Below are 57,671 nucleotides of genomic sequence, written 5' to 3' on the forward strand. Positions count from 1 at the left end.
GGTGTTTTGTTTAGAATCGCCATTTTATTTTGATAGTTGTCTTGGTCGACTTATTATCTCAAAAATAAAGCTTTTCTCCTCAGATTTATCCTCTTAATTTGTTACCCAAGTTTGATGGGTTCCAAAAAGTAATATGGATAAACAACTTCAATGTTTGACTGCAACTGAAATAAATGAACAAGCTAAGTTAGATATCGTTCGATTGAATATACAAATGGTCGATGGAGCATCAATTGTGAGTTATGTACCAGAAGCAGAGGACTCTTCTACAGATATTTTTTCGAAAATAGCTCATTTGTGTAATACCGAATCGCAGACACAAAAATTGCTTTTAGTATGCACTCAACGATTATTAACCCAAATCAATGATGCAGTAAGTGGTTTTTCAGCTTTGGGGCAGGCCAACGATGCCTCTAAAAGTGAAATGTTGAAAATAATTAAAACCAGTAATGGTAACCTTTTTTGCCGATGGCAATTAAATTACACTATGTCTGAAGAGTTAATGAAAGATTACGGAAGTGAAGAAGGCATAGAGAAAAGCTTTGGCATTGAATCATTATTTTTTATTACAGATAGTGATTGGTTTTGTTTAGCATGTAATAAAAACCTGCTTAAGTGAATACTAATGGCATCACATCATTCTTACGGACTAACCCATTCCAAATTTGAAGGTTGCGTTCTTTAACCACCCCCTTTCCATTTGTTGTTATACACAATTTCAATGAGTCTGCGCATTCACCAAAGCCACTATTATATAAAAAGATAAGAATACGACTCAAGCGCTTATGGTTGTGATCATCTTTTTTAAGCCACTTACTTTTTGCTTGTTGAGCGTTGCTTGTATCCATGTGGATGTCATTTCCATTTCGTACAAGACCATAAAATTTTAACATTATATCCACGTTTTTTCTTATTTCAGTCTGAATTGTAGCATCTACATGAATAGCTTCCTGCATTAACTCAGTATATAAAGGTGCTTTACGGTTAATAGGGCTTGGCTTTGGGTTAGGAAATAACACCTGAATAAAGTTATGATCATTCTCGAGCTCAATGAAATTCATTTGTGAAAATTTATTAAGTGTAATGGCTGAACCTGGAACAGGGTGCTCGGGAGTTGTCATAAATCGCAGCCAATGCCAAGACATGTCTATTTCAGCTAATGGACTTCTAAATGTTGCATTGGTTACATGAGTAACTAAGGGTAAGTCATCATTCAATAAAGGGCGTTGTTCATCTGCTTGGTTTGGTTGTGAGTTACTCAATGTATATCCGCTTGCCCATGATATGTGTTCTTTAATAGATAATGGTTCTGCCCCTTCTAAAAAAACTTTAAAATCATACTGTTGTTCATTTTTTTCGCAAAAAACTCTATTTTTATATCCATCACCCAAGCAAGCTCTAAACCGAGCAAAATAATAATAAGCTTCTTGTGCCGTTTTAGAATGAACCATGCCGTAATAAGCTTTGGTGGCATCGGCTTTATCCACTCTGAAAAACCAATTACGCATGCGTCTAAATACATTAGTTTGGCGTTGTAATTCTTGAGCCGATGTTGTTTTGTTATTGAGCTTTTCGAGTTCTGATCTGGTATAGCCAAAATTAACTAAAGAACAACATCTACTTGAAATGATTAGATCATTAATGGGCATAATTACTACCAGATTATTTATTAATGACTTTTAAAATAACACGATGTGAATATAGGTAGATGTAGATTAAAAAAACTTAATCTTTGACAATAAAAAAGGGCTTATTAAAAGCCCTCTTAAATAATGGAAAAATTGATTTACTGAAGCAGTGAAATATCGGCGACATGCAAGAATTGCTGGCGAAGGCGGTTGAGCAAAGCCAAACGGTTCGCTTTAAGTGCATCATCGTCGGCCATCACCATCACATCTTCAAAGAACTGATCAACAGTATTGCGTAAACCTGCCAATAAGTTCAGTGCTTGCGCATAATCACCTGTGGCAAAAAATGGTGCCAATTGCGGTTCAAGTGCAAGCAGTTGCTCAGCTAACGCTTTTTCTGCATCTTGTTGTAGCAAAGCATGGCTGATGTCATTACTTACTTCACATTCAACTTTAGCGAGAATATTCGACACACGCTTATTCGCTGCGGCGAGTGCTGCGGCTTCTTCACGGTTTCTAAATTCGGTAACCGCAGTAATTCGGTCATCAAAATCAGCTGGGCGAGTAGGGTTACGTGCTAATACGGCAAGAATCGTATCAACGGCAACACCTTTATCTAGATACCAGCTGCGGAATCGACCCATTAAGAACTGCAATACATCGTCAGTGGTGTTGTCATTACTGACACTAGCACCATGCAATTGCTGTGCTTTAGCAATCAAATCAACCAAATCTAGCGGCAGCTTATTTTCAACGATAATACGTAAAATACCAATGGCGGCACGACGAAGTGCAAATGGATCAGCTGCGCCTTTTGGTGCTTGGCCAATACCAAAAATACCCACCAAAGTATCGAACTTTTCAGCCAGTGCTACAGCGCATGATACATGAGATTCTGGTACTCGATCGCCAGAGAACTTAGGTAAATATTGTTCAGAAATCGCAACGGCTACATTTTCTGTTTCACCATCAAGACGCGCATAATGCATGCCCATGGTGCCTTGAGTGTCGGTAAATTCCATGACCATTTCGGTCATCAAATCTGCTTTTGAAAGTAAACCTGCACGCGCCGCATCTTTTGCGTCAGCGTTTAAACTTTCAGCAATGTAAGCGGCCATATCGCTAATGCGATTAGCTCGGTCTTTTAAGCTACCCAGTTGCTTTTGAAATACCACACTTTGTAAACTTTCCAAGCGCGCTTCTAAGGTTTTCTTCTTATCGGTATTAAAGAAGAATTCCGCATCAGCAAGGCGAGGGCGGATCACTTTTTCGTTACCAGAAATGATTTGCTGTGGATCTTTAGACTCAATGTTAGTCACAAAGATGAAGTTTGGTAACAGCTCACCTTGTTGATCAAATACTGGGAAGTATTTTTGATCGCCTTTCATGGTGTAAACCAACGCTTCTGATGGTACGTTTAAAAAATCATTTTCAAACTTAGCTGTTAGCACCACTGGCCATTCAACCAATGAAGCCACTTCTTCAAGCAGTTCATCTTTTAAGTCTGCGATACCGTTTAATTCTGCGGCCGCTTTTTCAGCGTCGCTTTTAATGATGGCTTTACGACGTTCAAAGTCAGCCATTACTTTGCCGTCATTCTCAAGCTGAGCCAGATAATCGTCGGCATGTTGTAATTCAAACTCGCTTTGTCCCATAAAGCGGTGGCCACGAATAATTCGTGCAGACTGAATGCCTAATACCGTACCTTCAATCAACTCACTGCCTAACAACATGGTAACGGTATGCACAGGACGGATAAACTGAGTCGTGTTACTGCCCCAACGCATTGGTTTTGGAATAGGTAATTTGTCGAGTGCCTTTTGGGTTATGTCAGCAATCAAGGTGCTGGTGGCTTTACCTTCAACTTTCGCTTTGTGTAATAGCCATTCGCCTTTATCGGTTTTTAAACGCTCTGCGTCATTAACATCAATACCGTTACCACGAGCCCAACCCAATGCCGCTTTGGTTGGATTACCGTCAGCATCAAATGCACCAGCAATGGCAGGGCCACGTTTTTCAACAATTTTATCTTGTTGTGCTGTTGCGACATCTTGAATGCTTAATGCTAAACGACGAGGTGCGGCGTACCATTTTGCCTGCGCAAAAGGCAGTTCAGCTTTGGTCAATGCATCCGTTACATTCGCTAAAAACGATTCCGCTAATGTTCGCAGTGCTTTTGGTGGCAATTCTTCAGTACCAATTTCAATAAGTAAGTTTTCAGTTGTCATGTGTAATTCTCCTTACTTATCAGTATTGTTATTGGATGCGGCATTAACCGTTTCACACATTGGGAAGCCTAATGCTTCTCGTGCGGCATAATAAGCTTCGGCCACACCTTTAGACATGGCACGAACGCGTAAAATATAACGTTGCCTTTCGGTAACAGAAATTGCATGGCGGGCATCTAATAAATTAAATGCATGAGAGGCTTTCATCACTTGCTCATAAGCTGGCAATGGTAATGGTTTTTCAAGGCTCAATAACTTCTGACACATGGCCTCACATTTATCGAACGTTTCAAATAAGAAGTCCACATCAGCGTGATCAAAGTTATACTCAGATTGTTCAACTTCATTCTGATGGAACACATCACCGTAAGTGATTTTTCCCATAGGACCGTCAGTCCAAACCAGATCATAGACGCTATCTACACCTTGTATATACATGGCTAGACGTTCTAGTCCGTAAGTGATTTCCCCCGTGACTGGCTTGCATTCTAGGCCACCGACTTGTTGGAAATAAGTGAACTGACTCACTTCCATACCGTTCATCCAGATCTCCCAACCTAGGCCCCAAGCACCCAATGTTGGCGATTCCCAGTTGTCTTCAACAAAGCGAATATCATGCACTTCTGGGTCAACACCTAAGGCTTTTAATGAACCTAAATACAGTTCTTGGATATTATCTGGTGATGGCTTTAGAACCACTTGGAATTGATAATAATGTTGCAGGCGGTTCGGGTTTTCACCATAACGGCCATCAGTTGGACGGCGAGATGGTTGCACATAAGCACTGCTCATTGGCTCTGGACCAATGGAACGTAAAAAGGTCATCGGATGGAAGGTGCCGGCGCCCACTTCCATATCGAGGGGTTGGATAACAGCGCAACCTTGCTGCGCCCAATATTCTTGCAGAGTTAAAATAAAACCCTGGAAAGTCTTTATGTCGTGTTTGCTGGTCATACCGTCTGCTACTTCAGGTGTTGAACGTTAATCGGGAATCTGTAAACCTTGTTTGTCATTTCTGCGTAGGCAAAAATCTTGCGACTTTTATATAAAATGAAAAGACACTGGACACCAGCCTATGCAGGTGTGACGCTAAAGCTTAATCTTGCTGGTATTATCTCGCTGATATTACTCTGAACAATGATTTTTACAGACAATTGAAAAAGATTATACCTTGTCATTACAGGCTTATGTAGGTTATTTTCTAGCTTTTGTAGGCGCTTATACGGAAATTTGATATGGAACTAAAACGATGTGGCTGGGTAAGTAATGACCCTTTATATCAGCAATATCACGATACAGTATGGGGGCGACCGGTGTATGATCCGCTAGAACTGTTTGCCAAGCTTTGTTTAGATGGCCAACAAGCTGGTTTATCTTGGATCACCATTTTAAAAAAACAGCAGAACTATTATGACGCATTTGCTGATTTTATCCCTGAAGATATTGCGCAATTTGATGAGCAGAAAGTGGAAGCTTTAATGCAAAATACCGGCATTGTGCGTAATCGTTTAAAAGTGAACTCCATCATTCGTAATGCAAAAGGGTATTTGACGTTCACACAAGAGGGTGGCAACTTTTCTGAGTTTCTCTGGGGCTTTGTCGGGGGGAAACCCATAATCAATCACATTGAGACCCCAGACGATATTCCAACCCAAACACCAGAGTCTGAAGCCATGTCTAAGGCGCTTAAGAAGCTCGGGTTTAATTTTGTTGGCCCAACCATTTGTTATGCGTTTATGCAAGCTGTGGGGATGGTGGATGATCATTTGGTGAGTTGTCATTGTAGGACTGGGAATTCCAACTAGTGTTGGTTTTAAAGCAAAACTTCTTCGAAGTTTATAACGTCGTGGGCTTTCTGCCCACACCCGACCAAGAAAGGAGTCAACAGCAACTCCTCTCTTGGATCTCTCCGTGCCGCCCTACAAAGTAAAACGTTATTTCCCTTATGAGTAAAGAATACCTAACATTTTCGATGGTACATCCTGTACCCCGAAAATTAGCGCCGCATCCATGCTGCGCTTACGATATTATTTATCAACGTGAAATAACTACTTTGAAAGGGGAATCAATTCTCGCTTCAAAGTAATTAGTTTGAATTCCTTTTTTCTGAATCAGTTTTAATATTTTTAGTTGCATTAGAAACTGCATTTATCATTTGAGTAACTTGTTCAACGGTTTTTGGTTCGAAGTTTGGTTGATGTATTTTTGTAAATGCACTATCACTATTCATATTCCAGTTTTCAAAGATTTCTTTCATATCTTTCTGGTTTACATCATTTCCGTAGACTTCGAGATAAAATTTACCAAAGCTAATTGCATGCATTCTATCACTTCTTTTTAGTGACTCATGTATATAAGCGTTTCCAATGTTATATGAGTGCTTTGCAAATGCTCCAAATAGGGAAACCACAATTAGCCCTTTTAACAGTAAAAAGGAAAAGAAGAACCAATCTATATTCTCTTTAGCTGCTGAGTTAAACTCAAAAGCACCATAGATTAGTGCCCCTAACGCAGAAACAATTGCTAATACTAATGAAATACTTCCTTTTTTGTTCCATTCCTCTGCCTTAGTCGAAAACGCCTCTTCTTTCTCTTCTAAAGTTGTAACTGCATTTTCTACAAACTCTGGAACTTTCTTTTCTATATTTTCTTGAATTTGTTTTTGATGTTCTTCTTCTAAGATTCGTATATTGTCTTTAAGTTATTGTTCTTTTTTAACAAGACCACGTTCTACATTTTTATATTTATTTTTTGCTTGATAGATTTCTTTCTCGGCTTCTGCAACCTCATGTCTTAAATGCTCTAACTCTTGAGAATATTGCTCCTCTCTTGCTCGTTGCCTTCGTTCAATTAAGCGTTCTCTATTCTCAAGTTCTTTTATTCTTGCTAGTGTTTGTTTTTCTATGGAGTTCTCAAATTCCTCAGATAGGTAAAATTTTGATTCACTTTCAATTTCAGATCCTTCCTCTGAAATTTCAAGCATCATTCTTCTCTGCTCATTTGGAAGTGTTTTTAGTATTCGATCTCTAAGTTCAGGGTTAGAACTTTTTAATAATCTGATAATTAGAGATTGATCGACGCTACCAATAATTTTCGATGTTAGTTTGGTATTTGCAAACATGAAAATCTTATTGATGGCTCTTTGAGGAAGGCTATTTAATATTTTAGTTATAATGCTTGAGAACTTAAATTTTGAACTACTTCAACAATACCTCTTTCTGTTAAATGACCGAATAAGGTTGAAAGCTCATTTTTATTACTACTAAAAATTAACTCATCTAGTTCCTCTGGTGATAACCATTTCCATATGTTTTCAAGGTCTTCTCTAGGTAAGTTACTAATCCTAGTTTTATTAATGTCCATTTATTTCTCGTGATTGTTACCATTTTTCGTATTGTAACAACATAAAAAATTTCAAGTCATAAAAAAGGATGTTTCACGTGAAACATCCTTTCAATTTCAAACCTTCAAACTTCAAACATTACATCTCAAAGTAAAACGGCTTACGCTTAGTCTTATCACCATTTAACTGGTTCATGGTTTCTGCATCAAACAGTTTACCGTTAACCATGGTGTGAGTGATTTTATCGGTTACTCGAATATCTTCAAGCGGGTTACCGTCAATCACGATTAAGTCAGCCAGTTTGCCTGCTTCGATGCTGCCGATTTGATGATCCATAGCGAAGGTTTTCGCTGGATTAATCGTTGCAGTCTTGAGTGCTTCAAGGTTGGTCATGCCGCCTTGTGCGAACATCCACATTTCCCAGTGAGCGCCTAAACCTTCACGTTGACCATGAGCACCGATATTGGCAACAATGCCTTCATCAGTTAGTTCTTTTGCGACTTTTGCCACATTGAAATGGTTGTAGTGGGCATCGGGCGCTTTAGTACGACGCATAGATCTTGGGTTTAAAATCTCGCTTGGTACGTATTGAGACAGGCGAGGGTGTTCCCAAACGTTAGTCTTATCATACCAATAATGCTCACCAGAAATACCACCGTAAGCAACCACTAACGTAGGTGTATAGGCAGTCTTAGATGCTTTCCAGAATTGTTTAACATCATTGTAGATGGATGCCACAGGCAGTGAATGTTCTAGGGTTGTATGTCCATCAACGACCATTGAAAGGTTATGTTGCAGTAGCGAACCACCTTCAGGTACCACCATCATTTCCAATTCACGTGCCGCAGCAATGACTTGTTGACGTTGATTACGACGAGGCTGGTTATAACTCTTAACTGAGAACGCACCCACTTTCTTTAAACGTTCTAAGTGGAACTTAGCATCTTCGAGTGAGTCAACGTGCGAGGTGTAACCCGGAGCATTCGCACCATATAGAATGGTACCCGTAGAGAAAATACGTGGGCCAACAATTTTGCCGGCTTTTTGTTGCTCACTGGCGGCGAAAATTTCAGTGGTATCATTTGATGGGTCGTGAATACTGGTGACACCCAGTGCAAGACCTGCGTACAAGTTCCAGTTTTGTTGTGGAATAATTTCATCTTCACCTTGGCTACCGTGAGCATGGGCATCAAAAATTCCCGGCATGATTGACTTGCCTTTGATATCGATAATTTCCGCTTTGCTAGGTATGTGAGTACTCGCATCGCCAACCGCTACAATATGATTATCTTTAACGATAACAACACCATTTTTAATGACTTTGTCACCGTCCATAGTAATGACTTGGCCACCCACAAAAGCAACGGTTCCACGTGGAACATCTGCTTTCTTAGTAAAACCAATATCCGTTATAGTAGGTTTTGAATCCTCAACGTCTTGGTAATCAGTATCAACTTTCGCTTGATACAGTTCAGGACCGAGTGTCCAATAAAGTTCATTGCCTTTTGCATTCCAACTGATGCTTTCACCCGCACGTGTACTTAATTTGGTAACAGGTAAATTTGAAGCACTTGGGCTGATGCGGACGGTTTCACCATTTTTAGCAAATGGCGTCACGAACACTTTGAAGCGTTCAGCAAAGGCGAGGTTGTTGCCGTCTGGTGATACGCGGAATTCCGTTGCATGCTCACTGGTGTAGTGGGTGCGCTTGTCATGGCCATCTAAACTTATGGATGCTAGCTCTGGTGTCTTACCAAAATCCATAAAATAGACTCGGTCACCGTTTGCACCAAATTGTGGTTGATAACCACTTGCTGTGATTTTTAGAGTTTTCTTACCTTTTATGTCGACTTTATATAATCCGGGTTCTTGCGACCATGTTTTTGGTGTGATGTAACCACCGCGCGCTTTACGATAAACGACGGTTTTACCATTCGGTGAAAAAGTGGGTTCGACGTATTTACCCGGTTCATTGGTCAATACTTTTGGTTTGCCGCCTTGCGCTGAAATGATACGTACGCGGCCTTGTTTGTCATCATTCCAAGTGGTGAATACAATACGCTTACCATCACGTGACCATTGCGGGAACAGTTCAGAGTAGTTGTCATTCAGGCGAGTTAGACGCTTTTGCTTGCCTGATTTCAAATCTTTCACGTAGAGCTTACCGAGTGCTTCAAACACGACCTTTTTACCGTTCGGTGACACTTGTGCCATACGCAGCATTTTTACGTCGAACTTATCTTTATCTAAGTTTTGCTGAAACTTAACAGCAGGTTGAATTTGACGTTGTGTTTTGACACTGAAAGGAATGTTGGCAACTTGCTTATCTTCAACGTTTAAGCGATTAATTTTACCGCCTGCCCAAAAAACGATGTCTTCACTGTCTGGTGTCCATGCCATGGTTGGGTAAACACCATGAATCGCCCACGTTTCTTGCATGTCGCGGTCAAGCTTGCCATACACTTTGGTTTTCTCACCAGACTTTAAATCTAAGACATATAATGAGGACTTGAAACCATCACGTTTGATGTAAGCCAGTTTGTTACCATCAGGACTTGGTGTTGGACGAATTGCACCACCAGTGCCTGAGATCATGACTTCGATGTCACCGGTTTGAGTGTCATAGCGTTTAATTTTGTAAATACCTTTCACTGAATCTTTTGAATAGTGGAAGGTTTTTCCTGGCGTTGCATCTTGGCTGAAATACACATACCGACCGTCTGGTGAATAGGCAGGCTCACCGAGATCTTTTTGTTCGTTCGGACGTTTAGTTAATTTTACGCCTTTACCACCTGCAACGTGATATAGCCAAACTTCACCCGCACCTAATGAACGACTACCTGTGAAATGTTTACGTGCCACTATATATTGCGAATCAGGACTCCATGCAGGGCTGTTGAGTAGGCGAAACGTTTCATCTGTCACTGGGCGTGGGTTGCTGCCATCAGCATCCATAACCCAAATGTTATCACCGCCATCTTGATCTGAGGTAAAGGCAATGTATTTACCATCAGGGCTATACACAGGTTGCATTTGCCACGCAATACCTTCAGCTAATGGTTTGGCTTCGCCGCCCTCTACAGGCATTTGATAAATATCACCCAATAAATCAAAGACGATGTGTTTACCATCAGGGCTTAAGGAAACATTCATCCACGTGCCTTGATTCACATTAATGTCTACGGTTTGTAGTGGTTGATTAGCGGGTTCATTGACAGACCACTTTTTGTCGTCATCTTTGGCATGGACAACATTGATGCTCAAGCTTAATGCGATAGCCGCATAAATGGGACTCAATTTGGATTTCATTAGGAATTCCTATTCTCATTATTTTTATACCATTCGTACCAATTAACGATGAGATACGTAGTGCACTTGTTTTGCCATTACTTCGTTGCAACTCCTCCCCATAGCTTTGGCTATGATTCGTCATCGCACCTTGCACCGACTTCACAATTGCACTCTAACCAACATAGTTAATTAGCGTGAATGGTATGAGTTATTAACCTAAAATCAGGTTTAAAATGTGCGCAACATATAGTGTGATATTTATCGCATAAATGCCGTTAACAAGAAAGGGGGGAACTGTTTCAAAAGGTGAATTTAACAGAGGCTTAGATTAGAAGGTGACGATTGAGCTAGATTATACATCCAGCCCTTTTTTGATTAAGTAGTGATAAGGCATACCATCAATTTCACTTGCGATTAAAGTGTGATCCATAAACTCACAAAAACTGGGAATATCACGAGTCGTTGCAGGATCATCTGCGATGATCAATAAAGTTTCACCATCAGCCATATGACGAACTTTTTTACGTACCATCATTACAGGTTCAGGACAACGTAAACCTAAGGCATCGAGTTGATGGTTGGCTAGTTCAAAAAGGTCGCTCATAGAGGTATTACTTATACTACTTAGATGAATTAGTTGTTTATTTTACTATCAGAAGAAATGAAATCCAAGTTGATGAAACAATTGTCAGAGTGAGATCATGTTTCACGTGGAACATCGTCTTGTTCATCTACCTTAATTAGTGAAAATAAATAACCAGATAACCCTTGTTGCTCAATAAATGCATCAAGTGAGATATTAGAATCATCTCCAACTACTTTTTGATAATCAGAATATGTTACAGCTATATCATCGTTAAAAAAAGTTGCGTTACCATCAGCATCGAACTTCAATGTTGTGTAATGACCCGATTTCACACTTGAGCCTGTATGGCATACTATAGAATCAACTCTATACTTAATGTGCGTAGGCGTCTCATCACCATCTAAATGTACAGGAACGTGAACAATCCCCTTATTACGGATGAGTTCAACCAAACAGTGTTGTCCTAAATCACCACTGGTTTCTTCATCATTTAAGGTAAATGTTGAGGTGGGTTTTATCGTATCCCCATCAGCTGTTCTAGCAAATAACTTTAGTTGAATCAACAGTCTTTGAGGAATTTGTTGAGTGTTAGATACCAAGTTAACTTGTTTACGTACTCGATATTGATCGAAAGTTACTTCCAAGGTTCTTTCAAACTGTTCTTTTGGAAGTGAAAATATCGCTTTATTTAGTTCTTCTTCTGATAATTCTGATAATGCTTGAGGTAATTTAATATACGGAACATCATTTAGATATAAACACTCACTACGAGCAGCTAAGGCCTTGATAGGGTTTAAAATTTTTGCATCAGAATAGGATAGTTCTTCTTCTGTAACAAACTGTTGAATAATGGTTTCAAGACTTGGGGACGTAGATTTGTTATCTATAGAAATAAAATGAGAAGCACTCATTGTGTTGCATTCATGCTTACTCAGTTTTTGCTCAGAAGCTTTGTTTACAACATGGTAATACTCTGAGGTATTCAAAAAACGTTCTTCTTGTTTAAGAATTCCCATTAAGTCAAATACATCACTGATAAATTCTTGAGGATCATGTTGATCAATGGTCGCATATTTTAATTCTGTGGGTAAATCTAACATTAGATTTGTAAGATTAGCTTGAGGGAAAAGCAACGTTAATGACGTATAACGATAAAGGTGTTTTGCAAGTTCGTAATAAGCGTCTAAAAAATTTACCTGAAGTTGCACCGGTATTTGTGTTTTGTGTTGATTATCATTGATATGACTTATCAAATTACATGTTGCTTCATTAAAAGCTAGCCACTTCGATACTTCTAAATGTATAGGTTTGTCTTCGGAAGGTGCTTTATAAATAAATTCTTGAGAGTTTATTTCTTCTATTGGTATTTTTGAAAGCTCGATTGCAATTGTTGTTATGATCTCTGAGCGACTCAAATCAGTGGTAACGGAAAATAAATGTTCACCTATTTGAAAAGTAAGTGAAGGTGCTTCAAAGTTAATTGGAATAGATTCTATAGCTTTCTCGAGTAAAATTTCTAAAGAAATACTAGGAACAGTATGTGGGGAACGTACTTTCGTCAGTGTATCTGATTGATCTAAAGTTGTCGCCATCATTTGAAAAGCAGCATTCATAAAACAAGAGTTTGTCCAATTATGTAAGCCTATGCCTGCGGGCTCGACGCCCTCACATTCTTGTAATTTAATAGGTAGTGACGCTGAAGGAATTCTATTTTGTCGACTTGCTATTATTCCAAGTGATGATTTCGCAATCGCTTTGGTGCTAATTGATTCATCGAAAGAAGTGCCGTCTTCAAATTTAGTCGTAATGCATAATTCCTCACTAATATCGTCAGTGTAAATATTGTTGATTGAATCAAAGTGAGTAAAGTTATCCTCAAGAACATAATTGAAGTCAGCGTTGGTTAAACAGGGTTCATAGACTTGTATTGCTTTAAATAATTGTAGTTTTCCAATCAAACAATTTGTTAATTCACTAGCCTGTCTTCTTAATGAAGTGACTTTTGAAGTTCTCGAAAAAGTCATGTTGCCACTTTTATATGATTGGGCTCTTTCAGCGGCCTCTTTTCTATCTTTTTCGAGCAGGTTTTGGAATGGTGACTCGGGAAAACACTCAAAATATTCATCTTTATCCGCTACGAGTTTTGAAAGTTTTAATAAACTAAAGAGCTCTGATTCATGACTATCGAATTTTCTGTAGTGTTTTGTAGGTACTGAAAGGGTGTTTGTGGCATTAGTTTTCAGTTGAGCTTGAAAACCATCAATTATGATTCCTGTACCCGTTGATGAATCATCTGGCTTGTTTGAGGGTTTTAAATCATCAACGACTAATTCTGAGAGATATTCATTAGGAAGAAAGGAACCGGACTTTAAATGTGAAAACTCAAAGTGAGCTAGTGTTTCGCTCGCAGTTTCAAAGGAAAAGCCAACTTGAAAACCATCTTCCTGTTTTTTTATTTTAAATTGAAGCATTCCTTTAAAGATTGTAGACAGACTATGAATGGGGGCTTCTAGCTCATCAATGCTGTCACTTTCAATAATTTTATCGAAGTGCTCTGTTATGTCTTCGGAGCTGGAAAACATTTCTGCTTGTATCTTTAAAGCAATAAAACATTCTTTGAGAGATGCTGAACTTTGTGAGCCATACCAAGCATTTACTTTAGTACGACTATCGGACTCTTTTTGATGAGTGGGTGATAATTGTGTAGCATCGGACTCTTTTTGATGAGTGTGTGATAATTGTGTAGCAGTACGTGATTTCTTGATAGTTTCATCACTATTTAAGACACAAGATTGTTCATCTAACCCTTGGGGAACAGGATCAGAAGCGTGAGTTGGAGAACGATGTGACCCATCTATTCGAATGCTTTTGCTAGACATAATTAATAATTATTCAGTATTGTTTATATTAACTATAGCGATTAACAGCTTCGAATAGATTATCTCAACCTTATGTTTTAATTAAACTAATTTAATGGCAGATACTGAGAGTTGTAAGGTTTTGAAAATGATAAAAAGTTTTTTGAGGAAGGGCCACAGAAATAGCAGCCCATTTAGAATTAAACTCGCTCAAATATGGTTGCAATACCTTGGCCTAGGCCAATGCACATAGTCGCTAAACCATATTTAGCGTCTTTTTCTTCCATAATGTTGATCAAGGTGGTGGAGATACGAGAACCTGAACAACCCAGTGGATGACCTAAAGCGATTGCACCGCCGTTAAGGTTGACCTTTTCATCAACGATATCTGATAAACCTAAATCTTTCACACACGGCAAAGATTGGGCTGCAAAAGCTTCATTGAGTTCAACGACATCAATGTCATCCATGGTTAACTCTGCGCGTGCTAACGCTTTTTGGGTAGCAGGTACAGGTCCATAACCCATAATTGCAGGATCACAACCGGCAACAGCCATCGATTTGATTCGAGCTCGAATGGTAAGCCCGAGTTCTTTGGCTTTTTCTTCTTCCATTATCAACATGGCAGATGCACCGTCAGACATTGCGGAAGAGCTACCAGCGGTTACGGTACCGTTTGCTGGGTCAAAAGCGGGACGCAAAGAGGCAAGCGCTTCTAATGAAGCATCGCTGCGTATTACTTCATCATGAGTCACTTTAATGAGGGCACCATCAGCATCATGGCCTTCAATTGGATAAATCTCATTATCAAAGCGACCTTCGTCTGTTGCAGCCTGTGCGCGTTGATGTGATCGAAGTGCAAATTCATCTTGTTGCAGACGCGTAACACCATGCATGCGTCCGAGCATTTCAGCCGTTAATCCCATCATGCCTGAAGCTTTTGCTACGGTATGTCCTAAGCCTGGATGGAAGTCGACACCGTGCATCATTGGGACATGACCCATATGCTCAACGCCACCAACAATAAAAATATCGCCCATCCCGGTCATAATAGAACGAGTAGCCTGGTGAATTGCTTCCATAGAAGAACCACAAAGGCGGTTAAGCGTTACACCCGGCACGGTTTTTGGGAAACCAGCAAGCAATGCTGCGTTACGGGCGATATTAAAGTCTTGCTCTAATGTTTGCTTAACACAACCCCAAATAACATCTTCTACCATGTCTGGTTTTACTTGTGGGTTGCGCTCCATAAGACCTTTCATTAATAAGGCTGACAGGGTTTCCGAACGAACATTTCTGAATACTCCGCCTTTAGAACGACCCATGGGAGTACGAATACAATCGATGATTACAGCTTGTTTCATAATATTAGTCCTTTGTCGTTAGGCTGAGTAGTAGCGGCCATTGTCGGCAGCCAGTTTACGCATATTGTCAGTCACTTGATAAAGTGGGCCTAAGTGCGCAAACGAATCAGCAAGTTCAACAAACTTAGCGACGCCCATTGTATCGAGGTAACGGAACACTCCCCCTCTGAATGGCGGGAAGCCTAAGCCATATACCAAAGCCATGTCTGCTTCAGCAGCTGACGCAACAATATGTTCTTCAAGGCAACGAACGGTTTCAATCACCATTGGAATCATGCAACGAGCGATAATGTCATCAGCAGTGAATTCTTGAGTCGCCTTGCAGATGGTTGCGAGTAACTCATTAGCATGCACATCGACTGCTTTTTTAGGTTTACCTCGTTTATCCGGAGCATATTGGTAGAACCCTTTATTGTTCTTTTGTCCCCAGCGTTCATTGTCCAACATCAATTTTATGGCGTCTTTTTCTGGGAGTCCCATTCGTTCAGGGAAACCCTCCGCCATCAGCGCTTGAGCATGGTAGCCAGTATCTAAACCGACAACATCAAGTAAGTAGGCTGGACCCATCGGCCAACCAAATTGTTTTTCCATCACTTTGTCGACAACATGAAAATCAGCACCATCAAGTAATAGCTGATTGAAACCAGCAAAGTAAGGGAATAGAACTCGGTTTACAAAAAAACCAGGACAATCGTTGACAACAATAGGGGTTTTCCCCATTTTAAGAGCATAGGCTACAACCGATGAAATGGTTTGCTCAGAGGACTTCTGCCCACGAATTACTTCAACTAATGGCATGCGGTGCACAGGATTAAAAAAGTGCATGCCACAAAAACGTTCAGGGTGAGATAAATGACTGGCTAATGAGTCAATCGAGATGGTTGATGTGTTTGAAGCAATAATAGTGTCATCACTGGTATGCGCTTCAACTTCTTTTAATACGGTTGCTTTGACCTTAGGATTTTCTACTACGGCTTCAACAATAATATCAGCATGTGATATTGGTGTGTAATCAAGAGTCGGCGTAATATTGTTAAGCACTTTAGCCATTTTATCTGGTGTGGAACGTCCACGTTTAATTTGGCTATTTAACAGTTTAGAGGCTTCATTGAGACCAAGCTCGAGTGACGAAGAAGCAATGTCCTTCATAACAATCGGTGTGCCTTTACTGGCACTTTGGTAGGCAATCCCGCCCCCCATAATCCCTGCACCAAGTACCGCTGCGTGGTTAATGGCATTGGCTTGTTTAGCCAATTTTTTACCTTTACCTTTGACCAATTGGTCGTTCATGAAAATGCCGATAAGCGCAGTGGCTGCTTCGGTTTTAGCCAGTTTTACGAAAGCTTTATTTTCAACAGCAACAGCTTCATCACGGTTCAATAAATGCGCTTGCTCTATGACATTAACGGCCGCCATTGGTGCTGGATAATGTTTACCAGCAACTTGGAACACCATGGCTTTAGCTGTGGTAAAGGCCATTAACGATTCCATTTTTGGCAGCGGCATTGCTACTTGCTTTTGCTTACGTCGTTGTTGCCAGTTAAGCTTACCGTCAATGGCCTGCTTTAACATCGTCAAAGCCGCCTGTTCGAGTTGCTCAGGTGCAACAACGGCATCAATGGCACCGACTTTCATGGCTGCATCGGGGCCTTGTTCTTTGCCTGTGGTTATCCATTCTAAAGCGTTATCCGCACCAATGACTCTAGGTAGACGAACGGTACCACCAAAACCAGGGATTAACCCTAACTTAGTTTCGGGTAAGCCGATACGAGCATGGGTGTCAGCCACCCGTAAATCGGTAGCTAGAATGGCTTCACAACCCCCACCCAGTGCATAACCGTTGACTGCAGTGACCGTTGGAAATGGTACGTCTTCGAGTTGGTTAAAGACTAAATTTGTTTTGGCAATCCATTCAAGTAAAGTGTCTTCTGGCTCACTAAATAATCTTAAAAATTCAGTAATATCAGCACCAACAATAAATACACTTTTTGCTGATGTAACCAATAACCCTTTGGGTTTTGCAGCTACGGTTGCATCTAATGCCTCACTTAATGACATCAGTGTTTGTTGATCAAACTTGTTTACTGAGCCTTGGGAGTTAAAACAGAGATTAGCAATCTGATCATCAAGCATTTCGACTTGAATGACAGGACTTTGATAAATCATTATTCGTTTCCTTTTTTCAAAAGTCAGCTGTGGGGGTAATGGCGGTTTGTATAATTGTAGACCTTATGTGCTAATGCATAACTACGGCACCATAAAACAGTCAGTTTGCGAGGAATTCGAATAAAATACAACCATTAATTTAAACGGTTGTTTAAATTAAGTGCTGTTAGCTTAAACAGAGGTGAACAAAGATTAACCTTGAAACCTATTGAATGTATCTACAATTAGCGAGATTATTTAATTAATTATGAGGGTACAGTTTATTCGGAGGCATTATGTCGCAGGTGATGCAAATAGGGCAGAGTTGGCTAAGTTCATTGTCCGCCTCTCAAGTAAGAAAACTTGCCGATACAGAAAGTGCAGAAAAAGCTACAGGGCTTTTAGATCGCCTGCTCGATACGGTATTCAGAACAGATAGAGTTCGCGCTAAAACAGCGATGTGGACATTAGTTCATTCAGCCAGAGGAGAACAAGTAGACCATGAATCTCTTGTGCAATCATTCCAGTATTTGAAACAAAATGCTGGTGCAGAATACAAAGCGTGGTTACAAACAGATTTTAATCCTGAAACCAATGAATTTCAGCTTTCGTTCAAACCTCAAGATCCTGATATTAGAAGTTTATTATTTGGAAGTGTAGGGTTTGAAGAGGTCACTGCTTCTTATACTCCTTCTCAATTATCACAGGCTATTGAATGGTTGGATAGAAACGTAAAGCCGGAATTGCAGAACGATAGGGAAGTCCGTCAAGCGCTTGCCAATCAGTATATTGATGTCCTTATAGAGGGAACGCCGCAACAGGTTGATAATCAGAATAAAGTACGAAGTTTTGATAAAGTAATGCAAAGCTTAACTCCGGAAGCTGCAAAAGAGTGTCAGGTTACAGTTGAAGGTAATCGCTTTGCGACTTTTTCAATTGATGCAATAAGCCTAGAGTGGAAACTACCACTGAATGACGATGATCAACAAAAGTGTGAGCAAATAATTAAGTCTGAAAGAGAAGGAGCCCAGGCTCAGATTCAAGAGGAAGGTAAAACTACTGGTATTACAGACTTTAAAAACCTAGATGGTAAACAGCCAACAAAGCGCTATGAAGATATTTTAAAAAGAGATTGTGCAGCACTTAATTATCATTGTTATTCTCAGGGGCAGTCAAGAGAAGTAACATGTAAAGATAACGTGCCACAAGATGTGAAAGTAGAGTATTTTACAAAACAATTGGCTAGCGGAGAACAATATAAAACAGAGATGTTGGCATATTTTGCTGGTCAAACTTTGATTACGAGAAAGGCCGACTGGGACATGGGGCTAAATGTGCATAGTTATATGGGAGGAATTGGAACTGAATCAAATTCAACCCAAAACACTAATGTAACTAAATTGCCAACTGGTGATCTATTGGTTCAAGTTCGCATAGAAGCTAATGGTGATAACAATGGACCAAAGCTAATCGGGATATCGTCTGAAATGCAATATTGTAAGAAGTATTGTTTTTGTGCATCTTTACTTATACAGAGCAACAAAGTGGTATGTCTGGATATTGATATCGAAAAAACACCACTTCCTCTTCCGGCGACGTCCCTGAGAGGGTAAGTTTTTGGTGACAACTCAGTGAGCTATACTCGCTGAGAGGCTGTTTGTGATAATATCCTTCCAACATCCACTTATTAATAGAAAAAATGAGCCTTGCTAATCACTATTCAAATCATATTCAAGTTCTGAATCAAAGAATTACCACTATTTGCGAACGTGAAAACTTATCAGGGCTTATCATTCATTCTGGCAAGCCACATCGCCAGTTTTTAGACGATATGGACTACCCATTCAAGGTAAATCCACACTTTAAAGCTTGGTTACCATTAATCGACAACCCAAATTGTTGGGTTGTGGCAAATGGCACTGATAAGCCTGTGCTCATATATTACCGGCCTGTTGATTTTTGGCATAAAGTTGAAGACTTACCTCAAACGTTCTGGACAGAGCATTTTGATATCAAGTTTCTAACTCAAGCGGATAAAGTTGCCGAATTATTGCCAAACAACGTAGCACATTGGGCATACATCGGTGAGCACCTTGACGTAGCTCAAGTATTGGGGATGGAGCAGCGTAATCCGGACAGTGTATTACAGTATTTACATTTTCATCGTTCATTCAAAACCGATTATGAGCTTGCTTGTTTACGAGAAGCGAATCGCATTGCGGTGATCGGTCATTGTGCGGCGAGAGATACTTTTTTAGCAAAAGGCAGCGAAATTGATATTCAACGGGCTTATTTAAAGGCTGTTGGCCAAAATGAAAATCAAATTCCATATAACACGATTATTGCGCTCAATGAGAATGCTGCCATATTGCATTACATGGTTTTAGACTCTGAAAAACCAGACCAATACCGCTCATTCTTGATCGATGCGGGTGCGAGTTGTGGGGGCTATGCTTCAGATATTACCCGTACTTATAGTGCAGAGCAGAATCGATTCAATGATCTAATTCAAGCGGTGGATAAGCTACAGATCGAGATCATTGCGATGATGAAACCGGGTGTCAGTTACGTTGATTTACACATAGAAACGCATAATAAGATCGCACAAATCTTAATTGAGTTCGGGTTGGCGACTGGTAGCGTTGAAAGCTTAGTTGAGCAAGGCATTACAGGTGTGTTCTTCCCGCATGGATTAGGGCATATGCTTGGTTTACAAGTGCATGATGTTGCAGGCTTTAGCCATGATGAAAAAGGCACTCATATTGCGTCACCTGCCTCACATCCATTTTTACGCTGCACCCGAACTTTATCTGAGCGCCAAGTACTGACCATTGAACCTGGGTTATACATCATTGATTCATTGCTAGATGGCCTTAAGCAAGATAAGAGAAACCAACAAATCAATTGGGATACGGTCGCAGAGTATCGCCCATTTGGTGGTATCCGTATCGAAGATAATGTGATCATTACTGCTGATGGCAGTGAAAATATCACGCGTGACTTCGGGTTAAATTAATTGACATGAATGGCGACAGTTTCGATGTAATTGCTGAGACTTTTACGATTGAAGAAGAAATAAAAAAGAGCCGTTTTATTACGGTTCTTTTTCCTTGTTCATCAGAAAAAGATTTGAAGTTAGCACTTACAAACTTAAAGGTGGAGTATCCTGATGCTCGGCATTATTGCTGGGCCTATGTAGCAGCAGAACCAGGAAACTTATTCAAATGTGGCTCAACCGATGATGGTGAGCCATCCGGCAGTGCAGGACGACCAATGCTATCGGTGTTGCATGGTTCAAGCCTTGGTGAAATTGGTGTGGTGGTTATTCGTTATTTTGGTGGCACTAAGCTAGGTGTCGGCGGTTTGGTTCGTGCTTATACTGCAGGAATAAAGCGCGCATTACCGCAACTGAGTATCAGAATAAAACAACTGAGAGATAGCACCAGTTTGGTATGTGATTATCAGCAACTTCCTGATTTAGAATATTTACTGTCCAAATATGATTGCTTAATTGAAAATAAAACCTTTGCTGCACAAGTCGAACTGTCGATTGCCGTGCCTATCTCGAAAAAGGCTGAATTGATCCAATCGATTTCAACCTTAACTCAAGGTCAACTTCTACTCCAATTTGTGAAATAATTGATATCAATGCTCAATAGAAAGATCATCATTAAGGACTACAAACCTTATAAGTTGTGTCTAAAAGCTTTTATCGTTGCGCAGTGAGATTTTGTATTATGCCCAATAGTCCTTTAATCTTATCTCTTGCTTTAAAACTTTTATTTTCCGCTGAATGATAACTCTCTAGCGAGTGTTGATATAATGAACGGCTTTAAGTTTTTGTTACATCAGTAACAAAATGAAAACCTCACTCAAAGGAATGCAAACCAGCGCTTATGCAATATCGAACAATTATAAGAATAACAGGCCTGTTGATGGGGTTGTTTTCGATGACCATGTTGCCGCCAGCTCTTGTTGCTGTGATCTATAAAGACGGTGAAGGTATTGCGTTTATACAAGCATTTATCGTGAGTTTACTTCTTGGTTTCACTCTTTGGTATCCCAACCGAGACAAAAAAGCAGAATTAAGAACCCGAGAAGGCTTCTTAATCGTGGTGTTATTTTGGACCGTACTGGGCTCTATTGGTGCACTGCCGTTTATCTTTGCAGATACCCCAAATTTAAGCTGGACTGATAGCTTTTTTGAATCATTTTCAGCACTGACCACGACAGGGGCAACGGTCATAACCGGTCTTGACCATTTACCCAAAGCGATTTTATTTTATCGGCATTTATTACAATGGCTTGGTGGTATGGGGATCATTGTGCTTGCGGTCGCCATTCTTCCCGTACTCGGGATCGGTGGCATGCAGTTATATCGGGCAGAAATTCCAGGTCCGGTAAAAGACAGTAAGATGACCCCCAGAATTGCAGAGACAGCCAAAGTGTTGTGGTTTATCTATTTATTCTTAACGCTGTCATGTGCAGGTGCGTTTTGGATGGCGGGTATGACGGTATTTGATGCCATTTGTCATTCTTTTTCTACCATTGCTATTGGCGGGTTTTCAACTCATGACGCTAGCATGGGCTATTTTGATAATCCTGCGATTAATATGATTACCGTGATATTTTTGCTGATATCAGCAATTAACTTTAGTCTTCATTTTGCGGCATTTTCTAATCGAGGTTTTAATTTAAAAGTCTATGTCAGAGACGCTGAATTTAAGGTGTTGTTAGCTGTACAGGTTATCCTAACGGCTATCTGTTTTATCATCCTCTATCACTCAGGGATTTATGGCTCTGCAGAAGACACCTTAGATCATTCTTTATTTCAAGCGGTATCCATTTCTACGACAGCGGGATTTGCTACTGAAAGCTTCCATAGCTGGCCTTTGTTTTTACCTATGCTGTTGTTGTTTTCGAGCTTTATTGGTGGTTGCGGAGGTTCAACCGCTGGTGGAATTAAAGTCATTCGAGTGATTTTATTGGTATTACAAGGTTCTCGTGAGATGAAGCGTCTTGTACATCCACGAGCGATTTTTACCATTAAAATGGGTGATTCAGTATTACCCAATCGGGTCATTGATGCGGTCTGGGGCTTCTTCTCTGCGTATGCGCTGGTATTTTTGATTGCCATGTTATCGTTACTGGCTTTAGGGTTAGACGATATTACGGCGTTCAGTGCAACTGCAGCGTGTTTGAATAATTTAGGCCCTGCTCTCGGTGAAGCGGCGGCGAATTACGCTACACTCGGTGACGGTGCGAAATGGGTGTTGCTGATCACCATGTTATTTGGACGATTAGAAGTATTTACTTTATTAGTACTGTTCACACCAACATTTTGGAAGAATTAGAGCGCTTGTATTAGGAGTCAGCATGCAAAAGATCGTCATTATTTATTCTACCGTTGATGGCCAGACTAAGACTATATGTGAGCGTATGCGCACAGCGATGTCTGTTGAGGCAGAAGTTAAGTTGGTCGAGCTGGATAACGTTGACAGTAAGCTTCTCGAGCAAGCCGATAAGGTATTGGTTGGTGCAAGCATTCGTTATGGTAAACATCGCCCAGAACTGTTGGCATTCGCTGAACAATATCAGCCAGTGTTAGATGAAAAACAAAATGGTTTTTTTACGGTTAATGTTGTGGCCAGAAAACCTGAAAAAAATACTCCAGAAACGAACCCTTACATGAAAAAGTTTCTGTTGTTATCGCCTTGGCAACCTAAAGTGAAAGGTGTGTTTGCCGGGAAGATTAACTACCCACAATACGGTTTTTTCGATAAGACCATGATTCGTTTTATTATGTGGTTAACGAAAGGTCCAACGGACACCAGTGGTTGTTTCGAATTTACCGACTGGGATCACGTTGAACGTTTTGCTCGAGAATTTGCTAATTCTTAGTTTGCTCTTCTGTTGGTCTGTTAAGCTCAAGCTGTGAGCGTAAGGCTGGCTCTTTGAGTAGTGCATTGGCCTCAAATGTTGCACTCGACTGATTATATTCAATGAGACTTTTCATTAGTGCTACGCCCAAGTTTCTTAGTCTGTCTGGTGTGACATAACCTTGTTGGTATCCTGCTTTTTCATAGGTCGTTTCCATGGTAACGGCCATCACTTTGTCACCAAAATTAGCCCACCACCAAGATTCGGGATAGGTATTCGTCACAAAGCTGCGACCACCTTGATCTGGCGTGGCTTCGATTAACGGCTGACCTTGTTCATTTTTATAGTTATTCCGCACGCCATTGATAAAGCGAATGGTGTTATTCCATAACTGAGCTTCATTGGTATTGTAACCTAAAGATTCCCGACCAAAATGAGGGAAGAAAAACGCTTGTCTATCTGCATCGCTTTGAGTGGAATGAAGATTCAATGCCATGATAAAAGGGGAGTCAGATTTGCTTAACTTGAACATCTCACGACTGAGGATTTGGTTCTCGAGTGGAGAATCTTGAGATAACACGGCTGAATTAGAGCTACTTCTTACCCAAGCATTTTCTAAATTTTGGCTTAGGCTATTAGTTCGATAATTACCGTCGTAAACCCCATCTGGGTTATGAATGGGGACGATATTAAAAATGAAATGAGATAAAGCGTAATCCGCATCTTCAGTATTATCGCTTAATAACCAATTAATCAGGCCTTCCACGACAAATGAACTTCCAGTCTCTGCCGGATGGCTTCTTGTTTGTATCCAAATTCGCTTTTTTCCGCTGTTCACATTGGGATCCGTAATGGTGATCATATCAATTGGTAAATGGTGTACAGAGGATTCACCTAAGGTTTCACGTTTGATATAGCCTTGGTCAAATTTATCCTGATGTTCAGATTTTAGGTTTTGATAGTAATCATTAAAATCTTGTTGAGTGTAAGGATAAAAGCGGGCTATGTAGACCTGGTTTTTATCATATTTTGCATCAACTGAAATACGTTGCCGCTGTTGACCGTTGCCTATGTCTTCGGTTGACGACGTTACTTGGTTTTCATCAAATCGCTGCCACTGTTTTTTATCGTAGGAATAGACTGGTGTATATGAGTTCGTCCATCCCGGCGTTTCAGCTGAAAAAATATCATCGATGGTCAGTGAGAAACGTCGATGTTGTTTGACGTTATTCAGTTTTACGTACCACCAATTCCTCCATAGTGGAAATGAGTCCAGAGTGACGTTGTGATTGTCATTATCAAGCTGAATATTGGCTTGTTTACTGGAGGTTTTGGCCACTTCCGGTTTACCAAGATTTCCTGAAGCAAAGTTATCTGACATGGTCGTGTTTTTATCAGTATGACAAGCTGACATCAAAAGGCAACTGAGTAAGCTCAGTGTCAATGGGCGTAATAGGGGCATAGCACTGTTCATGGTTATTTTTATCAAACACACCATAAATTGAAAGCTCAAAGTGTCGAGTAATAATCACTGTGATGTCAGGTAAGATTCAGCCGAAACATGATAATTCATTCAATGGCTGAATATCTGATCTCGGTCTATTCTTGATAAGAGGTTTAGAATAATGCGTTGCTGCGAAGTTTACCCCTGTGATTTCAAGGAGTTCAGGTGATCACCTGATTGAGACATATGAAAGCTTAGCGCTACCCTGAAGATTGATAACAAAACAGGAAGTTCCAATGAACTTACTTGACCATCCCGTTCATTTGATTATTGTGTTATTTGCACTCTCATTATTGCCATTGTTTGCAATAATGGGCACATCGTTTTTAAAAATATCAATTGTGCTGTCAATGCTTCGTACGGCGCTTGGGGTGCAACAAATCCCCCCCAATATGGCTATTTACGGGCTTTCGATGATATTGTCGATGTTTATCATGGCGCCGATAGGTCAAGAGATCTATAGCAGTGTTCAGAAGAATCCCATCTCACTCGATTCACCGACGATTTTACAACAACTCGATAAGCAAGCTGGGGATCCGTACCGCGTGTTTTTAAAGAAGCACAGCCATATTACTCAGCTGAATTATTTCGCAAAAATTGGTCATAAATTATGGCCAGATCAATATCATGAAAACCTCAATGAGGACTCTCTGATTGTACTCATACCAGCCTTTACCATGAGTCAACTTATTGAGGCATTTAAAATTGGATTACTTTTGTATTTGCCGTTTGTAGCCATTGATATCATTGTGTCTAACATCCTTTTGGCAATGGGGATGATGATGGTGTCACCAATGACGATTGCTCTGCCGTTTAAGATTTTGATCTTTATTATGATGGGCGGCTGGCAAAAACTCATTGCTCAATTAATGTTGTCGTACACATGAACCAAAGTGACTTAATACATCTTACGTCCGAGCTATTGTGGATCACGCTATTATTGTCGATGCCAACCGTATTAGTGGCGTCCATACTCGGCATTTTAGTAAGTTTGGTCCAAGCGTTAACTCAGATTCAAGACCAAACCTTACAGTTCCTCATAAAGTTAGTGGGAGTAAGTGTTGTTATGGCCATGACCTATGATTGGATGGGGATTGCTATGCTCAATTATGCTAATGAAACCTTCAATTTAATAAGCCGAGTTGGAGGCTAAATTTGGACACGGTTTTATATAAGGCGCTTGTTGAATATATGCCGGTTTTATCGCTCGCCATGATGCGTCCATTAGGGCTGATGTTGCTATTGCCGATATTTAAAAGCGGTTCACTCAACGTGTCTTTAGTTCGCAATGGTTTCATTATCTTATTTGCAATCCCTACTGTTCCAAGCTTAATGCATATGGAGTCTTATTTACTTGAAGCTTCATATTTAGAGCTTACAGCACTTTATATACGCGAGTTTGTAATAGGTCTAACGCTTGGCTTTTGTGCGGCAGTCCCCTTTTGGGCGATTGATATGTCAGGGTTCTTGATTGATACAATGCGTGGCTCATCACTTTCAAGCGTATTGAATCCACTTTTCGGTTTTGAATCTTCGGTTTATGGAGTGCTATTTGCGCAAGTATTGAGTGTACTATTTTTAGCCACAGGAGGAATGAATTTTTTATTAACGGCAATGTATGAATCTTACGTATCTTTGCCGCCAGGAGCGGGGCTTGATCTTGTTAATAATAAGCTGTTAATTGACTTTATCAACCAAGAGTGGCGACTGATGAACGCACTCTTTATGGGCTTCGCTATGCCTGGCATGGTGATCATGCTGCTGACAGATACGGCTTTTGGTTTGGTAAACCGTTCAGCGCAACAACTTAATGTGTTCTTTCTTTCAATGCCTGTAAAAAGTGTACTCGTCATTTTGGTTATGATTTACAGCATAAACTTTGCATTTCATGATTATCTCGAGAGGACCAGTAATGCCGAAAGTCATTTCAAAGTACTTTTCCACTTAATGGGAGGGAAATAAGGTGAAGTGCGATGGCTGAAGGTGGCGGAGAAAAGACAGAAAAACCCACGGAGAAAAAACTCCGTGAAGCCAGAAATAAAGGACAAGTTGTTAGAAGTGATGAAATTGTCACCGGCTTAGAAATGGCTGCCATCCTTGCTTTTTTTCTGGCTCAAGGCCATGATTTCATGCAATCCAATATTGAGCTGATAGATTTAACCATTCGAGTCTCAAGTCTAGATTGGCGCAATGCCTCTCAGATCATTCACGAAGCATTCATTGATTTGTTTTTGAAGTACATTGGTGGCTTAGGCTTATTGCTGATTTTTGTCATTGTTATAGGAAATGTGTTGCAAACGGGTCCGATGTGGGCGACAGAAGCTGTGCAGCCAAAGTTCGACAAGCTCAATGTGGTTAACAATCTGAAACAACTGTTTTCAATGAAGAGTGTGTTTGAGCTAGCTAAAAACATTCTTAAAGTGTTTGTGCTTAGTCTGGTGTTTTATTACATTCTCGCCAAGTATGCTAATTCATTTCAGTACTTACCCATTTGTGATGAACAATGTGGCTTGAAAGTGATGATGACGCTGATTCTGTGGTTATGGGGGTGTTTTGTCGGTTGTTATCTTGTGTTCGGTGCGATTGATTATGCGTATCAGCGTCACTCAACGATGGAAGAGTTGAAGATGACAAAACAAGAAACTAAACAAGAGGCCAAGGACACCGAAGGTAACCCTGAAATCAAACAAAAGCGTCGTGAAACCGCACGCGAAGTTGCTTCAGGTAGTTTGGCGAGTAATGTAAAAAAATCGAGTGCAGTGGTTCGAAACCCCAACCATATTGCCGTTTGTTTATTTTATGATGCTCAAGACTCACCGATCCCTAAAGTATTAGAAAAAGCCAAAGATCATATGGCGTTACACATTGTGTCGATTGCAGAAAAAAATCAAATTCCAGTTGTCGAAAATGTCCCTTTGGCTCGAACTTTATATGCTGAAGTGGACAGTGGAGATTTTATTCCTGAAGAGCTATTTGAACCCGTCGCTGAATTGTTACGTTTTGTTATGGAGTTGGATTACGACGAAGATGAATTAGAAGATGAGGACGACGAAGATGAAGATGAACAAGATGGCGAAGATTCGGACGAGGATGTTATAGAAGGGGAATTTGAAGAAAAAAAAGAACTGGAAGATCCTGATAATGATGAAGATCTTCCCGATGATGTTACTGAGTAGAGCTCTGCGACCACGCTTCAAACCCACCGTCTAAGCTGTAAACGTCTTCAAAGCCTTGGCTTATTAAATACTCTGCCGCTGAAACAGAGCTGATCCCATGATAACAAACCACAACCGTTGTTGCATCTAGATCAGCTTCACGCATAAAGTCAGCAATATTTTCATTGGTAAGGTGTTGAGAAGCTTCAATATGGTTGGCTGCGTAGCTTTGTGGATCGCGAATATCGACCACCTGAACCTTATCCTTGCCCGTAAGCGCTTTCAGTTGTTCGACATTGATATGTTTTACTTGTGACATCTGTTATTCCTTTAATGAGTAGAAATGACCTTACAGGCCATTTCTACACTAGTAGAGGTTAATCCCAATTTAAGATCACTTTACCTGATTGACCTGAGCGCATGACATTAAACCCTTCTTGGAAGTCATCAACAGAGTAGCTATGAGTAATAATTGGAGAAATATCCAAGCCAGACTGAATTAAACTGGCCATTTTGTACCAAGTTTCAAACATTTCACGACCATAAATGCCTTTAATGGTTAGCCCTTTAAAGATCACTTTGCTCCAGTCAACGCCCATATCTTCTGGTGGAATACCTAACATAGCAATTTTTCCGCCGTGATTCATTGAATCAAGCATGGCGCTGAATGCTGAAGGTACGCCTGACATTTCTAGGCCAACATCGAATCCTTCTGTCATACCTAATTCTTGCATGACATCATTAAGGTTTTCATTGGCGACATTTACAGTGCGTGTTGCACCCATTTTACGAGCTAAGTCCAAACGGTACTCATTAACATCGGTGATGACAACATGACGGGCACCGACATGTTTACAAACTGCTGCAGCCATAATACCGATAGGACCCGCACCAGTAATCAGCACATCTTCACCAACGAGATCGAATGATAATGCAGTATGAACGGCATTGCCAAACGGATCAAAAATGGAGGCTAATTCATCGCTCACATCATCAGGGATCTTAAAGGCATTGAAAGCAGGAATGACTAAGTACTCAGCAAATGAGCCTTCGCGGTTTACACCGACACCAGACGTATTGCGACATAAGTGGGTGCGGCCACCGCGACAATTTCGGCAATGACCACACACTAAGTGTCCTTCGCCAGAAACGCGGTCGCCAATCTCAAAGCCTTTTACACCTTCACCGACACCAACAACTTCACCCAAATACTCATGACCAACAACCATTGGTACAGGGATTGTCGCTTGTGACCAATCATCCCAGTTGTATATGTGAATATCCGTGCCACAGATGGCGGTTTTTTTGATTTTTATTAGTAGGTCGTTATAGCCCATTTCTGGTGTTGGAGCATCAACCATCCAAATGCCGACTTCAGGTTTTAATTTACTTAGCGCTTTCATTTAAAACACAATCCTAAAATGGCCCAGAAAATCTGGGCTGAACAATAATATTAAGCAATGATGCCCATTTCTTTTGCGATACGAGTAAAGGCCTCAATGGCTTTATCAAGTTGCGCACGAGTATGTGCGGCAGACATTTGCGTACGGATACGGGCTTGCCCTTTAGGGACGACAGGGAACGAGAAACCAATGACATAGATATGCTCGGCAAGTAAGCGGTCAGCATAATCACTTGCAACCTTTGCATCACCAATCATCACAGGTACGATAGCATGGTCAGCCCCGGCAAGAGTGAAGCCTGCAGCTGTCATTTGCTCACGGAAATAAGCGGCGTTAGCTTTAACTTGTTCGCGTAAATCGGCGCCTTGTTTTAGCATCTCTAAAACAGTAATTGAGGCACTTACAATGGCTGGAGCCAATGAATTTGAGAACAGGTATGGGCGAGAACGTTGACGTAACCAATCAATGACTTCTTTTTTACCTGAAGTGAAACCACCAGAGGCGCCGCCTAATGCCTTACCTAACGTACCGGTGATGATGTCTACTCTGTCCATGACGTCACAATGTTCATGGGTACCACGACCATCTTTCCCTACAAAACCTACGGCATGAGAATCATCAACCATCACAAGGGCACCGTATTTATCGGCTAAATCACACACACCTTGTAAATTAGCAATCACACCATCCATAGAAAAGACGCCATCTGTAGCAATTAAGATATTACGAGCGCCAGCTTCTTTTGCAGCTTGCAGCTGTTTGTCAAGATCTGCAATGTCGTTATTGGCATAGCGGAAACGTTTGGCTTTACACAGTCTCACGCCATCAATGATAGAAGCGTGGTTTAGCGCGTCGGATACGATGGCATCGTTAGCGTCTAATATCGTCTCAAAAAGACCTGCGTTGGCATCAAAGCAAGAAGAGTAAAGAATGGTGTCTTCCATACCTAAGAATTCACTAATAGAAGCTTCAAGCTCTTTATGAATTCCTTGAGTACCACAAATAAATCTCACTGAAGCCATACCAAAACCATGAGCGTCCAAGCCATCTTGGGCTGCTTTAACCAGTTCAGGATGATTGGCTAGGCCTAGGTAATTGTTCGCACAGAAGTTAATGACTTCTTCGTTGTTTACTTGAATCGCAGTTTGCTGTGGCGAAACAATCACTCGCTCACTTTTATATAAACCCTCAGCTTTGATGTCTGTTAACTGCTGATTCATTTGCTCATAAAACGATGGTGAGGCCACAGAGTCTCTCCTTTACTAATAATAAAGTGGGTAGGCTTAACTCAGAAAATACTGACCATTAAGCTTGTTATTTGGAGTGCTTGGGATTCTAACTCTTTATTTCATGTTGATAAAAGCCCTTGGAAGGAAAATATGTGGGCTTTTTTGACGAGTTATCTCAATCCACTGCATTAGTTTTACTAATGCAGTGTGGTAAACATAAGACGTATTAAGCTACTACGTCAGCTTGAGTCATTAATTGATTGTAGTGCGTTTCAAGGCGAGAGAACGTATCTATTGAGTCAGCCATTGCATAAGCTTTAGTGATCATAATCACTCGAAGCACACCTTCATATAAGCATGCTTTTGTGATAGTAGTTTTACTGGATTGGGCAAGCTTGTAGCTGATCCATGATGCTAATACCAACTTCATGGTATCGGCTAATTGAGGTACTTCATCCTCGGTGAGGGTGATGACATTGTCATTGTTCATTTGCTCAATGATACGAGTTGCTCGCATTTGTACCATTTGCTGAATATGCAAATAATCGGCTTTAAGTTTCTCATCTTGTCCCAGAATGTCTGTAAGATTGGCGTAAAAGAAACGAAACTTCCAGAGTACGTAGAACATGGCATCAAAATAAGTTACCAGCATTTCAACATCAAGCTTTTGCTCTTGATAAGGTTGAAAGCTTGATTCTAAATGTGCTTCATATTGTTTAAAGATACTTTGAATGATGTCTTGTTTATTGCGGAAATGGTAATAAAGATTGCCCGGACTGATCCCTAAATGTGCCGCAATATGGTTAGTCGTGATCGTTCTCTCACCGTGCTCATTAAACAGCTCGATACTAGCTTGAATTATTTTGTCACGAGTTTTCATGTAGTTTTCCAATGATTGATACTTGTTGAAATTAAAATCACTAACGGTAATTTATAGGGCTGCTCGTTTACGCTATTTTTTCGGGTATGGTAGCATTGCTTACATTATTGACGCAAAACTCTAAAATAAGGCACTTTTTCATGAACCGCTTTTGGTATTCGGCGATGTTATACCTTGCCTTCCCTTTGATAATTTTGTATCTGACCATTCGAGCGGTTAAGAGTCCTGATTATCGTGTACGTTGGAAAGAACGATTCGGGTTTGCGCCTTTGAAAACCACAGATGTACTCGTTCATACCGCATCTATGGGTGAGACCATAGCAGCATTACCACTTATTCGTAAAATTCTAGCGTCAGCACCCGATATTAAAGTGACCATCACTACAACCAGCCCAACTGGGTCAGCTCAAGTGATAAAAGCCTTTGGTGACAAGGTTCAGCACGTCTATTTACCGGTAGATATCTCTTACTGTATTAAGCGTTTTTTGCGGCAGTTACAGCCCAAAAAAGTGGTTATTCTAGAGACCGAACTTTGGCCTAATTTATTGCATTTTGCCAAACAGTATGGTGCGAAAACATTCATCAGTAACGCTCGGTTATCAGAAAAGTCTGCAGTCAATTATCAAAAGTGGCCAAAGCTGACGAAAAGTATCTTAACCAGCATCGATATTATTGCGGTACAAACCGAAGTAGAACAACGGCGTTTTATTGAGTTAGGTTTTGATGCCTCAAACATTCATGTTTCAGGAAGTTTGAAGTTTGATGTAACGGTGAATGAAGAATTAATTGAACGTGGGCAGAAACTGAGGACTGAATGGCAAAAACAAAGTGCCCCCGTGTGGATTGCTAGCAGTGTTCACCCTGGTGAGTTTGCTCAAATTTTAGCGGCTCATCAACAATTATTAGTGCATCATCCCGACGCATTGTTAATTATGGTGCCAAGACACCCTGAAAAGTTCGAGTTAGCGGCTGAAAAAACACAATCGTCGGGTTTAGTGATGAGCCGCAGAAGTGCAGGTGATCATGTTGACGCAAACACTCAAGTTCTACTCGGAGATACCATGGGTGAAATGATGTTGTTTTATGCGACCGCCGATCAAGCCTATATCGGTGGCTCGATGATCGAGCATGGTGGCCAAAATCCACTTGAAGCCGCAGCCGTTGGCTTAGCACTGGTTATGGGGGAATCACGTTATAATTTCACTGATATCTGCCAGTTATTAACCGATTCAGGTGCTATGGTTGAGTGTTCAGACGGCAAAACATTATCAACGCATCTTAATGACGGGTTTACTGATCCTCAATTACTTAAACAGCGTCAAAATCAAGCTCAATCTGTAGTACTGGCCAATAAAGGTGCCGTAGAAAAACAATTCACATTGTTTCGTACTTATTTGAGAGCCGATTGATAGCCGGATAATAAATCCTGCCAGTTGTTGTCGTTAAAGTACAAACTGGCAAGCTTACCTTTTTCTTTATCAAATGAGCGGCGCAATCGAGCCATATTCGCTTGTTGCCAAGAAGGCTTTGGCTTTCTGAGTTCACCGCGATCAAAATCAATGAGATAGAACTTGTTTTCGGATAACAGAATATTTTTAATGTTCAAGTCTGCGTGGAATACACCGTGATTGTGAAAGCGAGCGATTTCTTTACCTAATTGATGCCATAAACTTTGAGGCAGAGGCGAGTTAGATAAGACGGCGTGTAAATCTTTCGAATCCTCGATGAGTTCTATCAGAATATCACCACGATACCAAAGGGCAATGCGCTCAATTTTTGCTGCTATGGGCCTAGGGACGGGTAACCCGAGTTGATGCATCTCTTCAAGCAAGCGGAACTCAGCAATTGGACGAGTTTGATGGACACCAGGGAAGCAATATAAATCATCACTGAACTTCGCCATTAAACCACCGCGCCAATAATGACGTAAAACCCAAGGTTTGGTGTCATGGGAGACAAACCAAGTCGTGCGTCTGCCCGTTGATGTACCAACAATAGCATTATTCTCTTGCCAGAAATTAGCGTCGAAATGGCTGGCCGTGAGCGAGTGATGCTTAGGGTTTGAATAAGCTAGAGTGATATTTTTATTAGTTGAAAGCAGCATTATTTTTCGCTTAGTCATGGTACTGCAAAGTATTCTACATTAAGATCCATTTCTTACGCTAATTTGCTGGGAAAAGCATGAAGTTAGATTTATCGACAAAACATACTCTTTGTGTATTGAGGTTATCGGCTATTGGTGACGTCTGCCATGCTGTTGCTATGGTTCAAGCCATTCAAAAGCAATACTCACACATCGAGATTACTTGGGTGATTGGAAAGGTTGAGTATCAGCTAGTTAAAAATTTGCCAAATATTAATTTTGTTATTTTTGATAAATCACAAGGGTGGCGAAGTTACACCAACTTAAGGAAAGCACTATCAAAGCAAAAATTTGATGTGTTATTACACATGCAAGTGGCACTTAGGGCAAGTGTTGCATCCTTAATGATTCGTGCCGATATTAAAATTGGTTTTGATAAAGCCAGAGCCAAAGAAGGGCAGTGGTTATTCACCAATCACAAAATCTTACCGCAAGATCAACCTCATGTTCTCGATGGCTTTATGGGGTTCGCAACTGCTGTTGGGGTTGAAAATACCCTGCCGAGTTGGGATATACCGATATCCAGCGCCGATCTTAAATGGGCAAAACAGCAAGCCACAGAAGATAATATTTTTGTTATCTGTCCTGCTGCGAGTAAAGCTGAGCGAAACTGGCTTCCTGAGCGTTATGCAGAAGTTGCCGACTATATGGCTGAAAAAGGCTACCAAGTTATGTTGTGTGGTGGGACGTCTCAATTAGAGCGTAACCTTGCTAATAGCATCATAAAGAGTACGAAATACGGCTTAACAAACCTTGTTGGTAAAAGTAGTTTGTTGCAGCTGTTGGCCTTGCTCAAACAGGCGAATTTAGTCCTTGCGCCAGATACTGGCCCTGCGCATATGGCCACGACACAGGGTACACCTGTTATCGGTCTTTACGCACACTCTAATCCAGGTAGAACAGGGCCTTATTTGAGTTTAGATAAGGTTGTCAGTGTTTATGATGAGGTAATTAAACAGCAAGTGGACGGTGAGGTTACTTGGGGGACTCGGGCAAAGGGTCAAGAATTGATGGCATTGATTAAAACAGAAGCTGTAATAAAATCGCTGCAAAGTAGTATGTGATTAATTGAGTTACCAATATAAGAAAGTTCAATAGGTTGTTATATGACAATTGAAAAGAAGCGATTTTTATTTATTCCTGTTTCTTCTGTTGAAGGAATTGGAGAGTACATGCGCTCGATGATTCTGGCCAGTAAAATTAAACAGCGATGGCCTGATGCAGAGATAAAATTCATATTAAACCAGCACGCTCAATACGCTAATGATTGTCCATATGAAACTGTTTTGTTAGAAAGTTCACCTACTAAACATGTAAACCCCGTAAACCGTGTTATTGAAAACTTTAAACCGGATATTGTAATCTTCGATGCTTCTGGACGAAAACCACAATTACAAAAAGCAAAACAAGTTGGTGCCATAACCGTATTTATCAGTCAGCACGCTAAGAAACGTCGCCGAGGTATGAAATGGGGGAGAATGAAAGCGACAGACTTGCATTTTGTTGCCCAGCCTGAATATACAATGCCTGAGATAGATTTATTTTCATCTTTCAAATGCAAATTGCAGAAAAAGTTATTACCAAAGTGTGTAGGGGTTGTATTTGATTCACCTGAAGATGATTTTGCTGATTCGGTATTAAAACAGTTTCAACTGGAATCAAAAAGTTTTATTATTTTAAATGCTGGTTCTGGTGGGCACTTGCATGATGGCCAATTAGCGGCAGATTTCTTTTATGAAGCGGCAGAGAGTCTCGCTGAAAACACGAATAAACAAGTTGTAATTTTGATGGGCCCTAATTATCCCAAAGAATTACCAAAATCTGAAAAGGTTAGGGTGATTTCTAGATTGGATAACTCAAACTTTATCAGCTTAATTTCTCATTCTTATGCAGCTGTGTTAAGCGGTGGTGATACGCTCTTACAGGCTCTAGCTCTTAACACGCCAGTCATAGCTGTTCCTGTCTCAAAAGATCAACCAGCTCGTATTGCAGCATGTGAGAAAAAGAAGATAGTGAAATCCGTTGAGATTTCTGAACTGGCTGAAAAGTTACCAAGACTCTTGGATGAAACTATATTGTCTGAACTAAAAAAGCAAATGAAAATTACGCCGAGTAAAAATGGTGCTGAAACGATTATTGAACAGTTAGCTTCTGCTATACAAAGTAAAAAATTATGCAAAAACAGAAAAAAATAGCGATAGTAATAAATGATCTTGCTGGCGGTGGCGCTGAAAAAGTTATGTTAACTTTGGCTACAACGCTTCAACAATTGGGTCATCACCCTCATTTTTTTGTGTTACAAAAAAGAGGTCAATATCAGGTTCCTGCAGAGCTACCGTGTCATGATTGCTTTGATAAGAATGCAAAGAACATTGATGGTGTATTTAAACGTTCTCAATCAGCTAAAATATTGAAACATAAAATTGAAGAAGTAGAAGTTCAAGTTGGTAAGTTTGATTTGTATTTATCAAATTTAGATAAGACTAATTTACTGATGACAAAAACAGGGTTATCCCCCTTGTATTGTATTGTTCATAATTCTATTGAAGAAGAGCTGAAACGGCAGATAAAGCTTGGGCCAATTGCTTATTTTAAAATGTTAATAGCAAAGAAGAGCCTTAATAACCAAAATTTGGTTTGTGTTTCAGATGGCATAGCGCATGAAATCCTAAATCAAGGCCGCATTAAACCCAAACAGGTTAAAACAATATATAATCCATTCGCTATTGAATCGATTAGAGCTGCAGCAGAAGAACCTAATGAGCAAATGCCTAAAGGTGACTTTTTAATTCATGTGGGTCGAGTGGCTAAACAAAAAAGACATGATATTTTGTTTGAATCTTTAAAAATGATGAAAACAAATATTCCTATTGTTCTTTTATGTAGCAATGCAAAGAAAGCTGTAAAGTTAGCGAAAAAACATGGTGTAAGTGAGCGTCTTATTATTCCAGGCTTTCAACCAAATCCTTATGCGTGGATAAAGAGATCAAAGGCATTAGTGCTAAGTTCTGATTACGAAGGGCTACCAACGGTTTTAATTGAGTCATTAATTTGTGGTACTCCGGCTGTCAGCACGGATTGCCCACATGGGCCTAATGAAATTTTGACTAATGAACTTTCCGAATACCTCGTTCCTGTCAGAGAACCTAAAATTTTAGCTGAGAAGACAGACGCATTGTTACAAAGTAATTTTCAAGTAAAAAATGCGCCCATCATAGAAAAAGTTAATGCTGAAGCAGTTGCTGAGGAATACCTTTCTCTAATCAAGTCGTAATTCTTCCTATTTAAATTAATTGAGCCAGTTTATGTGCACTGGCTCATGATTCTTAATGTAAAAGTTGTGAAAGAAAAATGTTCATGTCAAATTGACAGGGTTTTTGGGGCTCTACTTATAGGGATACATCATTCTATTACTAAATAAATTTATAAAGTTGTACGCTTATTTAGAGGTTCATAAATGGTAAAAAGAATTAAGGTAGCCATTCTTGTTGATGAGTATTTTGGTGGTGCGAATACGGCTTTTGGTGGATATGGTTTTTTGGCTCGTGAGCTTATTGCTAAGTATTTACCTTGTGATGATATTGAAGTTGAAGTGCTCTTAAAAAAAGATACGAGCAAAAACCGATTATGGCCGAAGGAATATTTAGTTGATGGAGTTAAAGTATACCGGTTGGCAGCTAAAGTATTAGATCCAATAAATCGCTGGTTTTTGAAGAAAAAGAATTATGATGTATTTCTTTCAATTGAGTTGACTACTCAATCAGCAAATATCCTATCTTTAGTTGAACCTGAAAAGAGAAAAGTTATTCATTGGATTCAAGATCCACGTCCTATGGGTGATTGGGAAGAAATTCACACGGTAAAATTATTCCCAGAGCAAACTTACTGGGATGAAAACGTTTATGATTTCGTGCACAAGGCTTATTTGTCAGGGAAAACGACTTTTATTAGCCAAGCCCACTGTCTAAATGAAAAAGCTAGGGAGTTGTACCAATTACATAGAACTGTACCAATTCAATATGTACCTAACCCTATTAATATTGATGATAATTTTAAGTTGTTAGATCATAAACCTCAAAAGAAAAAAATTGTATTTTTGGGGCGTATTGAGTCTGTAAAGCGTGGGTGGTTATTTTGTGAAATAGCAAAACAAATGCCTCATCATGAATTTTATGTTCTTGGTAAATCATTTAGGGAAAGTGAAAGAAATAAAAAAGTGTTAGATCAGTATAAGTCACTGCCGAATCTTCATTTTGTGGGGCATGTTGAAGGAGAAGAAAAAAATAACTATTTAAAAGAAGCGGCCATTTTGGTTAATACCTCTATTCATGAGGCATTACCGGTTTCTTTTTTAGAGGCATTATCATACGGTACTTTACTTGTAAGCTGTCAGAATCCAGATGATTTAACTAGCCAATTTGGTAGGTTCACAGGAACTGTTATAGGCGATGGATTTGAAAAAGTTCCGTTATTTGTTGAGGCAATTAATGAGTTAATGAATGATGACGCATTAAGGTACGAGCTAGGAAGTAAAGCTATCTACTATATAAAACAAAATCATAATATTTCATCATTTCAATCAGTATTAAGGAAGCTCATTAGGGAGCATTGTTAAAATATTAAAAGTAGCCTCTTGGCATATTAAGAAATAACTTTCTTTAAGTCTGCAGAGGCTTTTTGTCTTTCGATTATCATGCGAAGACGATGTTTAGCATTTCTCCAAAAAGTACTGGAATTACTGTGTTTTCCATTTTTATTTTGCAAGGCAATTTCACTATCAAAACCAGCTTCTGAAATGCTATATGGTTTTAAGCCGATTATTGTTAGATTGAGCTCTGAGTGAAATTGCATATCAATATCAACAGGCCTAAAAATTTGAGTTCGTGATAACAGCTTTTTTGCCCCATCCAAACTTATGATATAACCAGTGGTACAATTTGGTATTCGCTTATAGCTAACGCACGTTACTTTATTTGGAAAAAATCTTGAATCAGCTGCTTTATTATTTCGGTTATCAGATAGCTTAATGATATCTGCTGACTTAATATATTGCAGTGATTCTAAAGCTTGGTTTATAGATTTTGAGATAGTGATATCATCTTCTAAAATGACCGCCCAATTAATCTTTTTAGCTGCAATTTCTTGCCATATTTGTCTATGGCTTGCATAACAACCTATTTCACCAATACTTAGATCTCTATGATAATGGCGCTGGTTCAGCTCTTTATTATAAAGCTGTTTCACTTCATCTTTTGAGAGGGTTTTTCCAACTACCGCTTCAGTAAATGTTGCAGAGATATTCAACGATGATAATTGCTGTAACACGTTGTTTTTTCTATCAGTATTGTGAGGCATGTTGATGACGAAAGTAAGTATTTCCATGTACTATCTCTTTATATTATTATCTATTTTCTGTATCAAAAAAATCTGGGATGACTTTGGGATATTTGCCATTTACAGAGCGAAAAAAGTCTAAAATTAGGTTCATATCGTCATTCATTTGACCGGAAGCTTCAAATGGTGATTGGATAATAATCGCTTTATTCTTAAAATCCAAACCAATACATACTATCGGAACATTGGCTTTTTGAGCAATATGATAAAACCCTGTTTTCCAGCGAGTGACAGCAGAACGTGTCCCTTCAGGTGCGAGCGCTAATTTATAAGCATTACGGACATCAAATTCATGAACCGCTGTTTCAACTAAATTGTTATTTTTATTTCGATTTACAGGGCTTCCGCCTAATGCTCGAAATAGCCAACCCCAAGGTGGGATAAAGAGCTGATGTTTGCCAAGAAAGTGAATGTCTTCTCTGACAATAAACTTGGCCATCACCGCAATAATGAAATCCCAGTTACTGGTGTGTGGGGCTGCAATTAATATGTACTTATCGATAGGTGGCAATTCACCTTCAATTCGCCAACCCATCTTATGGAAAATCCAAGAAATCAACGACACTAGCATCCATTACTCCTATTCAGGATAAAACTACACTTTGAGTGTACCTGAAATTAGTGATGATGGTGGACGTGTTTTTTTATTCCTAGCAATTGGCTTATGAAGTTTCTTGGTCCCATTCTCAATAAGCTTGAGGCAACTAAAATACCCAAAAATAAAGCGGATAGAACTTGAACGGGCTGACTGAAAGTAATTGGCGGTACCACATTGATCTCAATGTTGTTTACAAGGGCCATACTGCCGATAACGATCAGCGTGATAGAAAAGATAGTCACAAGGCTAAGTTTACGCAGCTGAGACAAATACAGCAGAGGTGCCACAACGAGCGTAAAGAGTACGGCTATAATATGCCAATGTTGGAAGTACAAACAGCTCGCAATGATGACGGCACTGAAACAATTTAATCGTAAACTGATGAATAAAAAAGATAACAAGAATAGTTGCATAAGTGGCGAGGCGAGTAGGCCACTCGGTTCACCAATAATATTTAGGCCTAATATAAAAAATACGATAAAAGGTGCACTTCTATCGATGAGATTCGCCAATGCAAAATGTATCGGTGAGTGAGATGTATAAGGTAGATTTAGATGGGACTTCTCTTTTGTTAGAACCAGCACTGCATAGACCATCAATGATACAAGGACATGCACATACAAAAACTCAAGCCCGAGCACTAAGAAACTGAATAGCCACATTTCAGGGCCAATCAGTTTTTGAAACCAACCTAAATGATTTTTTTCGGTATTGGGTGTGAGTTTTAAATAAAAACGGATGGCTGCAGCCATTAAAGTTAAAACAATGGCAGGCGTAATGGATAACAACCAGCCCCAAAATGCTTCTAAATTATGGATGTGGAAGTCATGCTGGTGGGCATTATCTTTATCAAGAGTGAGTAACATAATGAGTAAAGCGATGCCAATAATGCTGCCAACGCCAGCATGATACTCATACTTACCTTGTTCATCTTCAACATGCTCGACATGAGGCTGATGCAGTACTACGTGGAGAATAGAGCCTGTGACAAAGGCTTGTAAATAAACGGTGTTATCGAGGCTCAAGTTGACCAGCCAATGTTGCCCCATCAGATAGCCTAGGGCTGTCATGGCCATCATTACGCCAAGTACAACTGAAGCCGCTTTACTACCAACTTGAGGTTTCAGTAACCACCAAATTGCAATACCAACAGGTAACCGATGAAGAATGATGCCTAGGGCAAGTAAAGGCGAATTGTTAGGCTGGTCGGCTAATACCAAGGCTCCACCGTCGGTCAGTGTATGCAGCAATAAACCTAACACACCTAAATAAAGCGTTAATTTATGAGTGATATCTGAATATCGGTGAAAAATCTTCTCGCTGGCTGTGGGTCCCCAAATGCCTATAATCACGAACAACAGTGACAACCAACCACCATGCTCGATAAGCTCTGGGAGAATATGAATCAGTACCAACCCACCTAAAGAGACGAAGACAAAACCATCGAGTCCTTTTTGAAGACCATTGCTCGACGCCAAATACCGGTAACATAATGGTCCGGCAAGAAGAGCTATAAAACTGGCGATTAGATAAAGCATGGTTTTTACTTCAGAAAGATGAAAGCCGACGATTATAGCTTTATTGAGAATTAATATCACTAAGGCTGTTTGTTGGATGTCATATTACTTTATTTAATGTTAAACATGAGTATAAAAATGATGAGATGAAGTAATAATTTGAAGATAGTCCATCGTTTATGCTGCAAAGCGGATATACTGCAGGATTGTCTTCCGTTAAATTATAGAGTGCCGAGATTCACTGAACTATGGATATATTTTCTGCATCAGTTATGTTGTTTTTGATCATGGACCCATTAGGTAATTTACCTATTTTTGCATCTATTTTACGCCATTTGGATCCGGCTAAACGCCGTAAGGTGTTAATCAGAGAGCTCATTTTTGCACTGATCATTATGTTATTGTTTTTGTATGCAGGTGAATCGATTCTCACATTTTTAAATTTGCGCTCTGAATCTGTCAGTATTGCTGGTGGTATTATTTTATTCTTAATTGCTATTAAGATGATTTTTCCACAGCCTGGTGGTGTAGCGGGCTTAGCAGCAGGTGAAGAGCCTTTTATTGTGCCTATGGCGATCCCTTTGATGGCTGGACCTTCGGTGTTAGCGGCGCTGATTTTACTGGCACACACAGACAGTTCGCGCATGACCGATTGGACGGTTGCACTGTTTTTTGCTTGGGGTGCGAGTGCACTGATCTTAATGTTTAATGCATTGTTTACACGAATTTTAGGTGAGAAAGGACTAACCGCTGTAGAGCGCTTAATGGGAATGATACTGGTCATGCTATCGGTTCAGATGTTCCTAGATGGCGTGGCGAATTATCTAAACGGTGTGCCTTAAACCATCAATTGAACGACAAAGAGCCTCGATGATTCGAGGTTTTTTTATGCTTGTTTTTTGAACTTTAAATCGGCAAACTAAATTGAATACATTATTCAATAAAAATAACAGTATGCGCCGACTATTCTTATTACTTTGCATTATCGCAACACATGTTCATGCTTCTCCAAGCCAATCAGCCGTTTTTTCTAATCTATTACCTTATGCAGGAAAGGTATCTAGCATTGAACCAAGAGACAGTAAACGTAATCTAGAAATCCCTGCAGTATACATTGATCAAGGTGCGTGGCACGGTTTCCATTTGCCGACTGCGGTAGAGGATTTGGGTAGCTTTCCTGGCCCGCTAATCATTGCTCAAGAGTACAGTATTTATTTTTCAAAAAACGTACAGCAATTAACCGTATTTGATGAGCAAGGCTTACAAAGGAAGTTATCAGATGCGCCGCAGCAGAAACGTTACAGTCTTCCGAACGGCTTATATCAAAAGTATGAATGGCCTGATTTGAAACTCTTCGTTGAACTCAGGTTTATTGATAACAGAAGTGCAAGTGTGTTGACGGAAATAACCAATACAACAAATGAGACACGACGTTGGCGGCTTCAATGGCAAGGGCAACCTTATAATGCTCACCCTAAGCTAAAAGATTATCAGCTGATTCAATCTCATCAAATTCAGGGGACTACATCTCGTTGGCAATTAACACCCGTAGAGAATACATGGAATTTACTGTTGGATGATGCGAACTATCAAATACAATTCCCAAGAACTGTCGCACTGAAGAAGCAAACTCATCATGGATACCTCGCATCAACAACGTTATCGCTAGCGCCAAGAGCAACACAAAAAATCAGAGCTATTCATCAATACTTTCATACTCAAACTGAACGGGTTGCACATCAATTACCCATCAGTGTTGAGCAACGCATTAGCGACAATGAACGCAATTGGCATCTAAAAACCAAAGACATTGATAAAACGCCACAAGGTCGAATGGCGGTAAAAGCCATCATGACATTAACGCACAACTGGCGCAGTAAAGCTGGCAATATTCTTCACGATGCAGTGACACCCTCAGTTAGTTTCAAGTGGTTTAATGGTGTTTGGGCTTGGGACAGTTGGAAGCAAGCGGTCGCAATCGCTAGGTTTGACCAGCAACTAGCCAAATCTAATATTTTAGCGATGTTTGATTATCAATTTCAGAAAAAGGATGCGGTTCGCCCTCAAGATCATGGTGGCTTACCTGATGTTATCTTCTATAACAAAAGCCCTGCAAGAGGTGGTGTCGGTGGCAATTGGAATGAACGTAATGGTAAACCACCTCTCGCCACTTGGGCTGTTTGGCATGTGTATCTAAGTTCAAAAGACATTGACTTTATTAAAACTATGTATCCTAAGCTAGTTGCGTATCATCAATGGTGGTATCGCAATCGAGATCATAATCAAAATGGTTTGGTTGAATATGGGGCGAATGTGCATCCGGCTCATATCAAAGAAGGTAAGCCCAATCGTCAAGCAATAATAGAGGCTGCAGCATGGGAGTCCGGTATGGACAACGCCCCACGTTTTGATGAAAAAGATGATTTATTGGTATTGAAAAATATCAATAACAAAGGCGAGCTTGTAGGTTACTCAATATCTCAAGAGTCTATTGATTTAAATGCGTATTTGTATGCTGAAAAACGCTGGCTATCCCAGATGGCAAAATTGTTGTCCTTTCATGAAGAAAGTAAAGTGTGGCAGCAGCAAGCACAAACACTTGTCCAGAAAATTCAAACTCAGTTTTTTGACGAGGAAAGCGGTTTTTTCTATGACATCCGTTTTAATGGTGAACGTAGAACACGATTAGTGGAGCAAGGCAAGGGTGTTGAGGGGTGGATCCCTATGTGGGCTAAAGCTGCCACGCCAAATCAAGCAAGGTTAATGGTGGAACGTCATTTAACCAACAAGCAATTTGCAACTACAGTGCCTTTCCCTACGGTTAGCGCAGATAACCTTTCGTTTGCACCTGCTCGATACTGGCGAGGACCTGTTTGGCTCGATCAAGCTTGGTTTGGACTCAAAGGGCTTAAAAATTATGGTTATCACAAACACGCCAAACGCTTAGCGAATCAACTGGTAAACCATGCTGAGGGGGTATTGAACGATGGGGTGATAAGAGAAAACTATCATCCACTGACTGGTGAAGGGTTACATTGTAATAACTTCAGTTGGTCGGCATCGGTATTACTGTTGAGTTATCACGAATGGCTTGCTAATGAGCTTCAATAAACTCTACAGCTGCAGGCAAAAAGAATTCGCAAACGATAATTTCATTTTGTTTGTAGCTGAAGAAGCGCCGGCGCCCCCATATTGATTCGGTAGGTTGAGACAAGTGGAACGCCAGTTGCGTTATCGAGCCATGAGTGCTGCTTTTACCGATTTCAATTTTTCCAGGAATAAATTCATGATGACTGTATAAGAGCTGGCCGAGTGGTTTAGTCCCTAACCCTTGAAAATCTACGGCCGTTTGCTCAAGTAATGGGAAGGGGATCAAAGTACGAGCAAAAACCCACGGCACTGCATCTAGCTTTAATAGCACTTCACGAACCCAAACTTTGTCATGGGCATCAAATTCAGCATTTAATGGGGTAATTTCTTGCTCACCTAGGACCGTTACTTCAAATTCTTTGCAGCAAGCCTTAAGTTTTTCCGTTAAACTGCCGTTAGCAAGTAACCAGCTTGTTAAATTTTCTGAAGGAAGTGTTGAGCATTGGTTTGGCAACTGCCACAAGATAGACTCACCATACGGAAAACATGAGTTAAGCAAAGGCATTGATTACTCGCTAGAATAAGAAAAGTGGTTAGTTTATCACAACCAGAATTGTGATCGATATTGAGGTTTGAGGTTTAAATGAAACGGTTATTTTTGGTACTAGCATTACTCATAAGTATCCAGCCATGGGCTTATGCTGAAGATGAGAACAGTTATGCCTATTTCGGCTTTGAACCTGAAATCGTCACTAACTATATAGCGAACCGCAAAAAACTTGGTTTTGTTCGAGTTGGCGTGGAGTTGATGGTACGTGGTAAGTCAGATCTTGAAAGCATCGAAATGCATGAGCCGTTATTACGTGCCGCTATTGTAGAAATCTTAGGAAACCAGACTGAAGCGCAAATTAAATCGATGACCGGGCGAGAAGCGGTGCGCAAAGACTGCCTACAAACGGTAAATAAATTGCTGAGAAAAGAAATCGGCAAAGAAGCGGTAGTGAATTTGCTGTTTACTAAGTATTTATATGACTAGGCCCTAGGGCATAATACGACAAACTAAAGGTTCAATTCAACTCAGGGGGCTGATCAGAAGCGCTTGATGTTGCCTCAAGTCCTACAGTGGTCAAGCGATGACGCATCATGAGCCTCTATTTGCACTAAAAAACCGCTACAATGAGCGGTTTTTATTATGACTAAATTAAATTATGCTTTAGGGCCAGCATTTTTGATCACATCAGAAACCTGATACTTCTCAAAGTTAGCATTAAACTCTTTGGCAAGTTGATCCGCATATTCATCATACTGAGATTTATCTTCCCAAGTGTTGATAGGGTTTAACAATTCATCCTTAACACCTGAAATCTTTGTTGGAATACTTAAGTTCAGCTTTTCAATATGTGTTGTTTCAACGTCTTTGAGTTCACCATTAACAATGGCATCAATAATGGCACGCGTGGTTGGAATGTCGAATCGCTTGCCTACACCATATGGCCCGCCAGTCCAACCTGTGTTCACTAGGTAAACTTGGCTACCAAAGCTTTCGATACGCTCCATTAATAGCTCAGCATACACGCTTGCAGGTCGTGGGAAGAATGGCGCTCCAAAACATGTGGAAAACGTTGACTGAATAGCGGCTGTAGAGCCGACTTCTGTCGAACCAACTTTAGCAGTATAACCCGATAAGAAGTGATAAGCCGCTTGTTCTTTTGTGAGTTTAGATACTGGCGGTAACACGCCAGAAACGTCACACGTTAAGAATACAACCGCAGATGGTTCGCCACCACAGTTATCTTCTTTACGCTGTGCAACATGTTCAAGCGGGTAAGCTGCGCGACTATTTTCTGTCAGGCTGGTATCATCAAAATCTGGAGTGCGAGAGTCATCCAGCATGACGTTTTCAAGTACCGTTCCAAAACGAATTGCATCCCAAATCACCGGTTCATTTTTCTGACTAAGATTAATGCATTTTGCGTAACAGCCGCCTTCAATATTGAATACACCACCCGGTGCCCAGCCGTGCTCATCATCACCAATTAGGAAACGCTTTGGATCGGCTGAAAGGGTTGTTTTACCCGTACCAGATAGGCCAAAAAATAGAGTTGTATCACCATCATGACCAACGTTTGCTGAGCAATGCATTGGCAGAACACCTTTCGCTGGCAACAAGAAGTTTTGTACCGAGAACATCGACTTTTTCATTTCACCAGCATACTTTAGGCCAGCAAGGAGCACTTTGCGTTGAGCAAAGTTAATGATCACAGTCGCATCCGAGTGCGTACCATCACGCTCCGGATCACACTCGAAGCCTGGGGCATTGATGATGCGCCACGTATCTTTGTCCGCTTTGTTGAACTGCTCAGGAATAATGAACATGTTACGTGCAAATAAATGATGCCAAGCATATTCAGTCGTCACATTTACGGGTAGGTAATGCTCTGAATCAGCACCGACTTCAAGCTCAGAAACAAACACTTCTTTATCTGCAAGGTACGCTTCAACTCGTTCCCATAATGCATTGAATGTATCTTCTGAGAAAGGCTTGTTTACATTACCCCAATCGATTTCGTTTTCAGAAGACGCTTCTTTTACGACAAAGCGGTCATTTGGAGAACGCCCCGTACGTACTCCAGTTCTTGCGACTAAAGCGCCTTTTGCTGTTAGCTGGGCTTCTCCACTTGCAAGTGCGATTTCAACTAATTCAGCAGTGGTTAAATTAGCATGAATGCGATGTGCTCCATCGGTCATGAGTGTACTCTCCATTTGGGTGCAAGATGTCTAAGTTCATTCTTATGAATGAGTAGATTTGTCGCTCTTAATTGTCGACTTTTTATGTATTCGGCAACCACCTAAAGGTGCTTTTTTACCGTAGTTTTATTGGCGCAGATTGTAACGTAAACGACAACAAAAGTGTCATAAATGGCATTTGGTTAAGAAAACAGAGAGTTCTGTTATTTGATAAATAAAAGGGGATATAAAAAAGCCAGCTAAGCTGGCTTTAGGCAGTGAATCATGAGTTATTGAACAGTCTCATTAACTTGAGCGCCTTTAAATAATGCTTCAACATCAATGCTATCAAAACGGTAATGGGTATTGCAGTATTCACAACCCATTTCAACCATACCATGTTCGGCAATAACGCTGTCCACTTCGGCTTTAGATATAGTTAACAGTGCTTTAGCTGTCCGTTCTTTTGAACAGCTACATTTAAACGTGACGTCATCGGCATCGAACAAGCGCACTTCTTCTTGATGATACAATCGATGCAAAACATCCGTTGAGTCTAAAGACAAGATTTCTTCTTGTTTGAGCGTTGCTGTAAGCTGATTTAAATGATCAAAGTCTTCAGTATGCATTTTTTCTGAAGGTAGAACTTGTAAGAACATTCCACCAGCACGTTTGCCATCTGCAAATAAATATAAACTTGTCGGTAGCTGCTCAGATTGCATAAAGTAATCTTCAATACACGCTGCAAGCGTTGGTTTTTCAAGTGCAACAACACCTTGATAGCGTTCACCATCTTCAGGCGTTAGCGTAATGACGATATAACCTTTACCAAACAATGTTTGTAAGCTTGCTGAGTCTGCAAGATCGCCTTGCCAGCGAGCAATGCCACGTAACTGCTGTTGATCATTACCATTGATTACGGCAAGAGATACTGGTCCATCACCTTGAATTTGTACAGCAATATCACCCTTAAATTTTAGCGTAGCGGTAAGCAGTGAGCTGGCTGCCATCAATTCACCCAAGAGTAATTGTAAAACTTTTGGGTATTCATGGGTTGAAAGTATGTGCTGATAACTTTCTTCTAATTGGACTAATTCGCCTCTTACGTCGGCATTTTCGAACAAATAGCGATGTAGCTTGTCTATACTCATGTTTGGTTCTCATTCGCTGTCAATGTGATTGGCTTTTTGTTTAAAGCGTACAATTTGACGTCGTTGTTTTTTATCGGGTTTGTGATCAGGTGTCGGGTTATTTAAGCGGTTAAGGTGTCTAGCTTCAGCGGCTAATTCACGTTTTTTAATGCTGTTTTCTGTTTCCTGATATAACGCTTGAGCCATGGTGGCATTACCACGACGTTCAGAAAGTGCCAATATATTGAGCTCTTTTTCATCAAAACCTTGACGTAATTGGATCCGAGCACCGATTTCGACATTCTTACTGGATTTAGTACGCTGACCGTTGTAGTGTACTTTGCCGCCGTCGATCATTTGTTTTGCAATGGCTCTAGTTTTGTAAAAACGAGCTGCCCACAACCATTTATCGAGACGAACGGTAAGCTGAGGGAAATTTTTATGACTCATGTTCTCTCCTATAATAAGTATTTATAAATGATTGGATTATGGATCAGCCAGGATTCAGTAAATCATTGTAAAGTTATTCGAAAATGTTCTATTACACGAATAACGTCGATTTGGGGTGGCAAAGTTAGCATAATTGACTAATTTTAGCCAATGAGGAGTCTGTTAAAGACTTGTTGCTGTTTACTAGCTAGGGTAGCATGGTACAGTTTTTTGCTTAAAAACCGGATAAAGAAGGTTAATATCACAGGTTGCCAATGATATGGATGTACTAGATAAAGTAATAACAAAAGTAATTGGCTTACCTCACAAGCCACTAAGCAATGCCGTATTCTGGCTTGGTTTGATAATAATCATATATTTATTAGCCCAAATAACGTGGGGGCTTGTACCCACTTCAACGCAAACCGTTGCGTGGAAACCAACACCCGTTTCGGCTAATCAAAATGGTTCTGCCAATGTTGATTTAGTCAGTTTTAAAAAGCTTGATCTGTTTGGTAAGTACGACAAAGAAAATACACAAAAAGTTGAAGGCAACACGCCGACACAAATCACTGATGCACCAAAGTCGTCACTTTCTATCCAGTTAACAGGGGTTGTGGCCTCAACGACTAAAAAGAATGGTTTAGCTATTATTGCTTCAAGCGGGACACAAGCAACTTATAGTATTGGTGATAAAATCAAAGGTACTTCAGCATCGCTCAAAGAAGTGTATGCAGACCGCATTATCATCACAAATGCAGGGCGTTATGAAACTGTCATGTTAGATGGTCTAAAATTTACGACGGATGTTGCAAATAATAAGCCTTTGCAAACGGCCTCTCGAAATAAAGCAAAGAAAATAGATAAATCGAAAGATAGACGCGTGAGTGCTGATTTAGCGAAAACACGCCAAGCGATTTTAGCGGATCCAAATAAAATTACCGATTATTTATCAATCTCTCCAAAAACGGTAAATGGTCAATTACAGGGTTACCGCTTAAACCCAGGGAAAGATCGTAAGATATTTAGAGAAGCAGGGTTTAAACCCAACGATTTAGCGAAATCATTAAATGGATATGACCTCACAGATATATCACAAGCATTAGAAGTCATGTCTCAGTTACAAGAGTTAACCCAAGTGTCCATCATTGTTGAACGAGAAGGACAACTCGTCGAACTTACATTAGGTTTACCGCAATAGCATTTAGGCTAGGGGAAGTTACATAATGAACAACAAAAAACTCGGACGTAAATTTTTAGCCAGCTTATTAGCTGGTGCCGTCCTAATGTCACCAGCCTTAAGTTGGGCTGCGCAATATGCTGCCAACTTTAAAGGCACTGATATTCAAGAGTTTATCAATATTGTTGGTAAAAACTTAAACAAAACCATCATTGTTGACCCAACTGTACGCGGTAAAATTAACGTCCGCAGTTACGACTTACTTAATGATGAACAGTATTACCAGTTCTTTCTGAATGTACTGCAAGTTTATGGCTATGCTGTTGTGAAAATGGACAACAACATCATTAAAGTCATTAAAGATAAAGATGCTAAAACATCGAATATTCGTGTTGCAGATGACTCTAAGCCTGGACAAGGCGATGAGATGGTCACGCGCATTGTGGCGCTTTACAACACACAAGCGAAACAGCTTGCACCTTTGCTACGTCAGTTAAACGATAATGCTGGCGGTGGTAACGTTGTAAACTATGACCCTTCTAATGTTTTGATGATTTCGGGTCGAGCCGCTGTCGTAAATAAGCTGGTTGAAATTGTTCGACGTGTTGATAAGCAAGGTGATACATCTGTACAAGTTATCCCACTAAACTATGCTTCTGCGAGTGAAATCGTTCGCATTATCGAAACATTGTATCGACAAAATGGCAGTTCGGCACAGCTTCAAGGTCAAGCACCAAAAGTTGTCGCAGATGAGCGAACGAACTCTGTTGTTGTCAGCGGTGATGAAAAAACGCGTATGCGGGTTGCCAACTTGGTTAAGAAGCTTGATGAAGAGCAGGCAACTACGGGTAATACCCGAGTACGTTATCTTCGTTATGCGAAAGCAGAAGATCTTGTTGAAGTTCTGAATGGCTTTGCAGATAAAATTTCGGCTAATACACCAGGAGCCAAAAAAAGTACTTCAGCAAGGAGCAGAAATACGAGCTCGTCTTCTCGGAGTTCATCTTCAAGAACAAGCAACCGCAGCAGTAGCGTAGGCGGTGGCAACAGCGATATTAATATTGTTGCAGATACAGAAACTAACTCTTTGGTTATGACGGCACAGCCTGCTGAAATGCGCACGTTGAATAGCGTTATTGATCAGTTGGATATTCGACGTGCTCAGGTACTCGTTCAGGCGATTATTGTTGAGATTGGCGAAGGTGATGATGTCGGTTTAGGCTTCCAGTGGGGAACATCGGCCGGTGGTGGCACACAGTTTAATAACTTTGGTGCTTCGATTGGTGAAATTGGTGCTGGTGTATGGGCTGCAAAAGATCAGCCAGCTTCACAAACCTGTTCAGGGGCAGGAGATACCCAAAACTGTACCAATAACCCAGACACGCCAGGAGATATATCTTTACTCGCATCTGCACTGGGTAAAATTAATGGTGCGGCATGGGGCGTTTGGACTGGCGATTTTGGCGCATTAGTACAAGCGATTTCGAGCGATACTAACTCGAATGTATTATCAACACCGTCAATTACAACGCTTGATAATCAAGAAGCTAACTTTATTGTGGGTGATGAGGTTCCAGTCATCACTGGTTCGACAGCAAGTTCTAATAATAGCAACCCGTTCCAAACCGTTGAGCGTAAAGAAGTGGGTGTGAAGCTTAAGGTTACCCCGCAAATTAACCAAGGTGGCTCTGCGGTTAAGTTAACCATCGAACAAGAAGTATCGGGTGTTAACGGTAATACCGGAGTTGATATTTCATTCTCTACTCGACGTCTTACTACGACGGTTTTAGCAAACGATGGTCAAGTCGTCGTGCTTGGTGGTTTGATCACTGAAAATGTGCAAGAAAGCGTGCAGAAAGTACCGCTATTAGGTGATATTCCGTTTCTTGGTCACTTATTTAAGTCGTCTTCAAGTAAAAAGACCAAACGTAATCTGATGGTGTTTATCAAGCCAACGATTGTTCGTGATGGCATGACGATGAATGGATTAACCGGTCGTAAATATAATTACTTCCGTGCGTTACAGATAGAGCAGCAAGATCGCGGTATTAATTTAATGCCAAATACTGAAGTTCCGGTATTAGAAGAATGGAAAAATCAGTCGGTAGTACCTCAAGAGGTTCAAGATATTTTACAGCGTCATGAAGAAGGGAAAGGCTTGGGTACACCAATGCGAAAAACGGATTCGACGCTAAAAATGCTGACAGAAAGCAAAGAAAAAGACCAAGCTGAAAAAGCTAAACAAGACGAAAAGAAGTAGCTCATGAGTGAAACGCAATTAGACGATATTGATTTATCAAAAGTCTCTACCGAGCTAGGCATGGATGTTGAGCAGCAGGAAGATGAAGTCTTTCACTCGAGCAGTAAAGAACGTCTGCCGTTTGCTTTTGCTCATCGACACGCTGTGGTTTTAGACAAGGATGCTGAAGACCAGCTGACGCTGTTTCATACGCCGACGACAGCAGCAGAAATGATTCTAGAAGCGAGCCGTTATTCTGGTAAGCAGTTGAAACTTGTTGAGCTTGATAATCAACAATTTGAAACCAGGTTAACACAAGCCTACCAAACCAACTCTTCCGAGGCGCAGCAATTGATGGAAGACATCGGTAATGAGATGGACTTGTTTACACTTGCTGAAGAGTTGCCACAAACTGAAGATTTACTAGAAGGCGATGATGATGCACCAATCATCAAGCTCATTAATGCCTTATTATCTGAAGCGATCAAAGAAGAAGCCTCAGACATCCACGTTGAAACCTATGAAAAGCAGTTAGTGGTTCGCTTCCGTGTTGATGGTGTTCTTAAAGAAGTGCTTAAGCCCAACCGTAAACTGTCTTCACTGTTGGTTTCCCGTATCAAGGTAATGGCAAGACTCGATATCGCAGAAAAGCGTGTACCGCAAGATGGTCGTATATCATTACGTATTGCGGGCCGAGCTGTAGATGTGCGTGTATCAACCATGCCATCCAGTCATGGTGAACGTGTCGTTTTACGTTTATTAGATAAAAATGCCGGTAATTTAGATTTACAACAATTGGGCATGACAGAAGGTGTTCGCGTTCAATTTGATGCGTTAATCCGTAAACCACACGGCATTATTTTGGTGACCGGTCCAACAGGTTCGGGTAAATCAACAACGCTTTATGCTGGTCTTACTGAAATCAATTCTCGAGATACGAATATTTTAACGGTTGAAGACCCGATTGAATATGAGCTTGAAGGAATTGGCCAAACTCAAGTAAATACCAAAGTTGATATGACCTTTGCTCGTGGTCTTAGAGCGATTTTGCGTCAAGACCCTGATGTGGTGATGATTGGTGAGATTCGTGACTTAGAGACGGGGCAAATTGCGGTGCAAGCTTCGTTAACTGGTCACTTAGTATTATCGACCCTTCATACAAATACAGCATCGGGTGCCATTACCCGTTTACAAGATATGGGGGTAGAGCCATTTCTTGTGTCATCCAGTTTATTAGGCGTACTGGCACAGCGATTGGTTCGAACCCTATGTAAAGATTGCCGCACTGAGCACACTCCTGATGCACAAGAGCGTGAGCTACTTGGGTTACAAGACGGTGATAATCGTACGATTTTCCGAGCAAAAGGCTGTAAAAAATGTGGAAACAATGGCTATCGTGGCCGTACCGGTATTCATGAACTCTTAGTGGTTGATGATACTGTTCGTGAATTAATTCACCACGGTAAAGGTGAACTTGCTATTGAAAAGTACGTTCGTGAGCGTATACCAAGTATTCGTCATGATGGCATGAGCAAAGTACTTGCAGGTGCGACTACACTTGAAGAAGTCCTGCGTGTCACTCGTGAGGAGTAATCGATGGCAGCATTTGAATATAAAGCGTTAGAAATCGGTACTGGAAAGCAAACCAAAGGTGTGATTGAGGCCGACACGGCGAGACATGCTCGTAGTCAGTTGCGGGAAATGCGATTAACACCGATCAGTATCGAGCCAGTTACCGAAAAAGAAGCGAAACAAAGTAGCTTTTCATTATTTCAAAAACGTATATCGGTTGCTGAATTAGCGCTGATCACGCGCCAAATTGCCACCTTAGTGGCGGCGGGGCTACCAATTGAAGAAGCATTGAAAGCCGTTGGTCAACAGTGCGAAAAAGAACGACTTGCCAGTATGATCATGGCTGTACGCTCTCGTGTTGTCGAAGGTTATAGCCTTGCGGACTCAATGGCCGAATTCCCACACATCTTTGATGATCTTTATCGTGCTATGGTTGCATCAGGTGAAAAGTCAGGTTACTTAGATGTCGTACTCAATCGACTGGCTGACTATACTGAGCGCCGCCAACAACTTAAGTCAAAGTTACAACAAGCAATGATTTATCCTACAGCGCTTACTGTTGTGGCTATTTTAGTTGTTTCAATTCTACTGGCTGTAGTTGTTCCTCAAGTAGCAAGTCAGTTCCAGCATATGGGGCAAGATTTGCCTTGGGCCACTCAAACATTGATTTCAATGTCAGACTTTGTCCGAGACTACGGGATTGGAATTGTGGTTACTATTGTCGTAGGGATTGTCGTTTTTCAACGCGCAGTGCAAAAGCCAAATTTTAGAATGAAGTATCATTCTGCCATTCTTAAATTACCAGTGGTTGGTAAGGTCAGTAAAAGCCTAAACACGGCCCGTTTTGCAAGGACGCTCAGTATTCTGTCAGCCAGTTCAGTCCCATTGCTTGATGGTATGCGTATCGCAAGCGACGTGCTATTAAATAATAAAGTTAAGTTAGCCGTCGAAGAAGCGACGGCGAGTGTACGAGAAGGTAGTAGCCTTGGGGCTTCGTTAACGGCAACTAAACTTTTCCCGCCAATGATGCTCTATATGATCTCATCAGGCGAAAAGAGTGGTGAGCTTGAGCAAATGTTAGAACGAGCGGCTGATAACCAAGACAGACAATTTGAAGCGAACGTGACGATTGCGCTGGGTGTATTTGAGCCTGCACTCGTGATCAGCATGGCGGTCGTTGTATTATTTATTGTATTAGCCATTTTGCAGCCTATTCTGGCACTGAACAACTTAGTCAGTGGTTAGAGCAATCAGCCGATAAGTGAAACAGATTAGATTTATATTAAGGAGTTTTCAATGAAACAACACAGACGTCAACGAGGATTTACGTTACTTGAAATCATGGTAGTGGTAGTGATCTTAGGCCTACTTGCTGCGATGGTATTACCGAACGTATTAGGTAACAAAGAAAAAGCAGATAAGCAAAAAACGGTTGCAGATATTGTATCGATTGAAAACGCGCTGGATATGTACAAATTAGACAACGGTGTTTATCCGACAACTGAACAAGGTTTAGATTCACTTGTTAATAAACCTACGATTTCTCCTGAACCAAGAAACTATCGTGAAGATGGTTATATCAAGCGTTTACCTCAGGACCCTTGGAGAAATGATTACTTGTATCTTAGCCCTGGAGAGCATGGCAAGATTGACGTATTCAGTGCAGGACCTTCTGGTCAAGCTGGCACCGATGACGATATCGGTAACTGGAATCTGAGCGATTATCAATAACATGAAATTACGTCAACCCCGTGGGTTCACCCTGCTTGAAATGATGATCGTGGTGGTCCTTATGGGGTTGATGGCTGTGTCTGTTATTCCTTCAATTGGCTCGGCTGGTCCTGAGCAGAAACTTGAAGGCCAAGCTAAAAAATTTATTGCTCTCACTGAACTGGTCATGGATGAAACCGTTTTAAGTGGTCAATTTGTCGGGATTGTCGTCGATCCTGATGGTTATCATTTTGTGATGTATAAAGATCAGAAATGGCAACCCATGACATCAGATCGTCTGGTCACAGAACACAAAATGGATGAAGGGATTTCCATCGAAGTCGTGGTGGATGGGTTACCGCTTACTCAAAGCGATGAAGAAAATGAGTCATGGTTTGATGATGACGATCCGTTTGCGGCTAGTGATGACAAATTTGACGATGAAAAAAAGAAATTCCCTGAACCTCAAATTATGATTTTCCCGAGTGGTGAACTGACGCCATTTGAATTGCACTTTGTTACTAAAAATGATGATGGTAATGAGGTTGATAAGCTCGTCACGGGTAGTGCTTTAGGTCAGCTGACTCTTGGGAGGCCAGATGAAACTAAAAAACGCTAAAGGCATGACTTTGCTTGAAGTCATGGTCGCACTGGTGATTTTTGCTGTTGCTGCAGTAGCAATTACTAAGAGCTTGGGTGAACTGATTGCCAATATGCCGATATTAGAAGAGCGAACTTACGCACAGTGGGTTGCTGATAATGTGTTGGTCGATAGCAAACTAGAAGAAACCATCCCTGATGTAGGCAAAAAAGAAGGCCGAACTGAAATGGCTGGGAAGGAATGGTATTGGCGTCGAGAAGTCATCAAAACCAGTGACGATGATGATTTTCGTCTCGTAAAAGTCAGTGTTAGCGATGATGATCGCTACCAGCGTATCATTTCACAGGTAAGTACCTATGTTTTTAAAGCAAATTAAACAACATCAAGGTTTTACCTTACTTGAAATGCTGATTGCTATCGCAATCTTTGCGATGTTGGGCATTGCAGCGAATTCAGTGTTAAGTGTTGTACTGACGAATGACGATGTAACAAAACAATTTGCACAAAAGCTGAAATCTCTACAGCAAGGCTTTGGGATCATTGAACGCGATCTCGGGCAAATTGTGGCACGAACACCGAGATTAATTGAAGGTGGTCGTGGAAATACGGTACTGCAAGTTGGCAATATCATTCCAAACGTTGACGGTAAGGCTTTAGTCTTTTATCGACTGGGTTGGTTAAACCCTGACGGCATGTTACCAAGAGGCAGTATTCAGTCGGTTGCTTATGTAATGACAAACAACGAGCTTGAGCGTTGGTACTTCCCTTACCCTGAACCAGAAATTGGCGGAGAGCCAATAAAAACGGTCATCATTAAAAATGTGAATGAAATTGATTATGCTTTTTTTGATGGAAAATATTGGCAAAAACAATTTGATGCAACCAAGCTACCTAAAGCCATTGCAATTGAAGTTGATATTGAAGGGATTGGAAAGATTCAGCGTAAATTTATTTTACCGTTAGGCGCAAAGGCGGAAGATGCTTCACAAAATAATGCCAATAGCGGGAATAACGGTCAGAATAATAATGGCAATAATAATTCCGATGGTACAAATAATAACAACGGCAACAACAATAATAACAACGGGAACAATAATACCAATCAGAACAATGGGGGAAGTAAAGGTGGTTAGCTTACAACTCTCAAATGAAAAGTTAGGTATTTGCTGATGACTCGTTTATATAAGTCGATATTGAAACGCCAGCAACAAGGTATTGCACTCATTATCGTACTATTGATCGTCGCCGTTGTGTCAGCTGTTGCGGCGAATATTACCATGCGCAACCAAATTGCAGTGAAGCGAACGATTAACTTAGCCGATTATGATCAAGCGTATTGGTATGCGATTTCAGCAGAAGAGTTAGCCAAAAAAGTATTAAAACAAGATTTAGAAGACTCTGAAGGTAAAGTTCATTTACAACAATATTGGGCACAGGCCGATGTGATTTTTCCTGTTGAAAATGGACAAATTAAAGGCACCATTTCAGATATGCGTAGTTGCTTTAATGTGAATGCGCTCAGTGTGAATGCTCCTAAGCCAAGCCAAAACAATGGACAGCAGCAAAAGAAGCCGCTCGCTGTTGAGCAATTTACTGATCTGCTTATCAATTTAGGTATGGAAGCATTTAATGCAGAGAAGTTGGCCTATAACATAAAAGATTACATTGATGATGGCACTCAACCTAACCCGTTTGGTGGTGGTGATGCCGCTTATGAATCTAGGGATGTTCCCTATCGCGCTGCACGCACTTTGATGAGTCATCGAAGCGAATTACGAGCCGTGATTGGTGTTACGCAAGATGTATATCGCAAACTGCAGCCTTATGTTTGTGCGATACCAGGTAAT

The 57,671-nt window shown here is 40.6% G+C and carries 52 protein-coding genes (1 of these 52 running past the window's edge); 28 read left to right on the forward strand and 24 right to left on the reverse strand.

What is annotated here, in order from left to right:
• Positions 1–133: 133 nt before the first annotated feature.
• Complete coding sequence (locus JQC92_RS03265) at positions 134–619, forward strand: hypothetical protein (protein WP_204998307.1); 486 nt, start codon at positions 134–136, stop codon at positions 617–619.
• Here JQC92_RS03265 and JQC92_RS23030 read toward each other — a convergent pair.
• From JQC92_RS23030 to glyQ, 3 genes are all read right to left on the reverse strand, one after another.
• Positions 612–1,487, reverse strand: a complete 876-nt coding sequence (locus JQC92_RS23030) for an opioid growth factor receptor-related protein (protein WP_204998308.1) — start codon at positions 1,485–1,487, stop codon at positions 612–614. The genes JQC92_RS03265 and JQC92_RS23030 overlap by 8 nt on opposite strands.
• 299 nt (positions 1,488–1,786) lie before the next feature.
• Complete coding sequence (gene glyS, locus JQC92_RS03275; RefSeq protein ID WP_204998309.1) at positions 1,787–3,856, reverse strand: glycine--tRNA ligase subunit beta; 2,070 nt, start codon at positions 3,854–3,856, stop codon at positions 1,787–1,789.
• A gap of 12 nt (positions 3,857–3,868) precedes the next feature.
• The gene (gene glyQ, locus JQC92_RS03280) at positions 3,869–4,810 is read right to left on the reverse strand and encodes a glycine--tRNA ligase subunit alpha (protein ID WP_129945278.1); all 942 of its coding nucleotides are present in this window, start codon (positions 4,808–4,810) and stop codon (positions 3,869–3,871) included.
• Positions 4,811–5,091: 281 nt separating this feature from the next.
• Here glyQ and JQC92_RS03285 point away from each other — a divergent pair, with 281 nt between their 5' ends.
• Complete coding sequence (locus tag JQC92_RS03285) at positions 5,092–5,661, forward strand: DNA-3-methyladenine glycosylase I (protein ID WP_204998310.1); 570 nt, start codon at positions 5,092–5,094, stop codon at positions 5,659–5,661.
• 281 nt (positions 5,662–5,942) lie between these two features.
• On the opposite strand, the gene JQC92_RS03290 is transcribed toward JQC92_RS03285, so the two are convergent.
• The 8 genes from JQC92_RS03290 to fadB all read right to left on the reverse strand — a co-directional run bounded on the left by JQC92_RS03290 (position 5,943) and on the right by fadB (position 17,464).
• Positions 5,943–6,266 carry a hypothetical protein gene (locus JQC92_RS03290; RefSeq protein WP_204998311.1) on the reverse strand — a complete coding sequence of 108 codons (324 nt, stop codon included), beginning with the start codon at positions 6,264–6,266 and terminating at the stop codon, positions 5,943–5,945.
• 291 nt (positions 6,267–6,557) lie between these two features.
• Positions 6,558–6,977, reverse strand: coding sequence for a hypothetical protein (locus JQC92_RS03295; protein WP_204998312.1), 420 nt, complete (start codon positions 6,975–6,977; stop codon positions 6,558–6,560).
• A gap of 47 nt (positions 6,978–7,024) precedes the next feature.
• A complete protein-coding gene (locus tag JQC92_RS03300; RefSeq protein ID WP_204998313.1) occupies positions 7,025–7,219 on the reverse strand; it encodes a hypothetical protein in 195 nt (64 codons plus the stop codon).
• 118 nt (positions 7,220–7,337) lie between these two features.
• Positions 7,338–10,508 (reverse strand): amidohydrolase family protein, encoded by a 3,171-nt coding sequence (locus JQC92_RS03305; protein WP_204998314.1) that lies wholly within the window; start codon positions 10,506–10,508, stop codon positions 7,338–7,340.
• Positions 10,509–10,842: 334 nt separating this feature from the next.
• The gene (tusA, locus tag JQC92_RS03310) at positions 10,843–11,094 is read right to left on the reverse strand and encodes a sulfurtransferase TusA (RefSeq protein WP_204998315.1); all 252 of its coding nucleotides are present in this window, start codon (positions 11,092–11,094) and stop codon (positions 10,843–10,845) included.
• 95 nt (positions 11,095–11,189) lie between these two features.
• Positions 11,190–13,955 (reverse strand): ubiquitin carboxyl-terminal hydrolase, encoded by a 2,766-nt coding sequence (locus JQC92_RS03315; RefSeq protein WP_204998316.1) that lies wholly within the window; start codon positions 13,953–13,955, stop codon positions 11,190–11,192.
• A 179-nt stretch (positions 13,956–14,134) separates the two neighbouring features.
• Positions 14,135–15,298, reverse strand: a complete 1,164-nt coding sequence (gene fadA / locus JQC92_RS03320; RefSeq protein WP_204998317.1) for an acetyl-CoA C-acyltransferase FadA — start codon at positions 15,296–15,298, stop codon at positions 14,135–14,137.
• Between the two features lie 18 nt (positions 15,299–15,316).
• Positions 15,317–17,464 (reverse strand): fatty acid oxidation complex subunit alpha FadB, encoded by a 2,148-nt coding sequence (fadB, locus tag JQC92_RS03325; RefSeq protein WP_204998318.1) that lies wholly within the window; start codon positions 17,462–17,464, stop codon positions 15,317–15,319.
• A gap of 275 nt (positions 17,465–17,739) precedes the next feature.
• Here fadB and JQC92_RS03330 point away from each other — a divergent pair, with 275 nt between their 5' ends.
• From JQC92_RS03330 to hemG, 5 genes are all read left to right on the forward strand, one after another.
• Positions 17,740–19,056, forward strand: a complete 1,317-nt coding sequence (locus JQC92_RS03330) for a hypothetical protein (protein ID WP_204998319.1) — start codon at positions 17,740–17,742, stop codon at positions 19,054–19,056.
• An 86-nt stretch (positions 19,057–19,142) separates the two neighbouring features.
• Entirely contained in the window at positions 19,143–20,459 is a 1,317-nt protein-coding gene (gene pepQ / locus JQC92_RS03335) for a Xaa-Pro dipeptidase (protein WP_204998320.1), read from the forward strand.
• 5 nt (positions 20,460–20,464) lie between these two features.
• Positions 20,465–21,082: a YigZ family protein gene (locus JQC92_RS03340; RefSeq protein WP_204998321.1), complete on the forward strand. Its 618-nt coding sequence runs from the start codon at positions 20,465–20,467 to the stop codon at positions 21,080–21,082.
• Positions 21,083–21,339: 257 nt separating this feature from the next.
• Positions 21,340–22,797: a TrkH family potassium uptake protein gene (locus JQC92_RS03345; protein WP_204998322.1), complete on the forward strand. Its 1,458-nt coding sequence runs from the start codon at positions 21,340–21,342 to the stop codon at positions 22,795–22,797.
• 22 nt (positions 22,798–22,819) lie between these two features.
• Positions 22,820–23,344 (forward strand): menaquinone-dependent protoporphyrinogen IX dehydrogenase, encoded by a 525-nt coding sequence (gene hemG / locus JQC92_RS03350; RefSeq protein WP_204998323.1) that lies wholly within the window; start codon positions 22,820–22,822, stop codon positions 23,342–23,344.
• On the opposite strand, the gene JQC92_RS03355 is transcribed toward hemG, so the two are convergent.
• Positions 23,334–24,737 (reverse strand): M14-type cytosolic carboxypeptidase, encoded by a 1,404-nt coding sequence (locus JQC92_RS03355; protein WP_204998324.1) that lies wholly within the window; start codon positions 24,735–24,737, stop codon positions 23,334–23,336. The two genes, hemG and JQC92_RS03355, sit on opposite strands and share 11 nt — an antisense overlap.
• Positions 24,738–25,063: 326 nt before the next feature.
• On the opposite strand from JQC92_RS03355, the gene sctR reads away from it, so the two are divergent.
• From sctR to JQC92_RS03375, 4 genes are read left to right on the forward strand one after another with little or no spacing between them, the layout of a single operon-like run.
• Complete coding sequence (gene sctR / locus JQC92_RS03360; protein ID WP_204998325.1) at positions 25,064–25,714, forward strand: type III secretion system export apparatus subunit SctR; 651 nt, start codon at positions 25,064–25,066, stop codon at positions 25,712–25,714.
• Positions 25,711–25,980 carry a type III secretion system export apparatus subunit SctS gene (sctS, locus tag JQC92_RS03365; protein WP_204998326.1) on the forward strand — a complete coding sequence of 90 codons (270 nt, stop codon included), beginning with the start codon at positions 25,711–25,713 and terminating at the stop codon, positions 25,978–25,980. Before sctR ends, sctS begins: the two co-directional genes overlap by 4 nt.
• Before the next feature lie 2 nt (positions 25,981–25,982).
• On the forward strand, positions 25,983–26,789 hold the full coding sequence (gene sctT / locus JQC92_RS03370) for a type III secretion system export apparatus subunit SctT (RefSeq protein ID WP_239480317.1): 807 nt from the start codon (positions 25,983–25,985) through the stop codon (positions 26,787–26,789).
• Positions 26,790–26,800: 11 nt separating this feature from the next.
• Entirely contained in the window at positions 26,801–28,003 is a 1,203-nt protein-coding gene (locus JQC92_RS03375; protein WP_204998327.1) for an EscU/YscU/HrcU family type III secretion system export apparatus switch protein, read from the forward strand.
• Here the strand turns inward: JQC92_RS03375 and glpE are convergent.
• From glpE to JQC92_RS03395, 4 genes are all read right to left on the reverse strand, one after another.
• Positions 27,993–28,301 (reverse strand): thiosulfate sulfurtransferase GlpE, encoded by a 309-nt coding sequence (gene glpE, locus JQC92_RS03380; RefSeq protein WP_204998328.1) that lies wholly within the window; start codon positions 28,299–28,301, stop codon positions 27,993–27,995. The genes JQC92_RS03375 and glpE overlap by 11 nt on opposite strands.
• Positions 28,302–28,359: 58 nt before the next feature.
• The gene (tdh, locus tag JQC92_RS03385) at positions 28,360–29,385 is read right to left on the reverse strand and encodes an L-threonine 3-dehydrogenase (protein WP_204998329.1); all 1,026 of its coding nucleotides are present in this window, start codon (positions 29,383–29,385) and stop codon (positions 28,360–28,362) included.
• A gap of 50 nt (positions 29,386–29,435) precedes the next feature.
• Positions 29,436–30,632, reverse strand: a complete 1,197-nt coding sequence (locus tag JQC92_RS03390; protein WP_204998330.1) for a glycine C-acetyltransferase — start codon at positions 30,630–30,632, stop codon at positions 29,436–29,438.
• A 208-nt stretch (positions 30,633–30,840) separates the two neighbouring features.
• On the reverse strand, positions 30,841–31,494 hold the full coding sequence (locus JQC92_RS03395) for a TetR/AcrR family transcriptional regulator (RefSeq protein ID WP_204998331.1): 654 nt from the start codon (positions 31,492–31,494) through the stop codon (positions 30,841–30,843).
• A 140-nt stretch (positions 31,495–31,634) separates the two neighbouring features.
• On the opposite strand from JQC92_RS03395, the gene waaA reads away from it, so the two are divergent.
• Positions 31,635–32,903 (forward strand): lipid IV(A) 3-deoxy-D-manno-octulosonic acid transferase, encoded by a 1,269-nt coding sequence (gene waaA, locus JQC92_RS03400; RefSeq protein WP_204998332.1) that lies wholly within the window; start codon positions 31,635–31,637, stop codon positions 32,901–32,903.
• On the opposite strand, the gene JQC92_RS03405 is transcribed toward waaA, so the two are convergent.
• On the reverse strand, positions 32,885–33,598 hold the full coding sequence (locus tag JQC92_RS03405; protein ID WP_204998333.1) for a 3-deoxy-D-manno-octulosonic acid kinase: 714 nt from the start codon (positions 33,596–33,598) through the stop codon (positions 32,885–32,887). The two genes, waaA and JQC92_RS03405, sit on opposite strands and share 19 nt — an antisense overlap.
• Positions 33,599–33,675: 77 nt before the next feature.
• Here JQC92_RS03405 and JQC92_RS03410 point away from each other — a divergent pair, with 77 nt between their 5' ends.
• The 4 genes from JQC92_RS03410 to JQC92_RS03425 all read left to right on the forward strand — a co-directional run bounded on the left by JQC92_RS03410 (position 33,676) and on the right by JQC92_RS03425 (position 38,252).
• Positions 33,676–34,701 carry a glycosyltransferase family 9 protein gene (locus tag JQC92_RS03410; protein ID WP_204998334.1) on the forward strand — a complete coding sequence of 342 codons (1,026 nt, stop codon included), beginning with the start codon at positions 33,676–33,678 and terminating at the stop codon, positions 34,699–34,701.
• 42 nt (positions 34,702–34,743) lie between these two features.
• Positions 34,744–35,832, forward strand: a complete 1,089-nt coding sequence (locus JQC92_RS03415) for a glycosyltransferase family 9 protein (RefSeq protein WP_204998335.1) — start codon at positions 34,744–34,746, stop codon at positions 35,830–35,832.
• Positions 35,811–36,911, forward strand: coding sequence for a glycosyltransferase (locus JQC92_RS03420; protein WP_204998336.1), 1,101 nt, complete (start codon positions 35,811–35,813; stop codon positions 36,909–36,911). The genes JQC92_RS03415 and JQC92_RS03420 overlap by 22 nt, the downstream gene beginning before the upstream one ends.
• Positions 36,912–37,094: 183 nt before the next feature.
• Positions 37,095–38,252 (forward strand): glycosyltransferase family 4 protein, encoded by a 1,158-nt coding sequence (locus JQC92_RS03425; protein WP_204998337.1) that lies wholly within the window; start codon positions 37,095–37,097, stop codon positions 38,250–38,252.
• A gap of 26 nt (positions 38,253–38,278) precedes the next feature.
• On the opposite strand, the gene JQC92_RS03430 is transcribed toward JQC92_RS03425, so the two are convergent.
• Genes JQC92_RS03430 through JQC92_RS03440 form a run of 3 tightly spaced genes read right to left on the reverse strand, consistent with a single transcriptional unit; the run spans position 38,279 to position 41,227 of the window.
• Complete coding sequence (locus JQC92_RS03430) at positions 38,279–39,019, reverse strand: glycosyltransferase family 25 protein (RefSeq protein WP_204998338.1); 741 nt, start codon at positions 39,017–39,019, stop codon at positions 38,279–38,281.
• A gap of 19 nt (positions 39,020–39,038) precedes the next feature.
• Entirely contained in the window at positions 39,039–39,602 is a 564-nt protein-coding gene (locus tag JQC92_RS03435) for a lysophospholipid acyltransferase family protein (RefSeq protein ID WP_204998339.1), read from the reverse strand.
• Between the two features lie 47 nt (positions 39,603–39,649).
• Positions 39,650–41,227: a ZIP family metal transporter gene (locus JQC92_RS03440; RefSeq protein WP_338049488.1), complete on the reverse strand. Its 1,578-nt coding sequence runs from the start codon at positions 41,225–41,227 to the stop codon at positions 39,650–39,652.
• 167 nt (positions 41,228–41,394) lie between these two features.
• Here JQC92_RS03440 and JQC92_RS03445 point away from each other — a divergent pair, with 167 nt between their 5' ends.
• Entirely contained in the window at positions 41,395–41,988 is a 594-nt protein-coding gene (locus tag JQC92_RS03445) for a YhgN family NAAT transporter (protein WP_204998340.1), read from the forward strand.
• 82 nt (positions 41,989–42,070) lie between these two features.
• Positions 42,071–44,257: an MGH1-like glycoside hydrolase domain-containing protein gene (locus JQC92_RS03450; protein ID WP_338049489.1), complete on the forward strand. Its 2,187-nt coding sequence runs from the start codon at positions 42,071–42,073 to the stop codon at positions 44,255–44,257.
• On the opposite strand, the gene JQC92_RS03455 is transcribed toward JQC92_RS03450, so the two are convergent.
• Positions 44,241–44,801 carry a chorismate--pyruvate lyase family protein gene (locus JQC92_RS03455; protein WP_204998341.1) on the reverse strand — a complete coding sequence of 187 codons (561 nt, stop codon included), beginning with the start codon at positions 44,799–44,801 and terminating at the stop codon, positions 44,241–44,243. The two genes, JQC92_RS03450 and JQC92_RS03455, sit on opposite strands and share 17 nt — an antisense overlap.
• Before the next feature lie 78 nt (positions 44,802–44,879).
• Between JQC92_RS03455 and JQC92_RS03460 the strand changes: the two genes are divergently transcribed.
• Complete coding sequence (locus JQC92_RS03460) at positions 44,880–45,272, forward strand: flagellar basal body-associated protein FliL (protein WP_204998342.1); 393 nt, start codon at positions 44,880–44,882, stop codon at positions 45,270–45,272.
• Positions 45,273–45,442: 170 nt separating this feature from the next.
• Here the strand turns inward: JQC92_RS03460 and JQC92_RS03465 are convergent, their stop codons facing one another.
• From JQC92_RS03465 to hslR, 3 genes are all read right to left on the reverse strand, one after another.
• Entirely contained in the window at positions 45,443–46,984 is a 1,542-nt protein-coding gene (locus tag JQC92_RS03465) for a phosphoenolpyruvate carboxykinase (RefSeq protein WP_204998343.1), read from the reverse strand.
• A 269-nt stretch (positions 46,985–47,253) separates the two neighbouring features.
• The gene (hslO, locus tag JQC92_RS03470) at positions 47,254–48,114 is read right to left on the reverse strand and encodes an Hsp33 family molecular chaperone HslO (protein WP_204998344.1); all 861 of its coding nucleotides are present in this window, start codon (positions 48,112–48,114) and stop codon (positions 47,254–47,256) included.
• Between the two features lie 9 nt (positions 48,115–48,123).
• Positions 48,124–48,543, reverse strand: a complete 420-nt coding sequence (gene hslR / locus JQC92_RS03475) for a ribosome-associated heat shock protein Hsp15 (protein ID WP_204998345.1) — start codon at positions 48,541–48,543, stop codon at positions 48,124–48,126.
• Between the two features lie 259 nt (positions 48,544–48,802).
• On the opposite strand from hslR, the gene gspC reads away from it, so the two are divergent.
• The 9 genes in view from gspC to gspK are tightly spaced (at most 51 nt apart) and all read left to right on the forward strand, a layout consistent with a single transcriptional unit that may run on beyond the window.
• On the forward strand, positions 48,803–49,723 hold the full coding sequence (gene gspC / locus JQC92_RS03480; protein ID WP_204998346.1) for a type II secretion system protein GspC: 921 nt from the start codon (positions 48,803–48,805) through the stop codon (positions 49,721–49,723).
• Positions 49,724–49,748: 25 nt separating this feature from the next.
• Positions 49,749–51,962 (forward strand): type II secretion system secretin GspD, encoded by a 2,214-nt coding sequence (gene gspD / locus JQC92_RS03485; protein ID WP_204998347.1) that lies wholly within the window; start codon positions 49,749–49,751, stop codon positions 51,960–51,962.
• Between the two features lie 3 nt (positions 51,963–51,965).
• Positions 51,966–53,534 carry a type II secretion system ATPase GspE gene (gene gspE, locus JQC92_RS03490; protein ID WP_239480319.1) on the forward strand — a complete coding sequence of 523 codons (1,569 nt, stop codon included), beginning with the start codon at positions 51,966–51,968 and terminating at the stop codon, positions 53,532–53,534.
• 3 nt (positions 53,535–53,537) lie between these two features.
• Positions 53,538–54,758 carry a type II secretion system inner membrane protein GspF gene (gene gspF, locus JQC92_RS03495; RefSeq protein ID WP_204998348.1) on the forward strand — a complete coding sequence of 407 codons (1,221 nt, stop codon included), beginning with the start codon at positions 53,538–53,540 and terminating at the stop codon, positions 54,756–54,758.
• A gap of 51 nt (positions 54,759–54,809) precedes the next feature.
• Complete coding sequence (gene gspG, locus JQC92_RS03500) at positions 54,810–55,244, forward strand: type II secretion system major pseudopilin GspG (RefSeq protein WP_204998349.1); 435 nt, start codon at positions 54,810–54,812, stop codon at positions 55,242–55,244.
• Position 55,245: 1 nt separating this feature from the next.
• Positions 55,246–55,842 carry a type II secretion system minor pseudopilin GspH gene (gspH, locus tag JQC92_RS03505; RefSeq protein WP_204998350.1) on the forward strand — a complete coding sequence of 199 codons (597 nt, stop codon included), beginning with the start codon at positions 55,246–55,248 and terminating at the stop codon, positions 55,840–55,842.
• On the forward strand, positions 55,823–56,200 hold the full coding sequence (gene gspI / locus JQC92_RS03510) for a type II secretion system minor pseudopilin GspI (RefSeq protein WP_239480321.1): 378 nt from the start codon (positions 55,823–55,825) through the stop codon (positions 56,198–56,200). The genes gspH and gspI overlap by 20 nt, the downstream gene beginning before the upstream one ends.
• Positions 56,181–56,957, forward strand: coding sequence for a type II secretion system minor pseudopilin GspJ (gene gspJ / locus JQC92_RS03515; protein WP_204998351.1), 777 nt, complete (start codon positions 56,181–56,183; stop codon positions 56,955–56,957). The genes gspI and gspJ overlap by 20 nt, the downstream gene beginning before the upstream one ends.
• Positions 56,958–56,993: 36 nt before the next feature.
• A protein-coding gene (gene gspK / locus JQC92_RS03520; protein ID WP_204998352.1) for a type II secretion system minor pseudopilin GspK crosses the window boundary here: on the forward strand, positions 56,994–57,671 show its 5' portion. Its footprint extends 345 nt past the window's final position; the window shows 678 of its 1,023 coding nt (coding positions 1–678); the start codon lies at positions 56,994–56,996; its stop codon lies off the right edge, out of view.

This window comes from Parashewanella hymeniacidonis (assembly GCF_016900895.1).
Classification (GTDB): Bacteria; Pseudomonadota; Gammaproteobacteria; order Enterobacterales; family Shewanellaceae; genus Parashewanella; species Parashewanella hymeniacidonis.

What these genes read in the sequence shown, in the direction of transcription:
- JQC92_RS03265 (WP_204998307.1), top strand. Translation starts at nt 134, where the DNA reads ATGGATAAACAACTTCAATGTTTGACTGCAACTGAAATAAATGAACAA.
- glyS (WP_204998309.1), bottom strand. Translation starts at nt 3,856, where the DNA reads ATGACAACTGAAAACTTACTTATTGAAATTGGTACTGAAGAATTGCCA.
- glyQ (WP_129945278.1), bottom strand. Translation starts at nt 4,810, where the DNA reads ATGACCAGCAAACACGACATAAAGACTTTCCAGGGTTTTATTTTAACT.
- JQC92_RS03285 (WP_204998310.1), top strand. Translation starts at nt 5,092, where the DNA reads ATGGAACTAAAACGATGTGGCTGGGTAAGTAATGACCCTTTATATCAG.
- JQC92_RS03295 (WP_204998312.1), bottom strand. Translation starts at nt 6,977, where the DNA reads ATGTTTGCAAATACCAAACTAACATCGAAAATTATTGGTAGCGTCGAT.
- JQC92_RS03300 (WP_204998313.1), bottom strand. Translation starts at nt 7,219, where the DNA reads ATGGACATTAATAAAACTAGGATTAGTAACTTACCTAGAGAAGACCTT.
- JQC92_RS03305 (WP_204998314.1), bottom strand. Translation starts at nt 10,508, where the DNA reads ATGAAATCCAAATTGAGTCCCATTTATGCGGCTATCGCATTAAGCTTG.
- tusA (WP_204998315.1), bottom strand. Translation starts at nt 11,094, where the DNA reads ATGAGCGACCTTTTTGAACTAGCCAACCATCAACTCGATGCCTTAGGT.
- JQC92_RS03315 (WP_204998316.1), bottom strand. Translation starts at nt 13,955, where the DNA reads ATGTCTAGCAAAAGCATTCGAATAGATGGGTCACATCGTTCTCCAACT.
- fadA (WP_204998317.1), bottom strand. Translation starts at nt 15,298, where the DNA reads ATGAAACAAGCTGTAATCATCGATTGTATTCGTACTCCCATGGGTCGT.
- fadB (WP_204998318.1), bottom strand. Translation starts at nt 17,464, where the DNA reads ATGATTTATCAAAGTCCTGTCATTCAAGTCGAAATGCTTGATGATCAG.
- JQC92_RS03330 (WP_204998319.1), top strand. Translation starts at nt 17,740, where the DNA reads ATGTCGCAGGTGATGCAAATAGGGCAGAGTTGGCTAAGTTCATTGTCC.
- pepQ (WP_204998320.1), top strand. Translation starts at nt 19,143, where the DNA reads ATGAGCCTTGCTAATCACTATTCAAATCATATTCAAGTTCTGAATCAA.
- JQC92_RS03340 (WP_204998321.1), top strand. Translation starts at nt 20,465, where the DNA reads ATGAATGGCGACAGTTTCGATGTAATTGCTGAGACTTTTACGATTGAA.
- JQC92_RS03345 (WP_204998322.1), top strand. Translation starts at nt 21,340, where the DNA reads ATGCAATATCGAACAATTATAAGAATAACAGGCCTGTTGATGGGGTTG.
- hemG (WP_204998323.1), top strand. Translation starts at nt 22,820, where the DNA reads ATGCAAAAGATCGTCATTATTTATTCTACCGTTGATGGCCAGACTAAG.
- JQC92_RS03355 (WP_204998324.1), bottom strand. Translation starts at nt 24,737, where the DNA reads ATGTCAGCTTGTCATACTGATAAAAACACGACCATGTCAGATAACTTT.
- sctR (WP_204998325.1), top strand. Translation starts at nt 25,064, where the DNA reads ATGAACTTACTTGACCATCCCGTTCATTTGATTATTGTGTTATTTGCA.
- sctS (WP_204998326.1), top strand. Translation starts at nt 25,711, where the DNA reads ATGAACCAAAGTGACTTAATACATCTTACGTCCGAGCTATTGTGGATC.
- JQC92_RS03375 (WP_204998327.1), top strand. Translation starts at nt 26,801, where the DNA reads ATGGCTGAAGGTGGCGGAGAAAAGACAGAAAAACCCACGGAGAAAAAA.
- glpE (WP_204998328.1), bottom strand. Translation starts at nt 28,301, where the DNA reads ATGTCACAAGTAAAACATATCAATGTCGAACAACTGAAAGCGCTTACG.
- tdh (WP_204998329.1), bottom strand. Translation starts at nt 29,385, where the DNA reads ATGAAAGCGCTAAGTAAATTAAAACCTGAAGTCGGCATTTGGATGGTT.
- JQC92_RS03395 (WP_204998331.1), bottom strand. Translation starts at nt 31,494, where the DNA reads ATGAAAACTCGTGACAAAATAATTCAAGCTAGTATCGAGCTGTTTAAT.
- waaA (WP_204998332.1), top strand. Translation starts at nt 31,635, where the DNA reads ATGAACCGCTTTTGGTATTCGGCGATGTTATACCTTGCCTTCCCTTTG.
- JQC92_RS03405 (WP_204998333.1), bottom strand. Translation starts at nt 33,598, where the DNA reads ATGCTGCTTTCAACTAATAAAAATATCACTCTAGCTTATTCAAACCCT.
- JQC92_RS03410 (WP_204998334.1), top strand. Translation starts at nt 33,676, where the DNA reads ATGAAGTTAGATTTATCGACAAAACATACTCTTTGTGTATTGAGGTTA.
- JQC92_RS03415 (WP_204998335.1), top strand. Translation starts at nt 34,744, where the DNA reads ATGACAATTGAAAAGAAGCGATTTTTATTTATTCCTGTTTCTTCTGTT.
- JQC92_RS03420 (WP_204998336.1), top strand. Translation starts at nt 35,811, where the DNA reads ATGCAAAAACAGAAAAAAATAGCGATAGTAATAAATGATCTTGCTGGC.
- JQC92_RS03425 (WP_204998337.1), top strand. Translation starts at nt 37,095, where the DNA reads ATGGTAAAAAGAATTAAGGTAGCCATTCTTGTTGATGAGTATTTTGGT.
- JQC92_RS03430 (WP_204998338.1), bottom strand. Translation starts at nt 39,019, where the DNA reads ATGGAAATACTTACTTTCGTCATCAACATGCCTCACAATACTGATAGA.
- JQC92_RS03435 (WP_204998339.1), bottom strand. Translation starts at nt 39,602, where the DNA reads ATGCTAGTGTCGTTGATTTCTTGGATTTTCCATAAGATGGGTTGGCGA.
- JQC92_RS03445 (WP_204998340.1), top strand. Translation starts at nt 41,395, where the DNA reads ATGGATATATTTTCTGCATCAGTTATGTTGTTTTTGATCATGGACCCA.
- JQC92_RS03455 (WP_204998341.1), bottom strand. Translation starts at nt 44,801, where the DNA reads ATGCCTTTGCTTAACTCATGTTTTCCGTATGGTGAGTCTATCTTGTGG.
- JQC92_RS03460 (WP_204998342.1), top strand. Translation starts at nt 44,880, where the DNA reads ATGAAACGGTTATTTTTGGTACTAGCATTACTCATAAGTATCCAGCCA.
- JQC92_RS03465 (WP_204998343.1), bottom strand. Translation starts at nt 46,984, where the DNA reads ATGACCGATGGAGCACATCGCATTCATGCTAATTTAACCACTGCTGAA.
- hslO (WP_204998344.1), bottom strand. Translation starts at nt 48,114, where the DNA reads ATGAGTATAGACAAGCTACATCGCTATTTGTTCGAAAATGCCGACGTA.
- hslR (WP_204998345.1), bottom strand. Translation starts at nt 48,543, where the DNA reads ATGAGTCATAAAAATTTCCCTCAGCTTACCGTTCGTCTCGATAAATGG.
- gspC (WP_204998346.1), top strand. Translation starts at nt 48,803, where the DNA reads ATGGATGTACTAGATAAAGTAATAACAAAAGTAATTGGCTTACCTCAC.
- gspD (WP_204998347.1), top strand. Translation starts at nt 49,749, where the DNA reads ATGAACAACAAAAAACTCGGACGTAAATTTTTAGCCAGCTTATTAGCT.
- gspE (WP_239480319.1), top strand. Translation starts at nt 51,966, where the DNA reads ATGAGTGAAACGCAATTAGACGATATTGATTTATCAAAAGTCTCTACC.
- gspF (WP_204998348.1), top strand. Translation starts at nt 53,538, where the DNA reads ATGGCAGCATTTGAATATAAAGCGTTAGAAATCGGTACTGGAAAGCAA.
- gspG (WP_204998349.1), top strand. Translation starts at nt 54,810, where the DNA reads ATGAAACAACACAGACGTCAACGAGGATTTACGTTACTTGAAATCATG.
- gspH (WP_204998350.1), top strand. Translation starts at nt 55,246, where the DNA reads ATGAAATTACGTCAACCCCGTGGGTTCACCCTGCTTGAAATGATGATC.
- gspI (WP_239480321.1), top strand. Translation starts at nt 55,823, where the DNA reads ATGAAACTAAAAAACGCTAAAGGCATGACTTTGCTTGAAGTCATGGTC.
- gspJ (WP_204998351.1), top strand. Translation starts at nt 56,181, where the DNA reads ATGTTTTTAAAGCAAATTAAACAACATCAAGGTTTTACCTTACTTGAA.